The sequence below is a fragment of the Nocardia sp. NPDC057227 genome (assembly GCF_042669725.1).
Taxonomy (GTDB): Bacteria; Actinomycetota; Actinomycetes; order Mycobacteriales; family Mycobacteriaceae; genus Nocardia; species Nocardia asteroides_A.
In genome coordinates, this window is record NZ_JBHUXA010000008.1 from 111,585 (window position 1) to 166,076 (window position 54,492).

Sequence of the window (54,492 nt, forward strand, 5' to 3'; positions counted from 1 at the left end):
CACCTTCACCGAGCTGGAGCGCCGCACCGCGCCCGAGGTCGTCACCGAGCGGGAGTTCTTCGGCTCCGGCGAGTTCGACGGGCTGAGCTCGGGCGCCGCCCCCGGCGCGGGCCCGACCGTGCTGAAGCAGGTGACGCTCGGCCCGCTCGAGGCGACCACACTGGCCGGTGGCGGCCTCGACGGCGTGCGGAACTGGTTGCGCGACAACGGCTATCGCATGCGACCCGAGGTGGTCGAGACGCTCGCGCCGTACCTGGCCGATGGGTGGTCGTTCGTCGCCATCCGGCTCACCGGCGCGGACGGGCTGGACGGCGCGCTCGACCCGGTCCGGCTGACCTTCGACGCCACCGCCCCGGTCTACCCCATGCGCATGTCGTCGGCGGCGACGCTGCCGCAGTCGGTGCGGCTCTACGTGCTCGGCGAGCACCGGGTGCGGCGCGCCGACCCGGACGTGCCGCGGCAGTTCACCGAGGTCGAGTTCGCCGGGCGGCTGGCCGAGACCGACGACCCGCTGCTCCGCGAGCTCACCGCCGGTGGCACCGACTACCTCACCGAACTGGCCGTCTCGATCACCGAGCCTGCCCGCATCACCAGCGACTTCACCTTCGCCGATGCCGACTCCGACGCCGATTACCGGGAGCGGATCACCCGCACCGAGCAGGCGGAGGTGCTCGGCGCCCCGGCCGGGCCGGTGATCCTCGGCGCCGCGCTGCTCGCCGCCACCCTGGTGGTGATCGCGGTGCTCCGGGTCTTCCGCAGGCCGCGCTGAGCTACCCGCGGGAGAGCGCGCCGCGGATGGAACCGGCGAGGTAGTCCAGGTCGGCGCGGTGCGGGCTGGTGGCCCGCGCCCGCAGCCCGAACCCGTCGCCCGGCGTGCGCGGGATGACGTGCAGGTGCACGTGGAACACCTCCTGGCCCGCGGTCACCCCGTCGGCCAGGAAGAAGTTGACCCCGTCGCAGCCGACCTCGCTGCTCCGCAGCGCCGCCGCGAGCTGCTGCCCCACCTGGAACAGCTTCCCGCCGAGCGCCGGGTCGAGCTCGGCGAGGTTGCGCGCCACCACCTTCGGCACCACCAGCAGGTGGCCGGGGGTGACCGGGCGGATGTCCAGGAAGGCGAGCACGTCGGGGTCGTCGTACACCACGCTGGCCGGGGCCCGCCCGGCGATGATGTCGGCGAAGATCGTGTACGGGTTCACGGCGCGCTCAGAGGATCGGCGCCGGGGTGTAGCGGGCGGCGTCGGGGTAGCGGGCCACCAGCTCCTCGACCGCCGAGACCACGGCCCCCGTCTGCGCCTCGGCGGCGCCGACGAAGGCCGACTTGTCGGCGAGCGCGGCGTCCAGCGCGGCGCGGTCCAGCGGCAGCCGGTCGTCGGCGGCCAGCCGGTCCAGCAGGTCGGGCTCGCGCCCCTGCTCGCGCATGGCGAGCGCAACCGCGACCGCATGCTCCTTGATGACCTCGTGCGCCGTCTCCCGCCCGACCCCGGCGCGCACCGCCGCCATCAGGATCCTGGTGGTGGCGAGGAACGGCAGGTAGCGGTCGAGTTCCCGCGCGACCACCGCCGGGTAGGCGCCGAACTCGGCGAGCACGGTCAGGAAGGTCTCCATCATGCCGTCGATGGCGAAGAAGGCGTCCGGCAGCGCGACCCGGCGCACCACCGAGCAGAAGACGTCGCCCTCGTTCCACTGCGCGCCCGCCAGCTCGGCGGCCATCGAGGCGTACCCGCGCAGCACCACCTGCAGGCCGTTCACCCGCTCGCAGGAGCGGGTGTTCATCTTGTGCGGCATGGCCGAGCTGCCGACCTGCCCGGGCTGGAAACCCTCGGTGACCAGCTCGTGCCCGGCCATCAGCCGCACGGTGTGCGCGAACGACGACGGCCCGGCGCCCACCTGCACCAGCGCGGAGAGCACGTCGTGGTCGAGCGAGCGCGGGTACACCTGGCCGACGCTGGTGAGCACGGTGGCGAAGCCGAGGTGCGTGGCGACCTGGCGCTCCAGCCCGGCCAGCTTCTCCGGATCGCCGCCGAGCAGGTCGAGCATGTCCTGTGCGGTGCCCATCGGGCCCTTGATCCCGCGCAGCGGGTAGCGGTCGATCAGCTCGCGCAGCCGGGTGAGCGCGATCAGCAGCTCGTCGGCGGCCGAGGCGAAGCGCTTGCCGAGCGTGGTGGCCTGCGCGGCGACATTGTGCGAGCGCCCGGCCATGACCAGGGCGCGGTACTCGGCGGCACGCTCGGCCAGCCGGGCCGCGACCGCGACGCCGTGCGTGTGCACGTGCTCCAGCGAGAGCCGGATCTGCAGCTGCTCCACGTTCTCGGTGAGGTCGCGGCTGGTCATGCCCTTGTGCACGTGCTCGTGGCCGGCGAGGGCGTTGAACTCCTCGATCCTGGCCTTCACGTCGTGCCTGGTGACGCGCTCACGGGCGGCGATCGAGCCGAGGTCGACCTGATCGATGACGCGCTCGTAGTCGGCGACCACCTCGGCGGGCACGTTCACGCCGAGCTCGGACTGCGCGCGCAGCACCTCCAGCCAGAGCCTGCGCTCCAGCACGATCTTGTTCTCCGGCGACCACAGCCGCACCAGCTCGGGCCCGGCGTAGCGGGTCGCGAGCACGTTGGGCACCCGGCCGGGCGCGGTGTTCTTGGCTGCGGGGGCGGTCTCGGCAGTGGTCACGTCCGGTCAGTCTAGTGACCGGAGCCGATCGGGCTGCTGGGACGTCGGCGGGGCGACGATGTCGATCACCTCGAGCAGCGCGCCGCGGGCCGCCCGGCGCGGCTCCGGGTTCATCTCGCCGAGCGCGGCGACCACCGCGCCGTCCACCACCGCGACCAGCCTGCGCAGCTGCTCCTGCCTGACCACCCGGTCGGAGCGGCGCAGCACGTCGGCGAGCAGCTCGTCGAGCTGCTGGCGTAGTCGGAGCTGCACGCCGCGTAGCTCGGGGTGCCTGGCGGAGGCGACCGAACGCTCGTAGCGGGCGATCAGCCTGCCGCGCGCGCCGTCGTCGGTGCCCTCCGGGCCGATCAGCAGGTCGAGCACCAGGTCGACGGTCGCCTCCGCGCCGCGGCGGCGGTGGCTCACCTCGCCGACCCGCCTGCGCATGCCGTCGACTTCGGCATTGCCCGCGAACTCGACCGCGCGTGCGATCAGATCTTCGAGGGATTCGAAGTAATACGTCGTCGATGCCAGTGGCAGGTCGGCGCGGGTTGCGACCGATCGGTGCCGCACCGCCTCGAAACCACCTTCGAGCAGGAGGTCTGCGGCGGCTGCAACCAGAGCCTGGCGACGCCGTTCGCCTTTCGGGGTCGTCGCGGTTATCACCGTGCCATCGTGCCAGTCGTCATCAATACATCCGTGCGAAATCGAAAGAGGAAGAACACAGTTACCCGATTTTTACCCAATTGCGCTGCCCGCGGTGCCGTACTGCGCAAAGTTGTTGCGAGCCAGCTAATTCGGACAACGGTACTGAGACAGGGTGTTTCAGCGTGTCAGGAAGGGGCCGAGCCGGGCCAGCGCCCCCTCGATGTCGGCGGTGGCGCCGGCGAACGAGAAGCGAACGGTGCGGTGCCCGCGCGCGGTGTCGAAATCGAGCCCCGGCGCCAGCGCGACGCCGGTGTGCGCGAGCACCTCCGCGCACCAGGCCAGCGAATCCCTGGTGTGGTGCCCGACGTCGGCGTAGGCGTAGAAGGCGCCGTCTGCCGGGGCCAGGTCGGTGATCCCGATCTTCGGCAACCCCTCGAGCAGCAGTTTGCGGTTCACGGCGTAGCGCCGCACGTGGCCGTCGAGCTCCTGCTTCGCCTCCGCGCCGAAAGCGTGCACCGCCGCGTATTGCGAGATCGCGGGCGGGCAGACCGTCATGTTCGAGGCCAGCCGCTGCAGCGCGGGGCGCAGCCCGGCGGGGGCGAGCATCCAGCCCAGCCGCCAGCCGGTCATCGAGAAGTACTTCGACACCGAGCCGATCACCACCGCTTCCGTCGAGGTCTCCCAGGCCGACGAGGTGCCGCCGATGCTGTCCCCGTAGGTGATGCCGTGGTAGATCTCGTCCGAGATCAGCAGGGTGCCGTTCGCCTCGCACCAGCGGGCGAGCGCGGCCAGTTCGGCCGGGTCGATCATGGTGCCGGTGGGGTTGGCCGGGCTCGCGACCACCAGCCCGGCGGGTGGCTCGGGCAGCGCCTCCAGCATGGCGACGGTCGGCTGGAACCTGGTCTGCTCGCCGCAGTCCAGCTCCAGCACCCGGCAGCCGAGCGCGGTGAGGGTGTTGCGGTAGGCGGGGTAGCCGGGGCGGGCGACCACCACCGTGTCGCCCGGGTCGAAGGCGGCGAGGAAGAGCAGGGTGAAGGCGCCGGAGGAGCCGGTGGTCACCACGACATCGTCCGGGTCGACGGGGTAGCCGTAGGTGGCGGTGTGGTGCTCGGCGATGGCTGCGCGCAGCGGCAGGATGCCGAAGGTCTCGGTGTAGCCGAGGAGCTCGGTGCCGAGCGCGGCTCCGGTGGCGCGCAGCACCGGAGCCGGGGCGGGGGTCGATGGCTGCCCCGCCGCGAGTACCAGCACGTCACCGTGGCTGCGGGCGCGCGCGGCGGCGGCCTTCCAGACGTCCATGACGTAGAAAGGGGGGATGGTCGACCGGCGCGATTCTCTGGACACCCGTCCGACGGTAGAGCACCCGTCCGCGGGCAGCCGGAGTAATGGTCGGCGCGACCCGCACGCCTGGGCAGGCTGGTCCACCCTGGAAACCCTGCGGCACGACGCCGCCGCCACCCTCCGCGAGGCCCCGACCCCCCGCGAACTCTGGCAGCGCCGCCCCACCCGCGACGAACTGCGCACCCGAGCCAAGGACCACCGCTACCTCATCGCGGGTCTGCTGGTACTGCTCGTCCTCGCCGCGGGCGACACCGCGAACAACGGCGCGATCGTGAACCGCCCCCTCGCCCCCGGCGAAGCCCAGCGCGTCGCCCTCCCCTACCCCCCGCAGGTCCAGACCTCGACCCCGTCGATCCGCCGCCTCCTCGACGCCGTCGCCAACGGCGAGCGCCTGCGCGAACAGGCCGTGGTCGCCGCCGCCGCCCGCGCCACCCTGGAGCGCGCCCGCGCCGAGGCCGCCGCGGCCGCCGCAGGCGAACCGGTCCCCTGGCTCACCACCGGCGTAGCCCCGGTCCCCGGCAGCACCCCCGGCTCGGTGATCCCCGGCCCCGGCGGCATCGTCCTGCCCGCGCGCGGGCTGTTCACCAGCGGTTTCGGCTCCCGCTGGGGCACCTTGCACCAGGGCATCGACATCGCGGGCCCGATCGGCTCACCGATCTACGCGGTCGCCGACGGCACCGTGATCGACGCGGGCCCGGCCCAGGGCTTCGGCCTCTGGGTGCGGATCAGGCACGACGACGGCACCATCTCCGTCTACGGCCACATGTACGACTTCTTCGTCTCGGTCGGCGAGCGGGTGCCCGCCGGCATGCAGATCGCCCGCATCGGCAACCGCGGCGACTCCACCGGCCCGCACCTGCATTTCGAGGTGATCGAGGGCGGCCAGCACGTCGACCCGCAGCGCTGGTTCGCGCTCCGCGGCCTCAGCTTGAACTGAGCGCGATCCGGTTCTCGACCGCGCCGAGCCCGATATCCGTGCGGTAGTGGCTGCCGGGCAGCTTGATCGAGCCGATCCGCGCGTACGCCTGCTCCCGCGCGGCGGCCAGGTCGGCGCCGGTGCCGACCACGCTCAGCACCCGGCCACCGGCGGAGACCAGCGCACCGTCGCGCAGCGCGGTGCCGGCGTGCAGCACGGTCGCCTCGTCCGGGCCGGTCTCGCCCGCCCCGGCGACGACGTCGCCGAGCCTGGGGTGCGCGGGATAGTTCTCGGCGGCGAGCACGACGGTCACCGCGGCGCCGTCGGCCCAGCGCGGCGCGGGCAGCTCCGCGAGCCGCCCGGTTGCGGTGGCGTGCAGCAACTCGCCGAGCGGGCTCTCCAGCAGCGCGAGCACCGCCTGGGTCTCCGGATCGCCGAAGCGGCAGTTGAATTCGACGACGGCGGGCCCGGCCGCGCCCATGGCGAGCCCGGCGTAGAGCAGCCCGGAGAAGGCCGCGCCCCTGCGCACCAGCTCGGCGGCGACCGGCGCGACCACGTCGCGCACGATCTCCTCGACCGCGCCCGCGGGCAGCCAGGGCAGCGGCGTGTAGGCGCCCATGCCGCCGGTGTTCGGGCCGCTGTCGCCGTCGCCGACCCGCTTGTGGTCCTGCGCGGGCAGCAGCGGCACCACCGTCTCCCCGTCGACCAGGCAGAACAGCGACACCTCCGGCCCGTCCAGGAACGACTCCAGCAGCACCGGGTGCCCCTGCTCGAGCAGCTCGGCGCCGTGGTCGCGGGCGGCCGAGCGGTCCGGCGTCACCACGACGCCCTTGCCCGCGGCCAGCCCGTCGTCCTTGACCACCCAGGTCGGGCCGAAGCGGTCCAGCGCGGCGTCCAGGTCGGCGGGGGTGTCCACGATCTCGCTGTGCGCGGTGCGCACCCCGGCGGCGGCCATGACGTCCTTGGCGAACGCCTTGGAGCCCTCGATCCGCGCGGCCGAGGCGGACGGGCCGAAGCAGGCGATCCCGGCGGCCCGCACCGCGTCGGCGACGCCGAGCACCAGCGGCACCTCGGGGCCGATCACCACCAGGTCGGCGTCGATCTCGCGGGCCAGCGCCGCCACCGCCTCCCCGGACGACGGGTCGACCGGCCGTAGCTCGGCGTGCTGGGCGATGCCCGCGTTGCCGGGCGCGGCGACGACCGCCGTCACCGCCGGGTCCCTGCGCAGGGCGAGGACGAGGGCGTGTTCACGGGCTCCGGAACCGATGACGAGTGCGCGCACGCGCAACAGAGTAGAGGACGAAGGTGTCCTGCTCGCAGGCATAGTGGAGAGGGGGCGCCACCGCGCCGCCGCTGGACCGGGACGGGGAGATCCGATGGGCTTCATCGACGGAATCATGGGCAACGCGGGCAGCGTGGATCCCGCACGGGCGCAGCAGGAGTACGGGCGGCTGCTCGGCAACGGCGAGCAGATCTACTCGGCCTACATCCTGGTGCGCGACGCCATGCTCTTCACCAACCGCAGGCTGATCCTGGTCGACAAGCAGGGGCTCTCCGGCCGCAAGGTGAGCTACCACAGCGTGCCGTACCGCTCGATCACGCACTTCGCGGTGGAGACCGCGGGCACCTTCGACCTCGACGCCGAGCTGGTGATCTGGATCTCCGGCGCGTCCGAGCCGCTGCAGAAGAAGTTCAACCGGCAGGTCGACATCTACGAGGTGCAGGGCGTCCTGTCGCACTTCGTCGGCGTCTGACTACGCTGCCGGGCATGGCTTCCGTATTCAGCGCGATCATCGCCGGTGACCTGCCGGGGCGCTTCGTCTGGGAGGACGACGAGTTCGTCGGGTTCCTGACCATCGCGCCGGTCACCCAGGGCCACGTCCTCGTGGTGCCGCGCAAGGAGATCGACCAGTGGCAGGACGTCGACGCCGACGTCTTCGCCCGGATCAGCGGCGTCGCGCAGACCGTCGGCAAGGCCGTGCGCGCGGCCTTCGACGCGCCGCGCGCCGGGCTGCTGATCGCCGGGCTGGAGGTGCCGCACCTGCACGTGCACGTCTTCCCGGCCTTCGACATGGGCAACTTCGACATCTCCGGCGCCGACCCGAACCCGAGCGCCGAATCGCTGGACGAGGCGCAGGCGAAGATCAAGGCCGCGCTGCGCGACCTCGGCTTCTCCGACAACGTCCCGGACTGACTACCCGCGCACCCGCTGCTCCACGGCGTGCAGCAGCGCGTGCAGCCCGCGGTCCCTGGTCAGCTTGGCGTCCAGCGCGACGTTGATCACGCCGCGGAGCAGCGCGTACGGCTCCCAGCCCGCGGGCGCGACGGTGCGCGGCGCCCGTCGCTCGATGCCGTCCGCGATCACCCGCGCGGCCTCGGCACCGCTGATCCTGACGTTCAGCGGCCAGGGCAGCAGCGCCTCGACCCGGCGGCCGAGGTCGTCGTTGTCCAGCGTCTCGTGGGTCATGGCGGTGTCGACGATGCCGAAGTAGGCGACCCCGGCGGTGGCGCCGTGCGCGGCCAGCTCCACCCGCAGCGCCCGGCCGAGCTGCTCGACCGCGGCCTTGCTGATCATGTACGGCGAACCGGCCATGCCGGGCGCGAAGGCCGCGCAGGACGAGACGACAACCACGTGCCCCCGGCTCGCCACGATGGCGTCCAGCGCGGGCTTGACGGTGTTGAACGCGCCGGTCAGGTTCACCCCGAGCACGGTGTCGAAGACGGCGGGGTCCATGGTGCGCAGCGTGGCGGGCTTCGGCACGATGCCCGCGTTCGCGACCACCACGTCCAGCCCGCCGAACCGCTCCAGCACCCGCTCGACCACGGCGGCCATGGCCGCCCGGTCGGTGACGTCGGCGCCGAAGGCCGCGGCCCTGCTGCCGAGCGCCGCGGCCGCCGCCTTGGCACCCACCTCGTCCACATCGGCCAGCGCGACGACCGCGCCGCGCCGGTGCAGCACCGTGGCCAGCTCCCGGCCGATGCCCTGCGCCGCCCCGGTGATCAGGACGACCTGCCCGCGAACCCGGTAGTCGGGCTCGGTGACCCGGAACAGTGCGCGAATCATGCGCTCACCTCGTAGGAGTCGATGTCGAAACGGCTGGTGCGGCGGCGGTATTCGAAGCTCCAGTTCGGGTAGAGCCCGGAGTTGGCGCCGTCCGCGGTGGTGTAGTAGCTGTCGCAGCCGCCGGTCAGCCAGACCGTGTCGGCGCTGCGGCGGCGCATCTCCGCCAGGAACTCGGTCTGCACCTCTGGCCGCAGCTCCACCCGCCGCGCGCCCGCCCGCTGCGCGGTGCGCAGCGCGTCGACGATGTAGCCGATCTGCGACTCGATCATGAAGATGGCGGACTGGTTGCCCGCCGCCCCGAACGGGCCGAGCGTGCTGAAGAAGTTCGGGAACCCGGCCACCGCGATGCCGAGGTAGCTCTGCGGCTCGTCCAGGTAGAGCTCGGCGATGCTGCGCCCGTCCCGGCCGATGTACCTGCCGTAGACGCTGGGGGTCGGGGTGAAGCCGGTGCCGTAGACGATGGTGTCGATCGGCCGCTCGGTGCCGTCCCGCAGCACGATCGAGCGCGCCCGCACCTCGGCGATGCCGGTGGTCACCACGTCGACGTTCGGCGCGGCGAGCGCCGGGAAGTAGGCGTCGGAGAAGATGGCGCGCTTGCAGCCGATCATGTAGTCCGGGGTGACCAGGGCGCGCAGCTCCGGGTCGGCGATCTGCCTGCGCAGCTGGAACCGCCCGAGCGCCTCGTAGAGGTGCCGGAACCGCTTGTCCACCAGCGAGACCAGCCCGAACCCCTCGATGGCGGTGTACCAGCCGGCGCGGATCGCCCGGCGCAGCAGCGGCACCCGGCGCAGCAGCAGCCGCTCCGCGCCGAGCGTCGCCCGGTCCATCCGCGGCACGATCCACGGCGCCGAGCGCTGGAACACCGTCAGCTTGGCGACCTTCGGCTGGATCTCCGGCACGAACTGCACCGCGGAGGCGCCGGTGCCGATCACCGCGACCCGCTCACCGGTGAGGTCGTGGTCGTGATCCCAGTGCAGCGAGTGGAAGGCGGTGCCCTCGAAGGTCTCCAGCCCGGGCAGGTTCGGGTACTTGGCCTCGGCGAAGACGCCCGCCGCCGAGATCAGGAAGTCGGCGGTGCGCTGCCCGCGCGAGGTCTCGACCCGCCAGAGCGCGGCCTCCTCGTCCCAGCGCGCGTCCTCGAGCTCGGTGCGGAACTCGATGTTCCGCAGCACATCGTGCTGCTCGGCGACCCGGCGCAGGTAGGCCAGGATCTCCGGCTGCCTGCCGTAGGTGCGCGACCAGTCCGGGTTCGGCGCGAACGAGTAGCTGTACAGGTGCGAGGGCACGTCGCAGGCGGCGCCCGGGTAGGTGTTGGCCTGCCAGGTGCCGCCCAGCTCGTCGGCGCGCTCCAGCACCGCGAGGTCGTCGAAGCCCGCTTCGCGCAGCTTGATCGCGAGCCCGATGCCGCCGAAGCCGGCACCGACGATCAGCACGTGGTTGTGTTCCATCGGTTTCCTCTCAGCGGTCGAGTACGAGGGCGTCGCCCGCCGCGCGGGAGACGCACGGGCGGATTCGGTCGGGCCTGGCCAGCGCGGCGGGCACCCGGTCGCGGTGCTCGACCGCTCCGGAGAGCACCCTGGTCTCGCAGCTGCCGCAGAAGCCCTGCCTGCACGAGTAGGGCACCCGCGGGTCCACCCGCTGGATCGCGGCCAGCGCGGTCTCGGTGGCGCCGACCCGGACCGTGCGGCCGGTGCGCGCCAGCGTGAGGTCGAATTCCCGGCCGCCGTCGACCGGCGCCGGCGCGAACCGCTCCACGTGCAGCGACCCGGTGGGGTTGCGGTCGAAGGCCAGCCGTTGCGCGGCGGCGAGCATGCCGGGTGGGCCGCAGACATAGACCGCCGCGCCCGGCTCGGCCTTGCCGAGCAGCTCGGCCACGTCCGGCGGGCCGAATTCGTCGTCCGGGCGCACCTCGGCGCCGGGCAGCTCCGCCAGGAACGGCATCCGATCCCGGCTGCTGCCCAGGTAGATCAGCCGCCCCCGGGCACCGGCCGCCCGCACCATGGGCAGGATCGGCGTGATCCCGATACCGCCCGCGATGAACAGGTACGACGGCGCCTCGACGAACCCGAAGGCATTGCGCGGCCCGCGAATTCGTAGAACCGACCCGGCCCTGACCGTCTCGTGCACCTCGCGCGAGCCGCCGTCGCCGTCCGGGATGAGCCGCACCGCGATCCGGTAGCGGAAGCGGTCGCGCGGGTTGCCGCAGAGCGAGTAGCGGCGCTGCCTGCCCGAGGGCAGGAACAGCTCCAGGTGCGCGCCGGGCCGCCAGACCGGGAGCACGCCGCCGTCCGGCGCGCGCAGCGACAGCGCGACGACGTCCAGCGCGACCTGCTCCACCGCCTCGACCACCACGTCCCGGTCGAAGCCGCTGTTCCGCACCGGCTGCGGGCTGGAGAGCAGCGGAGCCGCCGCCCCCGCGACGAACACCTGCTTGTAGAGGTCCATCGCGGTGCCGAGCAGCCGCAGCGCACCGGGGGCTGTCACGAGTGCGCCCTGGCGGCGGGCGAGTGCGCCAGGTAGCGCAGCGCCTTGTCCATCGGCCCCAGCTGCGAGGGGTGGAAGCCGGGGCGCAGGTAACGGGGCAGCTCGGAGAAGAAGACGGTCCAGCTCGGCACCACCCCGCGCAGCGTCGCGCCGACGAACTGCGACCCCCAGAACCGGCCCTTGTCCTGCGACGGATCCTTCCGGTACAGGTACGCCGTCGAGATGATGAAGAGCGGCAGCAGCGTCGCGCTGGCCAGCACGGCCGTGCGCGCCTTCCGCGCGTAGCCGCCGTCCAGGTACATGTAGGCGTCGTAGACCACGCTCCGGTGCTCGACCTCCTCGGCGCCGTGCCAGCGCACGAGGTCGAGCATGGCCGGGTGCATGTTCTTCTCGGCGAGCACGTCCGCGTTCAGCAGCCACTCCCCGATCACCGCGGTGTAGTGCTCCATCCCGGCGAAGAGCCCGAGCCGCTCCCTGAGCCACTCCTCCTTGGCCCGTCCGTCCAGCCCGTGGTCGCCGAGCAGCCGGTCCACCAGCCACGCGATCTTGCCGATGTAGGACTCCACATCCAGCCCGATGGACTGCAGATGTTTGCGCGCCGCCTCATGGCTGTTGGCGTGCGTGGTCTCCTGCCCGACGAAGCCCTGCACCTCCTCGCGCAGCCGCGGGTCACGGATGTAGGGAAGCGCCTCGCTGAGCGCCTGCGCCATCGCCCGCTCCCCCTCCGGCAGCACCAGGTGCATGACGTTCACGATGTGGGTGGCCAGGACCTCACCCGGGATGTAGTGCAGCGGAACCGAATCGAAGTCGAACCGCACATCGCGGGCCTCGATCGCGTGCGCCTCTGTTTCAGCCATGAGCTGACCGTACAGTGCAACAAAGTACATTTCAATGTTGCGGCAACAATTCAACGGAGAATGTTGCACTACCGTTCGGTTCTGCTAGCGTCAAGGGGTGTCCGCCTCCCTCGAGAACGCCGTCTCCGACACCGTCGAAACCCGGATCCTTGATGCCGCGCTCACCCGCTTCCAGGCCGTCGGCGTGAAGAAGACGACGATCGAGGACGTCGCCAGGGAGGCCGGCGTCGACCGGGTCACCGTCTACCGCCGCATCGGCTCCCGCGACGACCTCGTCCAGGCCGTCGTCAGCCGCGAGGTCGGCACGGTTCTGGCGGAGATCGCCGACATCGCCGAGCGCCACGACACCATCGACGACCTGGTCGTCGACATCTTCGTCACCGTCATCGGCCGCTGGCGCAGCAATCCGCTCGCCCAGCGCATGCTGTCGCTGGAGCCCGAGCGCGTAGTCCTGAAACTGACCACCGAAGGCGCCACCACCTTCGCCATGTCCATCGCCGCTACCGCCGCCGCCACCCAGCGTGCCGCCGACCGCGGGCTCCTCACCGCCCCCGACGACCTCGTCACCCGCGCCGAAATCGTCTGCCGCATAGTGCATTCGCTGATTCTCGCCCCGCACGGCAGTCGCGAGCTCTCGACGGAAGCGGAGCTCGACGAGTTCGCCCGCCGCTATCTGGTCCCGATCATCACCGGCTGAGATTTCTCTGCCAGACTCGTTCCGGTGATGGGTGCCAAACAGCTCAAGATCGGCCTCCGAGTCCGCGACCTCCACCGCTCCGCGGCCCTCTACCTGCGCCTCGGCTTCCGCGAGATCCCCAACGACGACCAACCCGACCTGCGCTACCTCACCTTCCGCAACACCTGGCTCATCCTCTCCGCCCTCGACAGCCACGGCTACAACAACACCGAGCGCGAACAACTCGTCCGCACCGGTACCCGCGGCCTCGGCGTCGTCCTCGCCATCCCGGTCCCCGACCTGGACGCGGCCTACGAGCTGTGGCAGGCGGAGGGGCTGTCGATCACCAGCGAGCGCGAGAACGTCGTCTGGGCCCGCATCTTCTCCGGCCTCGACCCGGACGGGTACGAGGTCACGTTCGAGCAGTTCGAGTAGGACGACTCCGTCGGGCGGCCGCTGCTCGCCGAAAAGAGCCTCCTGTCAGGATTGAACTGACGACCTTTCGCTTACAAGGCGAGTGCTCTACCACTGAGCTAAGGAGGCGGAAAGCGGTGCCAGCATATACGGCACCGCACCGGGTGGCACGAGGGTTTCGTGTCACCCGGTGAGGGGTCGATCGTCCCGGCGCAGTATCGGAACGAGGGTCAGGACTGGGCGCCCTGGCGGGCCGCGTCGTCGGCGGCCATCGCGTCACGCAGGCTCTTGGGCCGCATGTCGGTCCAGTTCTTCTCCACGTACTCGACGCACGCGGTGCGGCTGTCCTCGCCGAAAACCACTCGCCATCCGGCCGGGACCTCCGCGAAGGCCGGCCACAGGGAGTGCTGTTCCTCGTCGTTGACCAGAACGAAGAAGCGGCCGTCTTCGTCATCGAAGGGGTTGGTGCTCATTTCACCTCACTGGGGATACTGGCGCGTTGGTCGGGGATCGGGCTCGGGCACGACCACGATGAGCCCGAGCGTTGTTTCGACCCTAGCAAGCCGGGTGTTACGGCTGGGCCGTTACCTCAGGCGGCGAAGAAATCCAGCAGGATCTTGTTCACCGCTTCGGGCCGCTCCAGGTAGCCGTAGTGCCCGGCGTCCGGAACCTCCTGGTAGCGCGCGTTCGGGATGACGTCGGCGACCTCGCGGGACAGGTAGGGCGGGATCATCCGATCGTCGGCGAAACCGACCGAGAGGCACGGCACGGTGATGCCTCGGTATGCCTGCACTCGATCGAAATCGTGGTCCATCTTGCGCTGTGCCCGGATACCGGGGGTGACCGGGCCTCCGGTGAACTCGAAGAGGTCGAGCCAGTCGCGGGCGGCATTGCGATCGGCCATGGTGGCGGGCGACAGGTTCATGACGGCGGTGAGCGCGGCCTCGTACTTGGCCGGCAGCCGGACGCCGCTCGCGTCGAGCTCGTGCTCACCGGCCGAGAGCGTCTTCTGGAACTGGTCGAGGCGGCCGTGCCCGGCCATGAACACGGCCTTGCGCACCAGCTCGGGGCGGGCCAGCGCCAGCTCCTGGGCCACCCGCGCGCCCATGGAGGTGCCGACGACGAGCGCGGGGCCCTCGTCGAGCAGCTCGATCAGCCCGGCGGTGTCGGCGACCATCTGCTCGATGGCGATGCCGGTGGCGGACTCGGAGGACGGGGCGATGCCGCGGTTGTCGAAGGTGCAGACGCGGTAGCCGGCGGCGACGAGGGCGGGCACCTGGTGCAGCTCCCAGACCCGGCCGGGGCTGCCGGTGCCCATGATCAGCACGACCAGCGGCCCGGCGCCCTTGACATCGGTGCCCCTGGTGCGGTCGCCCTTGACCTGGTAGTTGAGCGAGATTCCGTTCACCGTGGCCAGCGGCATCGTCGTCGGTCCTTTCGTGGAGGTTGTTCGTCGTCCACGGTATAGGGAGCGGGTGGCGGTGTGCACGGCACCGGTGGGGGCTGTGCACAACTCGAGGGGTGTGCATAAATGCCGCCGCACGTGGCATCCGCCGCGCGGGCGCGGGGCACCCGCTCCCCGGCGCCGGATATCATTGACTATTCGCAGAGACCAGCGTATTAGCCGGGAGGACTGACAGATGGCCGCGAAGAGCAGCGCGAACGACATCGCGGACGACGATCTCGAGCCGTTGGCCGACGAGACCGCACGTCAGGCACAGCGGGTGGTCGCGGCATACGCCGCGGACGCCGACGAGTGCCGGATGCTGCTGGCGATGCTCGGCATCGGCACGGGCGTCCGCGCCGAGTAGGCAGACCGGGGCAGTCGACGCCGAGGGCGCCGTCGACCGGCCGGACCGACACACACAACAGCACACTGCGGCAGACGCTCGTCAGCGGCCTCGAAGCGCAAAGGATGCGTGAGTGGATCACATGAACGACCACCAGTCCGACGACCCCGACACCGTCTCGCCCGACGCAGGGCCCGAACCGATCGGCCACGGCGGCACCGCCGCCGACTACGCACCCGTCGCGGGCTCCGGCTCCGGCTTCGTCGTCGTCGCCAACCGGTTGCCGGTCGACCTGGAGAAGCTGCCGGACGGCACCCGCCGCTGGAAGCGCAGCCCCGGCGGCCTGGTCACCGCGTTGGAGCCGGTGCTGCGCAGCAACAGGGGGGCGTGGGTCGGCTGGGCGGGCATCCCGGACGTCGACGTCGACCCGATCATCGAGGACGGCCTGGAGCTGCACCCGGTGCCGCTCACCGCGGACGAGGTCGCCGATTACTACGAGGGCTTCTCCAACGCCACGCTGTGGCCGCTCTACCACGACGTCATCGTGCGCCCGGTGTACGACCGGGCCTGGTGGGCCGCGTACGTCGAGGTCAACCGACGCTTCGCCGAGGCGACGGCCAAGGTGGCGGCGGAGAACGCTACCGTCTGGGTGCAGGACTACCAGCTCCAGCTGGTGCCGAAGATGCTGCGGATGCTGCGGCCGGACCTGACCATCGGCTTCTTCCTGCACATCCCGTTCCCGCCGGTCGAGCTGTTCATGCAGATGCCGTGGCGCACCGAGATCGTGGAGGGGCTGCTCGGCGCCGACCTGATCGGCTTCCACCTCCCCGGCGGCGCGCAGAACTTCCTCTACCTGGCCCGCAGGCTGGCCGGGCAGCCCACTTCGCGCGGCACCGTCGGGGTGCGCTCCAAGCTGGGCGTCGTGCAGGTCGGGTTCCGCACGGTGCGGGTCGGCGCCTTCCCGATCTCGATCAACTCCGCCGAGCTGGACGAGCTCTCCCGGCGCCGGTCGGTGCGCGAGCGGGCCGCCAAGATCCGGGCCGAGCTGGGCAGCCCGAAGACCATCCTGCTCGGCGTCGACCGGCTGGATTACACCAAGGGCATCGATATCCGGCTGAACGCGCTGGAGGAACTGCTGGTCGACGGCCGGATCGACCCGACGCACACGGTCATGGTGCAGCTCGCCACGCCGAGCCGGGAGCGGGTCGACAGCTACATCCAGATGCGCGGCGACATCGAGCGCCAGGTGGGCCGGATCAACGGCGAGTTCGCCAGGGTCGGCTACCCGGTGGTGCACTACCTGCACCGGCCCATCCCGCGCGAGGAGCTGGTCGCCTTCTTCGTCGCCGCCGACGTCATGCTGGTGACGCCGCTGCGCGACGGCATGAACCTGGTGGCCAAGGAGTACGTGGCCTGCCACAGCGGGCTGAACGGCGCGCTGGTGCTCAGCGAGTTCACCGGCGCGGCGGCCGAGCTGCGCCAGTCCTACCTGTGCAATCCGCACGACCTGGACAGCGTCAAGGACGCCATCGTCGCGGCGGTGGACGACGACCGGGACACCAGGCGCCGCCGCATGCGGGCGCTGCGCAGGCAGGTGCTCGCGCACGACGTCGACCGCTGGGCCAGGGCCTTCCTGGAGGCGCTCGCGCAGGACCAGGTGGCGGGCAGCGCGCTGATGACCGTCGGCGACGAGGACGACGACGAGGTCGATCGCGACACCGACGACTGACCGCGCACAGCGACTTCACAGGAAAGGTCCAGCGACTTCGGAGGCCGGTGACCGACGATGGTCTCCATGACAGCTGTACCGCCCGAGGCCAGGGTGCTCGTCGTCGACGACGAGCCCATGATCGTGGAGTTGCTGGCGGTGAGCCTGCGGTTCCAGGGCTTCGAGGTGGCGACGGCGGCGGACGGCGCACAGGCGCTGGATCGCGCGCGCAGCTTCCGCCCGCAGGCGCTGATCGTCGACGTCATGATGCCGGGCATGGACGGTTTCGGACTGCTCCGCAGGCTCCGCGCCGACGGCATCGACGCGCCGGTGCTCTTCCTGACCGCGCGCGACGAGGTGCAGGACAAGGTCGCAGGGCTCACGCTCGGCGCCGACGACTACATCACCAAACCGTTCTCGCTGGAGGAGGTGGTGGCCCGGCTGCGCGTCGTGCTGCGCCGGGCTGGCCACGGCGAGCCGCCGAAGGAGACATCGCGGCTGCGCTTCGCCGATATCGAGCTGGACGACGACACGCACGAGGTGTGGAAGGCCGGGGAACCGGTGGCGCTCTCGCCCACCGAGTTCACGCTGCTGCGCTACTTCATGGTCAACGCGGGCACGGTGCTCTCCAAGCCGCGGATCCTGGATCACGTGTGGCGCTACGACTTCGGCGGTGAGGTGGGGGTGGTCGAGACCTACGTGTCGTACCTGCGCAAGAAGGTCGACACCGGCGGTCAGCGGCTGATCCACACGCTGCGCGGGGTCGGGTACGTGATGCGCGAGCCGCAGCGCGCCCGGTCGGGGCGGTGAGCCGGGTCGCGAGGGCAAGGGGCGCGCTCGGCGCCCGGCTGTCGGCGATCCCGCTGCGCGTGGGGCTGGTGCTTGCGCTGGTGCTGCTCTGCGCCGCCGGGCTGGTCGCCTCAGGCATGCTGGTCACCTCCGCGCTGGAGCGTTCGCTGCTGAACCGCACCGACCAGCAGCTGCGCGAGGCCGCGCTCTCCTGGGCCAGGCCGGACCGGCTGGTCGGGCCGCTGCCCGCCGACGGCAGGCAGCCGCCGAGCCCGTTCTTCGTCGAGGTGGAGCGGCCGGACGACCCCGCCCGGCTGGTGCTGCGGCCGTTCAACATCGACGCCACCCCCGCGCTGCCGGAGCCGCCGATCGGGCGGCCGGTGACCGTCGGCTCCACCGACAACGCCGACGTGCAGTGGCGGGTGCTCAGCCTGCGCACCAGGGACGGCACCACCACGGTGGCTGCGCCGCTCACCCAGAACCGGGACACCGTCGACCAGCTGGTCATGCTGCTGGTCGTGGTCGGGGTGCTGGTGCTGGTTGCGCTCGCCGTCGCGGCGTACTTCGTGATCAACCGGAGCCTGCGGCCGCTGCTCGACGTCGAGCGCACCGCCGCCGCCATCGCCGCGGGCGACCTGCACCGGCGGGTCCCGCAGCAGAACACCAAGACCGAGGTCGGCAGGCTCTCCCGCTCGCTGAACGGCATGCTGGCGCAGATCCAGCGCGCCTTCGAGGCGCGCACGGCCTCCGAGGAGGCCGCGCGGCACTCCGAGGAGCGGATGCGCCGCTTCGTCGCGGACGCCAGCCACGAGCTGCGCACCCCGCTCACCACCATTCGCGGCTTCGCCGAGCTGTTCCGGCAGGGCGCGACCAGCGATCCCGCGCTCTTCATGGACCGGATCGAGCGCGAAGCGCAGCGGATGGGGCTGCTGGTCGAGGACCTGCTCATGCTGGCGAGGATGGACGCCGACCGGCCACTGGACCTGGCGCCGGTCGACCTGCTGACGCTGGCCAGCGATGCCGTGCACAGTGCGCGGATGCTCGGAGCCAAGGACGCCGAGCCGCACACCGTCGAGCTGGAGGTGCGGCCGGGCACCGGCACGCTCGAAGTGCTCGGCGACGACACCCGGCTGCGGCAGGTGCTCAGCAATCTGCTGAGCAACGCGGTGGTGCACACGCCGCCGGGCACGGCCGTCACCGTGCGGCTCACGCCCGCGGCAAACGAGGTGCTGCTGGAGGTGGCCGATACCGGGCCCGGGCTGCCCCGGGACGAGGCGGAGCGGATCTTCGAGCGCTTCTACCGCACCGACACCTCGCGGACCAGGGCCAGCGGCGGGACCGGGCTCGGGCTGTCGATCGTGCGCGCGCTGGTGACCGCGCACGGGGGTGAGGTGCGGGCGGTGAGTGCGCCCGGGGAGGGCACCACCTTCACGGTGCGGCTGCCCCGCGACCTCACACCGGGGTGACGGCGGCGACCAGCCAGCGGTCGCCGTCGCGGTCCAGCTCGACCTTGACCCGGCTGCCGCTCGTCGTGCCCTCGGGGCTGTCCTTGCTGGTGGTGATCTGGTTCAGGAAGAGCATGACCACGGCGTTGTTCGCGTCCGCGGAGACGATGCCCGCGGCCTGGGCGTCGGCCTGCACGCTGAGCTGCTTCTCCTTGGCGCCGGGGGCGATGGCGTCCTGGATCAGGGTCAGGTAGTCGGCGCGGAAGTCGGGGGCCAGGTTGTCGGCGGCCTTGGGGAGTTCGGTGTCGACGGAGTTGAAGTCGTAGCTGAACATGGCGGAGACGGTGCGGCTCGCGGTGGTCGCGGCGTCGGCGCGGGCCTGCTCGGTGCGGTTGTCGTCCCAGAGGCGGTAGCCGTTGACGCCGGCCAGGATGGCGGCGGCGAGGAGGAGAACGGCCGCTGCGCCAGCGAGGATCTTGATCCGGCTCATGCTGTATCCACTCGGCCTGAGCGAGGGCCCTCCGCGGCCACGCTTCGCTTCCGTCTCCGGGCCTGACTCGCTCATGCCACGAACTCCACTTTCGACGCGGTGAGGCCCTCGTCGCCGCGGGCGATGGTGACGCGGAACCGGTAGTAGCGGGTCTGGGGCTCGGCCTGGCCCGCGTTGGTCAGGGTCTGCTTGGCGGCGACGAGGACCTGGGCGGAGTTCTCGTCGTCGCGCTCGAGGGCGGCTTCGACGATCTCGCCGGTGGAGACGACCTTGGCCTGCTGCACGATGTCGGTGAAGGGGTCGACGCGGCCGTCGAACTCGGTCTTGAAGTCGCCGGAGGCGACCGAGAGGATCCGGTCGATGTCCTCCCTGGCGGAGTCGGCGCGGATCGTGGTCAGGTTCAGGACGGTCTGGCGGGCGGTCTGCAGGTACTCGTTGCGGCGCTCGTCCCTTGCGTCGTTCTCGCGGACCGCGAGCGTGGTGAGGACTGCGCTCGCCGCGATCGCGATGGCGGCGATTGCCGCTGCGGCGGTCAGGGCGAGGCGCTTCCAGGAGCGGGCCGGAGTCGCCGCTTCCGGCGCAGGGGTCTCGTCGGCGTCCTTGTCGAGCGCGACCTCCGCCGCCGCAGGCTTCGCCACCCCTGCCTTCGCCGGTGCGACCTCCGCCGCTCCGGGCTTTGCCGCCGCGGGCTTCGTCGCCGCGACCTCCGCCGCCGCAGGCTTTGCCGCCGCAGGCTTCGTCGCTGCGGACTCTGCGGGCGCGGCTTCGGATACCGCAGACTCTGCCTTCGTCGGCACCGCGTCGGAGCCGGGCGTGGACGCCGAGCCGATTGTCTCCTCGGCGGTCACCGTCGCGGAACCGGGCTCACCGGCACCGGAGACCGTCACCTCGGGTGCGGCACCCGAGACGTCCCCGCCTTCGGCGGGCGGCGGCCCCGCCGAGCGCAGCGCCCGGCGGCGAGCACGCGGCTTGTCGTCGTTGATCTCGCTCATCGTTGCTGCTCCTCGAGCATCGCCTGCCAGCTCGACGGTACCGTGCCCGACCCGTCGGCCACGTCGCCTTGCCGATACGAGCGGCCGTCGGGGCCCATGTACACCCCGGAGCCGGGGTCGTAGGCGCGGGCCGAGGCGGGGGTGACGGCGGTGCCGTCGGAGCCACCGGTGTAGGCGGCGGGCTCGACCGGCTGCGGCGGCCCGAAGGGCGGGTTGTTGCCGAGCGGGGTGTAGGCGCCGGTGCGGCAGAGCTCGGGGGTGGGGGCGCGCCTGCCGGGGTACTCCTGACACGGCGTGTTGCGGATGCCGCGCACCGCCTCGGCCGCGTCCTGCGGCACCTTGCAGTAGAGCCCGGGCGGGGTGTCCGGGATGTCGAGCAGGGTGGGGTCGCGGCGCTCTTCGGGCGGGAGGAAGCCGGTGGTGCAGGGCGGCGGGTCGTTGACGGTCAACATGAAGTCGACCATCGCGCCGTACTCCAGCGGCCCGCGCACCGCGGTGAGCAGCGCGGCAACCAGCGGCGGGTAGACGACCAGGATCTGCTCCAGCCCGGCGTGGTAGATGGTGCCGACCTGCCCGACGCTCACCAGGTTGGCGAGCAGCAGCGGCAGCGTCGGGCGCAGCGTCTGGAACAGGTCGGTGACCTGCTGCATCGCTCCTGGCCCCTCGGTGAGGATATTGCGCAGCGCGGGGTCGTGCGCGCGCAGCTGGTCGGTGACGGTGGCGAGGTCGGCGGTCCAGCTCCTGATGTTCGCGTCCGACTGCACCTGGGTGTCGAGCAGCGGCCCGATCTGGTCGAGCAGTTGCTTGGTCGGCTCGACGCTGCTCTGCGCCTCCTGCACTAGCAGCGCCGCCGAGTCGATGAAGCGCTGCAGGTCGGGGCCAGCGCCGTTGAAGGCGCGGAACGACTCGTCGATCACCTGGCGCAGCCTGGTGTCGGCGACGCTGGAGAGCAGCCGGTCGGTCTGGTCGAGCAGCGACCCGACGTCCTGCGGCAGCTTGGTGCGGTTCACCGGGATGACGTCGCCGTCGCGCAGATCGCCGTCGTCGCCGCGATTCTCGGCCGGGATGAGGTCGACGTACTGCTCGCCGATGGCCGAGACGCTGCGCACCCAGGCGTCCACGTCGGAGGGCACCTTGTGGTCGCTGTCGATGGAGATGATCGCGTCCACCCCGTCGGGCGTCAGTTTCACCTCCTGCACCTTGCCGACATTGGTGCCGCGGTAGGCGACGTTGGCGTTCGGGTAGAGCCCGCCGGTGGCGGCGAGCTGCACCGTGACCTGGTAGCGGCCGATGCCGAGCATGGCGGGCACGCCGACGTAGGTGCCGCCCATGATGATCAGCCCGACCGCGGTCAGGATCGCGAAGATGACCAGCTGGATGCGGACGAAACGGGTGAGCGTCATTGCCCGGCACCTCCGGGTGCGGCCGGTGCTCCGGGCAGCGGCACGGTCAGGCCGGGAATGGCGGGCAGCCCCGGGATCGGCGGCAGCCCGGGAATGGTCGGGGCCGGGCCGGGCGCCTGGTCGGGCGTGGCGAGCGGGCCGAGCGCGGGGTTGCCCGGCTGGCTCGCGGTCTCCGGCGCGATGGTGCCGAGCACGCCCTCGATCCCGCCGAAGCGGCCGCCGAGCGGGGTTCCGGTGAGCCAGTTGGAGTCCAGCCTGGCCGCGGTCAGGTCGAGGGTCATGAAGAGGTTCAGGTAGTCGCCCTTGATCGCCCGGTCCAGGTTCTTCATCGGGAACGGGAAGGTCGCGATGATCTTCAGCGACTCGGTGAGGTTGTGCCCGGTGTCGGCGAGCGTCTGCAGCACCGGGTGCAGTGCGGCGAGGTTGGCCTTCAGGTCGTCGCCGCTGGCGTCGATGATCCGCTCGGTGACGTCGCTGAGGTCGCCGAGCGCGGTGAGCGCCCTGGTGATCTCGGCCCGCCGGTCGGCGAGCACGGTGAGCGCCGGGTGGATGTCGGTGATGGCGGCGGCGAGCACGTCGCGCTGCGCCACCAGCTCTCCGCCGAGCCGGTCCAGCCCGCCCATGGCGGCGATGATGCTCTGGGTCTGCCCGTTCAGGCCGATGGTGAGGTCGTTGAGCTGGACGATCAGGTCGCGGACGTCGCTCTCGCGGCCGGTCAGCGCGGTGTTCAGCTCGCGGGTGATGTTCTCCAGCTGGGAGATGCCGCCGCCGTTCAGCACCACCGAGAGCGAGGAGAGCACCTGCTCGGTGGTCGGGTACACCGAGGCCCGCGTCAGCGGGATGGTGTCGCCGTCGCGCAACTCACCCTCGGGCGCGACGTCCTTCGGCGGGGCCAGCTCGACGTGGTTGCTGCCGAGCAGGCTGGTCTGGCCGATCGCGGCGGTGGCGTTGGCGGGCAACCGCACGTCCTGCTCCAGCGAGACGGTGACCAGCGCGTGCCAGCCCTCGACCGTGATGTCGGCGACCGTCCCGACCGCGACGTCGTTCACCCGGACCGGCGAATTGCGGGTCAGCGTGGTGACGTTCGGCATCTGGATGCGCACCTGGTAGGCGCCTGCGTCGGTGCCCTTGGCGCCGGGCATGGGGATCGAGTTCAGCCCGTCCCACTCGCAGCCGGTGGTGCCGAGCACGATCGCGGCGGCCGTGGCGAGCACGGTCAGACATCGGCGGTTCATCGCCCACCTCCCGGAATGGCGAGCCCGGCCAGCCCCTGCGGCACCGAGATCGGCGCCTGCGCGGGGGCGGGACCCTGATCCCGCGGGCCCTCGGCGGCCAGGCTCGGCGGGCTGTAGACGAGCTGGTCGGGGAAGGCGGTGACGCCGGTCGCCGGGTTGGTCATGATCGGCAGGTAGTTCATGCCGAGCGACTGGATCACCGGGGCGAGGAACTCGTTGCAGAGGTCCGCGCTGCGGTCGGACTGGTTCTTCTCCAGGGCGCGCACCGAGCCGCAGAGGAAGCTCATCGGGTTGCCCGGGTTGGCGAGCGCGATGGCGCCGGTCAGCGTGCCCTGGGCCGGTTTGTAGAGCTGGTAGAAGTTCACCAGCGCGGTCGGACCCGAGTGCAGCGCCTGCTCCAGCTCCGGCCGCTTGTCGGCGAGGATCTGGGTGGCCTGGGCGAGCTTCTGCACGCTGTCGGTGAGCTGGGTGCCGCTGTCGTCGAGGAAGCGCCTGACGTCCACGATGGCCAGATCCAGGTTGTCCAGCCCGGCGCCGAGCTCGGCCGACACCCCGGCCAGCACCGAGGAGACCGAGGCCAGCCTGCCGCCGAACTGCACGATCTGCTCGTTGCTCGCGCTCAGCACCTCGACGAACTTCTGCAGGTTGCGAATGGTGCCGAAGAGGTCGGTGCGGCCGTCGGAAAGCGTGCTCAGAGTGGCGGAGAGCTCGCGCAGCGTGTCCCGGAAGCGGTCGCCGTTGCCGTCCAGGTTGTCCGCGGCGACGTTCACGAAGCGGCCGAACGAGCCCTGCTCGTCGTCGCCGACCGGGCCGAGCGTCGTGGCCAGCTTGGAGAGCTCGGTCTTGATGTCGTCCCACTCGACCGGGACCGCGGTGCGCTCCAGCCCGATGGTGGCGCCGTCGGCCAGTTTGGCGCCGCCGGTGTAGGCCGGAGCGAGCTGGATGAAGCGCGCCGAGACCAGCGAGGGGGCGATCAGGACGGCGCGGGCCTCGGCGGGGACGTCGACGCCGCGGTTCAGCGTCATGGTCACCGCGACCTTGTCTTCGCCGGGCTCGATCTCGTCGATCCGGCCCACCTTGACCCCGAGGATCCGGATGTCGTCGCCCTCGTAGAGCCCCGCGGTGGAGGGGAACTCGGCGGTCACGGTCGTCGTGCCGATATTGCGCAGGCCGAAGTACCCGGCCACCGCGATCAGCGCGACGACCAGCACCGCGGCCCCGATGGCGAGCGTCCGGCGCGGGATGTTGCTGACGGTGTTCCGCACGGTCATCGCGGCGGCTCCTGAACGGCGGGCCCGATCGAGGGCGGTGGATCGGCGAGGTACTGGCGCAGCGAGTCGGGCAGGTGCTGCGGCCAGACCAGCGAGTCGACCAGGATCTGCAGCCCGGTGCTTGTCGCGTTCACCACGTACGCCTGGAAGTACGGGCCGCTGCCGACCTGCTCGCCGAGCGCCGCGGAGAACGGGCCGAGCCGGTCCAGCGCCAGCGAGATGTTCTCCCGGTTCCTGGTCAGCAGGTCGAGCACCTGGTCCAGCTTCTGCAGCGCCGGGTTCAGCTGGGCCTCGTTGTCCGCGATCACGCCGCGCAGCTGCAGCGCCAGGCCGTTCACGTAGACGATGAGCTGGCTGATCGCGGTGCGCCTGCGGTCCAGCTCGCCGAGCAACTCGTTGCCGTCGAGCAGCAGCGCGTTGATCTGGGTGCCGCGCTCGGCCAGGATCTCGGTGACCCGCTGCGCCCTGGCCAGCAGGTCGGTGAGCGCCTGGTCGCGGGTGTTGATGCTGCGCGAGAGCGCGGTCACGCCGTCCAGCGCGGAGCGCAGCGGGGCCGGGGTGTCGGCGAAGCTCACCGAGAGCGCGTCCAGCGTCTCGTCCACCCGCTGCATGTCGAGCCCCTGCACGGTGCCCGCCAGGTCGCCGAGCGCCTCGTTCAGCGAGTACGGCGAGTTGGTGCGCTCCAGCGGAATGGTGTCGGTGGCGCGCAGCGCGCCCGGCCCGTCCGGCGAGACCTCGAGCGACTTGCGGCCGAGCACGGTGTTGGTCTTGATCGCCGCGCCGGTCTTCTCGCCGAGCACGATCGACTCACTGAGACTGAAGGTGACGAGCACCTTGGCGCCATCCAGCCGGACGTCCTCGACCCGGCCCGAGCGCACCCCGGCCACCTGCACCGCGTCGCCGGGGACCAGCCCGCCCGCGTCACCGAAGAAGGCGGTGTAGGTGGCGCCGGAGCGGATGAAGGGCAGCCGGTCGAACTGCAGCGCCGAGAGGGCGATCGCGACCGCGAGCACGAGGCCGACGATGCCGATGGTCATCGTCGTGGAACGACCGTCTGTCACTGTGGGGGAGCGCTGTTCGCTCATCATGATTCCGCGCACCTTCCACTCGTCTGCGGACCGGGCAGGTTGATCTGGATCGGCTGCCCGTTCGGGCCGTCCATCACGATGTTCGTCTCGCAGACGTAGAGCTGCAGGAAGGAGCCGTAGGAGCCGATCCGGATGAGCTTGCGGTAGGTCTCCGGGAGCTTGTCGAGCACCCACTGCACGTCGGCCTCGCCCGCGTTCAGATTGGTGGCCAGCCGGTCGGTCTGCGCGATGGTGGCGCGCAGATCGGGGCGGGCCTGGGCGAGCAGGTCGGTGAGGTCGCCGGTGGCGCCCGCGATCCGGGGCAGCGCGGCCCCGATCGGGTCGCGGTCCTCGGCCAGCCCGCTGACCAGGCGCTGCAGCTCGGCGATGGTGGTCTCGAACTGGTCGCCGCGCTCGTCGATGGTGGCGAGCACGGTGTTCAGGTTGGTGATCACGCTGCCGATCAGGGCGTCCCGGTCGGCCAGCGTGCGGGAGAAGGCGCCGCCGCTGTTCAGCAGCGAGACCAGCGTGCCGCCCTGGCCCTGGAAGATCTGCAGCAGCGCGTTGGTCAGGTCGTTCACCTGGCCCGGGTCCAGCCCGCGGAGCAGCGGCTTGAAGCCGCCGAGCAGCATGTCCAGGTCGAGCGCGGGCGCGGTGCGCTCCAGCGGGATGCTGCCGCCGGAGCGCAGCTGCTCGGCCGAGCCAGGCCCCTCCAGCAGCTCCAGGTAGCGGTCGCCGACCAGGTTCTCGTACCGGATGGCGGCCCTGGTGCTGGTGAAGAGCGGGAACCGGCGGTCGACGTCGAACTCGACGTGCGCGCGGTAATCGTCGTCGACCTTTACCGAGGTCACCGAGCCGACCGGAACCCCGGCGATCCGCACCTTCGCGCCGGGCAGCATGCCGGACGAGCTGGTGAAGACGGCGTGGTAGCCCTCCTCGCGGGAGAACCGCATCTGGCTGAAGACCACGACCAGCCCGGCGAAGATCAGGGTCATCACCACGGTGAAGATCGCCAGTTTGATGCCGGTGGCATTGCTGCGTTTCACGGCTGCCCCACCCCCGGCATGCCCGCGAAGAGGATCTCGAACACCTTGGGGCCGAGGGTGATCTTGGTGTTCGGGGTGTAGGGCGAGCCCTCGCTGGTGTCGGTGACGGTGTAGTCCGAGTGCATGCCCGGGTAGCGGTCGGAGATGCCCCGGCAGCTCGGGCCGCCGGTGGCGTTCACCTTCGGCAGGTCCCTCGGGTAGGTGTACGGCTCGGCGCCGTACATGAAGTTGGTGTTCAGCGCGACTCCCTCCTGGCCGCCGCCGAAGACCGCCTCGCCCAGCGGCAGCGCGGTGGCCAAGCCGTTGACCAGGCAGTACAGCGCGGGTGAGTACTGGTTCAGCAGCGTGGTGGTCGGAGTGAGCAGCTCCAGCGCGGTGATCACCTGGGTCTCGTTCTCGCGCAGCACCGCGCCGGTGGTGTCGGCCATGCCGATCACGTTCAGCAGCAGGCCGTCGAAGTTGCGCTGCTCCTGGACGAGGGTGCCGCCGGTGACGGTCAGGTTGTCGACCGCGCGGAGCAGGTCGGGGGCGGCGTCGGCGTAGATATTCGTGACCTGGGCGGTGGTGTCGAGGTCGCGCTGCAGCGTCGGCAGGTACGGGTTCAGCTCGCGCAGGTAGGCGTCGCTGGTGCTCAGCAGCTCGCCGAGCTTCTGGCCGCGGCCGTCCAGCGCCGAGCCGAGCGCGGCGAGCGTGGCGTTCAGCTTCTCCGGCTCCAGCTCGTTCAGCACCTGGGAGAGGTGCTGGAAGATGGTGTCGAACTCGACCGTCACCGACTCCGCGGCGACCGTCGCGCCCGACTTCAGCGGGGTGCTCGACGGGTCGTCCGGGATCACGAAGTTGATGTACTTGGCGCCGAAGACGGTGGTCGAGCGGATGTCGACGCGGGCGTTCGACGGCACCAGGTGCAGCTGGTCCGGGTCGAGCGCCAGCGAGATCCTGGCGTCGTCACCGGTGGTGTCCACCCCGGTGACCCGGCCGATCTCCACCCCGCGCACCCGCACCTTGGCGTCCGGGTCGAGCACGAGGCCGCTGCGCGGCGCCTGCACCGTGACCGCCGCGACCGGCGTGAACCCGCCGACGAACATGGTCAGCGCCACCGCGGCGACCGCCACCAGCAGGAGCACCATCGCCAGCCCGGCGAGCTTGAGCCCGTACCGGTCGAGGAACCGGGCGCCCCGGCCCGGCTCGGCCGCGCGTTGCTGCGTCGTCATGGTCCGCGTCACCCCGAGAGATGGAAGTTGCCGGAGGTTCCGTAGATCGCCAGCGAGATCAGCAGCGTCACCGACACCACCGCGACCAGCGAGGTGCGCACGGCATTGCCGACCGCGATGCCGACCCCGACCGGGCCGCCCGCCGCGGTGTAGCCGTAGTAGGTGTGGATCAGCATGATCGCGAGGGCCATGAAGATGGCCTGCGCGAAGGACCAGAGGATGTCGCTGGGGATCAGGAACGTGGAGAAGTAGTGGTCGTAGACGCCCGCCGACTGCCCGTAGATGACCACGGTGGCGAAGCGGCTGGCCACGAAGGAGGCGATCACCGCGAGCGCGTAGAGCGGGATGATCGCGATCATCCCGGCCAGCACCCTGGTCCCGATCAGGTACGGCACCGGCCGGATCGCCATGGATTCCAGCGCGTCGATCTCCTCGGCCACCCGCATGGCGCCGAGCTGCGCGGTGGAGCCCGCCCCGATGGTGGCGGCCAGGCCGATGCCGGAGATCACCGGCGCCGCGATCCTGACGTTGATGAAGGCGGCGAAGAAGCCGGTCAGCGCCTCGACGCCGATATTGCCGAGGGAGCTGTAGCCCTGCACCGCGATGGTGCCGCCGGCGAAGAGCGTCAGGAACCCGACGATCACCACCGTGCCGCCGATCACCGCCAGCGCGCCGGTGCCCATGCTGATCTCCGCGATCAGCCGGATGGTCTCGGTGCGGTAGTGGGTGATCGCGCGCGGCATCGAGGCCAGCGCCTGCAGGTAGAAGACGGCCTGCTTGCCGATCGCGTCGAGCGAGTCCGAGCTGCGGCGCAGCCGCCGGACGGTGCGCGGGAAGCGGGACTGGATCACGAAGGCCATGGCGTCACCGCACCGTGAACTTGATGCCGGCCGCGGTGACGACCACGTTCACCACGAACAGGGCCATGAAGGCGAAGACGACTGTCTGGTTCACCGCGTCGCCCACGCTCTTCGGGCCGCCCTTGACGTTCAGCCCGAGGTAGCAGGCGACCAGCCCGGCGATCAGCCCGAAGAGCCCGGCCTTGATCTCGGAGATGATCAGCTCGGGCAGGTGGGTGAGCAGCGTGATCCCGTTGACGAAGGCGCCCGGGTTCACGTCCTGCAGGAAGACCGAGAAGAGGAAGCCGCCCGCGATGCCGATCGTGCAGACCAGGCTGTTCAGCATGAGCGCCACGAACATCGAGGCCAGCACGCGCGGAACCACAAGGCGCTGAATCGGATCGATGCCGAGCACCCGCATGGCGTCGATCTCCTCGCGGATGGTGCGGGCGCCGAGGTCGGCGCAGATCGCGGTGGCGCCCGCGCCCGCCACGATGAGCACGGTGACGATCGGCCCCACCTGGGTCACCGAGCCGAACGCGGCACCGGCGCCACTCAGGTCGGCGGCGCCGATCTCGCGCAGCAGGATGTTCAGCGTGAAGCTGACCAGCACCGTGAACGGGATGGCGACCAGCAGCGTCGGCACCAGCGAGACCCTGGCGATGAACCAGGACTGGTCGACGAACTCGCGCGCCTGGAACGGGCGGCGGAAAGCCGCGCGACCGACATCGGCGGTGAGTTCGAAGAATCCCCCGACGGCCCTGAGGGGCACAGCAAGGACGGGGTTCATCGGCGATCCTCCTTGCTCGACCCTGCTTCGCATGATTAGAACATGTTCACCCCGCTCAAAGGTGGATTTCAGCACTTTGAAGTGCTGATTTCCTCCAATTTGCGGACTGAAATTGTAACGAGTGTCTATTCAGAGTTGGACAGGTGTCTGTGAGGCACCCCACAGCGCAACCCCATTCCTACCCTGCGTGGCCGCCGCGATCAACAGTCCTGGACAGGTGATCAACACGGCGGTCCGGCGACGAGGCGGCTATCAACCCAGGTCGGTCAGGGACTTGGCGGAGAAAGTACGCCCATCGGGGCGCTCCGCGAAGTAGGCGCCGAGTGTCTCGGCCAGTCCCGCGTCGGACCACTCCGGCCCGGCCGCGTCGAACCGCTGCTCGACCTCGGGCGCCGCCATGAGCGCCACCATCGGGCCGTAGACGACGAAGACCTGCCCGCTCACCGCCTCGGCGGCGGGCGAGGCGAGGTAGGTGACCAGCCGGGCCACGTGCTCCGGCGCCAGCGGGTCGACGTCGCCCTCCGGCGCGGCGCTGAAGACCGCCGCCGTCATGGCGGTGCGGGCGCGCGGGCAGATGGCGTTGGCGCGCACCCCGAACCGGGCGAGGCCGCGCGCCGCCGAGAGCGTCAGCGCGGTGATGCCAGCCTTGGCGGCGGCGTAGTTCGCCTGCCCCTCCGGGCCGAGCAGCCCGGCCTCGGAGGAGGTGTTCACGATCCGCCCGTACACCGGGCCGCCCGCCGCCTTGGACTTGCCGCGCCAGTAGGCGCCCGCGTTCCTGGTGAGCAGGAAGTGGCCGCGCAGGTGCACCGCGAGCACCGCGTCCCACTCCTCGTCGGACATGTTGAACAGCATGCGGTCCCTGGTGATGCCCGCGTTGTTGACCACGATGTCCAGCCCGCCGAATGCCTCGTCGGCCGTGGCGATCAGCGCGTCGGCGGTCTCCCGCTCGGCGATGCTGCCCGCGACGAACTCGGCCTTGGCGCCGAGGGCGCGGATCGCGGCCAGCGTCTCGGCCACCACCTCGTTCTCGCTCAGGTCGTTGACCACGACCGAAGCGCCCGCGGCGGCGAGGCCGAGCGCCTCCGCCCTGCCGAGCCCGGCGCCAGCGCCGGTCACGATGGCCACTCGCCCGGCAAGGATCGGTTCTGCTTCGCTCACGGCGCCGACTTTAGAACGTGTTCCAGTTCACCGCAAGCAATTCTCAGGAGAGCCGCAGCGCGGCCTTCGGGCACTGCGCCACCGCCTCCGTCACCGCGGGGCGGTCACCGTCGGCCACCTCGTCGCCGTGGATGTGCAGGTAGTCGTCATCATCGAGTTCGAACACGTCGGGGGCGATTCCGACGCAGACGCCGTTCGCTTCACACTGGTCGGTATCCAAGATGATCTTCATCGAGTTCTCCTCTGCCGGGGCTGCGGCTCGTGCGCCGGATCCGATCCGGATCGTGGATCAATACTGGAACATGTTTCAGCCGATATGCAATGATCGGGACAATCCACTTCCGTCGAAGCCCCTCGAGTGGCTCTCCTCGACCGATCCGAGTATGAGGTTCTGCCGATGCGCATCGCGTACACGCCGCAACAGGAACAACTCCGCGCCGAGCTCCGCGCCTATTTCGCGAAGCTGATCACCCCCGAGCGCAGGGCGGCGCTGAGCGCGCAGACCGGCGAGTACGGCGAGGGCAACGTCTACCGCGAGGTCGTCGCCGAGATGGGCAGGGACGGCTGGCTGGCGCTGGGCTGGCCGGAGGAGTTCGGCGGCCAGAACCGGCCGATCCTGGACCAGCTCATCTTCACCGACGAGGCCGCCATCGCCGGCGCGCCGGTGCCCTTCCTGACCATCAACTCGGTCGCGCCGACGATCATGCACTACGGCACCGACGAGCAGAAGAAGTTCTTCCTGCCCAAGATCGCGGCAGGCGAGCTGCACTTCGCCATCGGCTACTCCGAGCCGGGGGCAGGCACGGACCTGGCCTCGCTGCGCACCGCGGCGGTGCGCGACGGCGACGACTACGTGATCAACGGCCAGAAGATGTGGACCAGCCTGATCGCCTACGCCGACTACATCTGGCTCGCCGTGCGCACCGACCCGAACGCCCGCAAGCACAAGGGCATCTCGATGCTCATCGTGCCGACCACGGCCGACGGCTTCTCCTGGACGCCGGTGCACACCATGGCGGGCCCGGACACCAGCGCCACCTACTACCAGGACGTCCGGGTTCCGGTCTCGGCCCGGGTCGGCGCGGAGAACGGCGGCTGGTCGCTGGTCACCAACCAGCTCAACCACGAGCGGGTGGCGCTCACCTCCGCCGCGGCGCTGCAGCTCGCGCTGCGGCAGACCGTCGAGTGGGCGCGCGAGACCACGTCGCGGGACGGCAGCCGGGTGATCGATCAGGAGTGGGTGCAGCTCAACCTCGCCAGGGTGCACGCCAAGGTGGAGCACCTCAAGCTGCTGAACTGGGAGATCTCCAGCCGCGCCGACGCGGGCGGCGACGCCGCGCCGCGGCAGTGGGACGCATCGGCCTGCAAGGTGTACGGCACCGAGCTCTCCACCGAGGCGTACCGGCTGCTCATGGAGGTGCTCGGCCCGCAGGCGTACCTGCGCCAGGACTCCCCCGGCGCGGCGCTGCGCGGGCGGCTGGAGCGGATGCACCGGGCCGCGCTCATCCTCACCTTCGGCGGCGGCACCAACGAGGTGCAGCGCGACATCATCGCCATGACCGCGCTGCGCCAGCCCGCCGCCGCCCGCTGAACTCCCCCGGAGAGGTCGAACAACCATGGATTTCACCCCCACCGAGGCGCAGCAGGATCTGGGCAGGCTCACCGCGGAGGTGTGCGGCAAGCTCGTCACCGCCGACCGGCTGCGCGAACTCGACACCGCCGCCGTCCGCTTCGACGAGCCGCTCTGGGCGGCGCTGACCGAGGCGGGCGTTCCGGCGGCGACGCTGCCCGAGTCGGTCGGCGGCAACGGCTTCGGCGTGCTGGAGCAGACCGCGGTGCTGCGCGAGCTCGGCAAGCACGTGGCGGCGGTGCCGTACCTCTGGTCCGCGGTGCTCGGGGCCGGTGCGCTCGCCGAGTTCGGCACCGAATCCCAGCGCGAGCTGGCCGGGCGGGCGCTGCTCACCGTCGCGCTGGCCGAGGAGCGGAACTGGGGCGGGGTTCCGGCCGCCACCGGGCGGGCCGACGGCGCCGCGCTGACGGTGACCGGTGAGCTGATCACGGTGCCGTTCGCGGCGCAGGCCGAGCGGATCCTCGTCCCGGTCGCGGTGGGCGACGCGGTCGCCGTCGCGCTGATCGACCCCGCCGGAGCGGGCGTCACGATCACCGAGCAGCTGGTGGTCGACCGCAGCCCGGAGTACCTGGTGGTGCTCGCCGATGCCCCCGCCGAGCTGGTCGGCACCGTGGCAGACGGTGCGCGCGTGCTCGATTGGCTGCGGCTGCGCGCCTGGCTCGGGCTCGCCGCGTTGCAGCTCGGCACCCTGGAGCGGGCGCTGGAGCTGGTGGCCGGGTATGCCCGCGAGCGCGAGCAGTTCGGCAAGCCGGTCGGCAGCTTCCAGGCCGTCGCGCAGCGGCTCGCCGACGCCTACATCGACGTCCAGGGGCTGCGGCTCGCGGTCACCCAGGCGGCCTGGCAGCTGGCCGAGGGGCTGGACGCGACGGGTGCCGTGCACACCGCCAAGTTCTGGGCCGCCGAGGCGGGGCACCGGGTCGCGCACACCGTCGTGCACGTGCACGGCGGAGTCGGGATCGACCGCGACCACATCGTGCAGAGCTACTTCATCGCCGCCAAGCACAACGAATTCGCCCTCGGCGGCGCCACCGACCACCTCCGCGCCATCGGCGCCCTCTTCGCCGACCGCGCGGATATCGCCGCGGTGTAGCTCGAGCCGGTCTCCGGTTGAGCTCCTCGCTCGCCAGGAGGACGTGATCCGTAGCCGCGTCCAGCGTGCGTTGCCGCGTGCTCGTGCCCTACTCACCGGTGCCGAACGGGTTGTCGATGAGGTAGCGCCAGAGGCCGTCGGCGCCCTGTCGCGCGACGTCGGTCGCGGTGCCCTCGATGTGCACGGGCGCGCCGTCTGGGCCGGTGCCATCGATCACCCAATCGACGATCAGCAGCGCGATGTCGTCGGCGACGTAGACGTGGCGCGGCTCGACGGCGATCGGCAGGCCGAGGGCGAGGAACTCCGCGGTGGCGGCCGCCAGCCCGGCTCCGGTCACGGGTTCGCCGGGGCGCGGCACCAGGACAGCCCGCTCTTCGTAGACCGCGGCGACGGCGGCCGGTGACCCGGAGTTGAATGCCGCCGCGAAGACCGCGGGGTGTTGCCGAGCGTCCCCGGTCAGGACGACAGTGGACGGATGGACGGTGCCGTTTTCGATGCTCATGCCACGAGCCAAGCGCCCGCGGACGTAGCTCACCAAACGGAAACCCACGGGTGGGACACCGAATTGGTGCCGACCGAGGCCGGCCGGACCCGGCGCCCGGACGCCGACTGCCCGGTCGAGGTGGCGCTGTCGGCCATCTCCGGCCGGTGGACGACCCTGGTGCTCCGCGAACTCATGCACGGCCCGAGCTCGTTCGGCGACCTGGCCGCGCGGCTGCCGGAGATCAGCCCGAAGGTGCTCACCGAGCGGCTGCACGGCCTGCGCGCCGACGGACTGGTCGACCGGGAGCGGCTGACCGGCTTCCCGGTGCGCACCCGCTACGCGCTGTCCCCGGCCGGGGAGGCGCTCCGGCCGCTGCTCACCGAGCTGTACCGAACCGGGGAGCGGCTACAGCGCCGCCGCTGAACTCACGCGCCGCGCCGCTCGGCGGCGGCCCTGCGACGATCGTCGATCGCTTCGTTCTCCCGGGTGAAATCCACCTGCGCCGCCGGATTGGCGACGGCGGTGACGATGCAGCTGCCGAAGACCCCGTCGGCGTCGAAGAGGGTCGCGGTGCCGACCGAGACCCCGTCGACGCCGATGTGGTTGTCCGCCTCCACCCCGATCGACTTCCCGCGCGGCAGCCGCGCCAGGGCCAGCGTCAGGTCACCGTTGATGAACCCGACCCCTTCGGTCCCCCAGTTCGTCATGAGGCTGGTCGACTCCCCGATGATCGCGGCGGCCGCGAAGGCACCGGCCGCCTCGTCGAGCACCACCGGAACCGGCTCCTGCCAGCAGCGCTTGCGGCTGTCGTTCTGGTGCTCACCGAGCTCCGAGCTCCACCCCGACGGGTGCGCGTCGCTGCCCCAGATGTGCGTGGCGGGCCCGGCGCGCAGCTCGGCGGGCGGCGGCGCGGGCTGCTCAGCCCTGGTCCAGAGCTCGCCGGGCGGCTGCTCGGAGCGGCGCAGGAAGACCGCGCTCGCCCGCGCGACGACATTGCCGTCCTGCCGCAGCTCGGCGTCGGCGACCACGATCCGGCGCCCGGTGCGCGCCGCGCTGGTGGCGATCTCGAGCGGTTTGCGCAGGGTCGGGCGGAAGAGGTCGACGGTGAGCCGCGCGGGCATGAACTCCGGCGAGCCGTACTCCCGGTCCAGACACTCGGCGAGCAGCCCGCAGAGCGCGGGCCCGTTCACCATGTCCGGCGACCACGCGCTGGCCGCCATGGCCAGCGGCGTGAACACCCGCTCGGCGGTGCGCTCGAAGAACGCCCACGGAAGATCCATCTCACCCTCCACAACAGCAACGGGCCGCCGCGCGTCCCCGCGCGACGGCCCGTCGACAGCGCCTACTTGCCGGTCGCCTCGGCGTGCTCGTCGGCGGGCCGTGCCTCGGTCTGATCCTTGGCCCAGCGGTAGTCCGGCTTGCCCGCGGGCGACCGCTTGATCTCGTCCACGAACCACAGGCTGCGCGGCAGCTTGTACCTGGCGATGCTCTCGCACATCGTCGGGTGCAGCTCGGCCAGGGTGGGCTTGGCGCCCTCGCGCGGTTGCACGACGGCCACCACGCGCTGCCCCCAGCGCTCGTCCGAGACCCCGACCACGAGCGCGTCGAAGACGTCCGGGTGTGCCTTGAGCGCGCCCTCGACCTCCTCGGGGAAGATCTTCTCGCCACCGGAGTTGATGCTCACCGAGCCGCGGCCGAGCATGGTGACCGAGCCGTCCTCCTCGACCCGCGCGTAGTCGCCGGGGATGGAGTAGCGCACGCCGTCGTACTCGCGGAAGGTCGCGGCGGTCTTGACCGGGTCGTTGTAGTAGCCGAGCGGGATGAACCCCTTGCGGGCCAGGATGCCGATCTGGCCGGAGCCGGGCTCGACCGGCTTGCCGTCCTCGCCGAGCACCGAGGTGGAGGCGTCGATCTTGACCCGCGGCCCGCCGTCCGAGGCGCTGCCCTTGGCGACGACGCTGAGCCCGGCGAAACCCGTCTCCGACGAGCCGATCGAGTCGGTGATCATGGTGTTCGGCAGCAGCTCCAGGTACTTGTCCTTGAGGCTGGGCGAGAAGAGCGCCGCCGAGCTGGCCAGGGCGTAGAGCACGGAGTGCCGGTACGGCTCGCCGGTCTCCGGGTTGCCCTCGATCAGCGCGTCCAGCATGGGCCGCGCCATGGCGTCACCGGTGATGAAGACGACGTTGATGTCGTGCCGGTCGATGTGCTGCCAGACCCCGTGCCCGCTGAACTCCGGAATCATCACCAGCTTGCCGCCGCCGAACAGGCTCTGGAAGCTGGCCCACTGCGAGCCGCCGTGGATCATCGGCGGGATCGGGAAGCGGGTCAGCCCGGGGTTCGCGGCGCCCTGCTCGGCCAGCTCGGTCTCGGTCTTGACGTACTCGCCGGTCATGAAGTTGATGCCGCCGCCGAGCACCCGCCACACGTCCTCCTGGCGCCACATGACGCCCTTCGGCAGGCCGGTGGTGCCGCCGGTGTAGAGCATGTAGAGGTCGTCCGGCGAGCGCTCGCCGAAGTCCCGCTCGCCGCTCGCCGCGGCCAGCGCGGCCTCGTACTCGACCGCGCCGTCGGGGTACGCGGTGTCGGTGCCGTCCTCCACCACGACGAGCGTGCGCAGCGCGGGCACCTTCGCCCGGACCGCGGCGACCTTGTCGCCGTAGCGCCGCTCGTGCACGAGCGCCACCATGTCCGAGTTCTCGAAGATGTGCTGCAACTCGTTCTCGACGTAGCGGTAGTTGACGTTGATCATCACCGCCCGCGCCTTGAAGACCGCGATCATGGCCTCGACGGCCTCGATCGTGTTCCGCGAGTAGATGCCGACTTTGTCGCCCGGACGCACGCCTTGTTCGAGCAGGTGGTGAGCCAGTTTGTTGGCCCGCTCCTCCAACTGGGCGTAGCTGATCTCCCGGACGTCGTCGACCAGGGCGATCCGGTCCGGCATGAGATCGATGGCGTGCTCGACGAGATCCGCTATGTTGTAGCTCACAGAGCTAAAAATAGAACGTGTTACTGTTTCTGACAAGCCTCAGAAGTCAGGAGAACCCGATATGGCGCAGTGCCTCGTCGAGAAGCGGGACCACGTCCTCATCGTCACCTTGAATCGACCGGAGGCGCGGAACGCGCTCACCACCGAGATGATGGGCATCATGCTCGATGCCTGGGACCGGGTGGACGAAGATCCGGAGATCCGGGTCGCGATCCTGACCGGCGCGGGCGGCGCCTTCTGCGCGGGCGCCGATCTCAAGGGCATGACCAAGCAGCATCCGGGCGAGACCTTCACCGGCGGGTTCGACGCCACCACGCTGCCCGCGCTGCTCAAGGGGCGCCGGCTGCGCAAGCCGCTGATCGCGGCGGTGGAGGGTGCGGCCATCGCGGGCGGCACCGAGATCCTGCAGGCCACCGATATCCGGATCGCGGGCGAGAGCGCGAAATTCGGCGTCTCCGAGGCGCGCTGGGGGCTGTACCCGCTCGGCGGGTCGGCGGTCCGGCTGGTGCGCCAGTTGCCGTACACGATCGCGGCCGACATCCTGCTCACCGGGCGGCACCTGAAGGCCGCGGAGGCCAGGGAGATCGGGCTGATCGGCTACGTGGTGCCGGACGGGAGCGCCCTGGACAAGGCGCTGGAGATCGCGGCCGTGATCGCCGGGAACGGCCCGCTGGCGGTGCAGGCCATTCTGCGTACCATCCGGGAGACCGAGGGGATGCCGGAGGACGAGGCGTTCAAGATCGACGGCGAGGTCGGGATGGCGGTCTTCAAGACGAAGGACGCCAAGGAGGGGCCGCGGGCCTTCGCCGAGAAGCGGAAGGCGGTCTTCACCGGCGAGTAGTGGCGGCGCTGCCCGGTGCCACGGCGGTGGGCGGCCACCGCGGCACCGGGCGATACCGCCCAGCGGGCTACTCCGCCCCGGGGTAGTCCATCCAGAACGGCTCCCAGGTGTGGCCATCGGGGTCGATGAAGTTGCGGCCGTACATGCCGACGGCCGCCTCCTCCGCCTTCTTGGTCTCGTCGACCTCCTCGGTGGCGCCGGCCGCGAGCGCCGCGTCGACCAGCGCGTCCACCTCCTGCGCGCTGCCGAGCGCGAGCGCGTAGGAGGCGGCGCGGGCGGCGACCGTGTCCGCGGTCGGGCGCTTGCCGAAGGTCTGGAAGTACTCCCTGGTCAGCAGCATCAGGCAGATGTTGTCGTCGATCACGATGCAGGACGCGTTCGCGTCGGTGAAGTCCTCGTTCACCTTCCAGCCCAGCGTCTCGTAGAAGCGCTTGGCCCGCGGTAGGTCGGCGACGGGCAGGTTCACGAAAATCATCTTGCTGGCCACGGTGGCCTCCTGACGTGGTGCGTTCGGGGGTCACCAGAAGAGACGGCGCCGCGGGCCCGGATTCATCGCCTCCGAATTTCGGGGCTCAACTCTGTCGGGGCGCTGTGGCAGGGTGAGCCCATGGAGACCCCAACCGCTGCTACCGGCGCCGGTGTCACCCCGGAGGTGCTCACCGCCTTCGAAGGGCACCGGCGCGAACTCTGCGCCTACGCGTACCGCATGCTCGGCTCCTCGTTCGAGGCCGAGGACGCGGTGCAGGAGACCTTCACCCGCGCCTGGAAGTCCTACGGCTCCTTCGAGGGGCGGGCCAGCCTGCGGTCCTGGCTGTACCGGATCGCGACCAATGTCTGCCTCGACATGCTGGACGGCCCGCAGCGCCGGGCCAGGCCGATGGACATGAACGGGCCGTCCCGCCCGGATTCCACGCTGCCCGCCCCGCAGCCGGACTACGTCTGGGTCGAGCCGATCCCGAACGCGCTCGCCTTCGGCGCCGATCCGGCCGAGCACGCCAGCACCAAGGACACGCTGCGGCTCGCCTTCGTCGCGGCCTGCCAGCACCTGCCCGCCACCCAGCGCGCCATCCTGATCATGCGCGAGGTGCTCCGCTTCTCCGCGAACGAGACGGCGCAGGCGCTCACCATGTCGCCCGCCTCGGTGAACAGCGCGCTGCAGCGGGCGCGCGCCACCATGTCCAAGGTGACGCCCGCCGAGACCGACGAGTACGACGAGGCGAACGAGCAGCAGCGCAAGCTGGTCGACGATTTCGTCGCCGCCTTCGAGGCCTACGACATGGACACGCTGACCACGCTGCTCAAGACCGACGTCGCGCTCTCCATGCCGCCGCTGGAGCTGTGGGTCTCCGGGCCGCAGGACGTCGCCGCCTTCATGCTCGGGCACGGTGCCGCCTGCCGCGATTCCCGGATGGTGCGGCTGGCGGGCGCCAACGGCCTGCCCGCCTTCGGCCACTACAAGCCGAGCGGCGAGCCGGGGCGCTGGACGCCCTGGTCGATCACCGTGCTCGAGCTGGACGGCGGTGCGGTCGCCGGGCTGAATTTCTTCCTCGACACCGACCGGCTCTTCCCGCTCTTCGGGCTCCCGCCGGAACTGCGGGAGCCCGCCTGATTTCTAGAACGAGTTCTACCCCTGCACGAGCGGGGCGATCCGGCGCATGGACTCCAGGTCCGGCACCCCGATCAGAAGCATGGTGACGCCCGCCTTCTCCCAGACCGGGAGCTGCGCGCGCACGTGGTCCTCGTCGCCGATGATGGCGGTGTCGAGGATCATCTCGTCCGGCACCGCCGCGGCGGCCTCCGCCTTCTTCCCGGCCCGGAAGAGCTCGGTGATCTCGTCGACCTCGCGGTCGTAGCCCATGCGCCGGTACACGTGGGCGTGGAAGTTGAGTTCCGGCGCGCCCATGCCGCCGATGTAGAGCGACATCACCCAGCGCATCCGCTCGATCTCGGCCGCGGGGTCGTCGGTGACGACCACCTGGCAACTGGCGGCGATCTCGAAGTCCGCCCGCGAACGCCGGGCGCCCGCACGCGCGAACCCCTCGTCCAGCCACTCGTTGTACATCCCGGCGAGCCGGGGGGCGTAGTAGATGGCCAGCCAGCCGTCCGCGATCTCGGCGGTCAGCGCGACGTTCTTCGGCCCCTCCGCGCCCAGCCAAATGGGAAGATCCGCGCGCAGCGGGTGCGTGATCGGCTTGAGCGGCTTGCCGAGCCCGGAGGCGCCCGGCCCGGCGTAGGGCAGCGGATAGTGCGGGCCCGCGCTGGTCACCGGGGCCTCGCGGGCCAGCACCTGACGCACGATGTCGACGTACTCCCTGGTCCGCTGCAACGGCTTGGCGAACGGCTGGCCGTACCACCCCTCCACCACCTGCGGGCCGGAGACGCCGAGCCCGAGCACCGCCCGGCCGCCGCTCAGGTGGTCGAGGGTGAGCGCGTGCATGGCAGTGGAGGTGGGGGTGCGCGCGGAGAGCTGCACCACCGAGGTGCCGAGCCGCACCCGGCTGGTCCGCGAGCCCCACCAGGCGAGCGGGCCGAAGGCGTCCGAGCCCCACGACTCGGCGGCGAACACCGCGTCGAAACCGGCCGCCTCGGCCGCCGTCACCATCTCGCCGGCATTGGCGGGCGGGGCGGCCATCCAGTACCCGAGCTGCAATCCGAACTTCATGATCGACTCCCTTTCCTGCCAAGCCGCTTGCCAGCAGAATAAGAACCTGTTCTACTCGATATCGTGACTCAGGGGAATACTGCTTCCGCCGTCGTCGCGGCCGCACCCGGCAATGATCCGGATCATGCGCCCGACGTACTCAGCGCGCCCCTGCGGGTGCACTTCGACTACACCAGATCGGTCGGCCCGATCATCGGCGCCTTCCTCGGCGGTTTGCGCGCGGGCCGGATCACCGGCATCCGCGGCTCGGACGGCCGGGTGCTCGTGCCACCGGCCGAGTTCGACCCGGTGACCAGCGAGCCGCTGACCGAGTTCGTCGACGTGGCCGAGGTCGGCACCGTGACGTCGTGGAGCTGGGTGAGCGACCCGCTGCCCGGTCAGCCGTTCGACCGGCCCTTCGCCTGGGCGCTGATCCAGCTGGACGGCGCGGACACGGCCCTGCTGCACGCCGTCGACGTCCCGAGCGCGGACGACATCAGCACCGGCCTCCGGGTCCGGGTCCGGTGGGCGGCCGAGCGCGCCGGCTCGATCCACGACATCGCGCACTTCGTCCCCGGCGAAACCGCCGAGCCCGCGGCGGATTCCGCCGTCGCCGAGCCGGTGACCATCCTGACCACGCCGGTGGAGCTGCACTACAACCACACCGCCTCTCCTCAGGAAACGGTTTACCTGCGCGGACTGGCCGAAGGCAAGCTCATCGGCGGCCGCACCGACGCCAATGGCAAGGTCTACTTCCCGCCGCGCGGCGCCAGCCCCACCGACGGCATCCCCACCGACGACATGGTCGAGCTCAGCGACAAGGGCGTCGTCACCACCTTCTGCATCGTGAACGTGCCCTTCCTCGGCCAGCGGATCAAGCCGCCGTACGTCGCGGCCTACGTGCTGCTCGACGGCGCCGACATCCCGGTGCTGCACCTGGTGCTCGGCTGCGACGCGAGCGAGGTGCGGATGGGCATGCGGGTGGCGGCGGTCTGGAAACCGCGCGAGGAGTGGGGCCACGGGCTGGAGAACGTGGACCACTTCCGGCCGAGCGGCGAACCGGACGCCGACTACGAGACCTACAAACACCACCTGTGAGGCCAATCGTGACCGACCACGCCACCGACATCGCAGTCGTCGGCTTCGCCCACGCCCCGCACGTGCCCGAGACCTTCGGCACCACGAACGGCGTGGAGATGCTGGTGCCGATCTTCCAGAAGCTCTACGACCGGCTCGGAATCGACAAGTCGGACATCGACTTCTGGTGCTCCGGCTCCTCCGACTGGCTGGCCGGGCGCGCCTTCTCCTTCATCTCCGCGGTCGACTCGATCGGCGCGGTTCCGCCGATCAACGAGTCGCACGTGGAGATGGACGCCGCCTGGGCGCTCTACGAGGCGTGGGTGAAGCTCCGCTCCGGCCAGGCGCAGACCGCCCTTGTCTACGGCTTCGGCAAGTCATCGGCGGGCACCCTGCGCCGGACCCTGACCATGCAGCTGGATCCGTACCTGGTCGGGCCGCTCTGGCCGGACGCCGTCTCGGTGGCCGGGCTGCAGGCGCGCGCCGGACTGGACGCAGGCCGCTGGTCCGAGCGCGACATGGCCGCCGTCGCCGCCGGGACCGATGGCGATGTGGACGCACTGCTCGCGAATCCCTACACCGCCAACCCGTTCCGCGCGCACGACGTCGCGCCGGTGACCGACGGCGCCGCCGCCATCGTGCTCGCGGTCGGCGACCGGGCCCGCGAACTCTGCGATCGCCCCGCCTGGATCACCGGCATGGCGCACCGCATCGACGCGCAGGCGTTCGGCGTCCGCGACCTCACCCGCTCGCCCTCCACCGCGGCGGCCGCGCAGGCCGTCACCGGCGGCGACACCGCGGGCTTCGACATCGCCGAGCTGCACGCGCAGTTCAGCCACCAGCAGCTGATCCTGGCCGACGCCATCGGGCTGCAGCCGGAGACCAGGATCAACCCCTCCGGCGGCGCGCTGGCGGGCAACCCCATGTTCGCCGCCGGGCTGGAGCGCATCGGCTACGCGGCGGAGGCGATCATCTCGGGTTCCGCGAACCGGGCGCTGGCCCACGCCACCAGCGGCCCCGCCCTGCAGCAGAACCTGGTCACCGTCATCGAATCGGAGAACCGATGAGCTTCCCGGCCGCGGTGCTCGGCACCGGTCAAACCAATCACGTGACGAAACGCACCGACGTGTCCATGGCGGGCATGTGCCGGGAGGCGATCGATCGCGCACTCGCCGATTCCGGCGTCACCATCGCCGAGATCGACGCCGTCGTCGTCGGCAAGGCGCCCGACTTCTTCGAGGGCGTCATGATGCCGGAGCTGTACATGGCCGACGCGCTCGGCGCGGTCGGCAAGCCGATGATCCGGGTGCACACCGCAGGCTCGGTGGGCGGCTCGACCAGCGTCGTCGCCGCCAACCTGGTGCAGGCGGGCGTACACAGGAAGGTGCTCGCGGTCTCCTGGGAGAAGCAGTCCGAGTCGAATGCCATGTGGGCACTGTCGATTCCGGTGCCCTTCACCATGCCGGTCGGTGCGGGCGCGGGCGGCTACTTCGCCCCGCACGTGCGCTCCTACATCCGCCGCTCGAGCGCGCCGCTGCACATCGGCGCCATGGTCGCGGCCAAGGACCGGCGCAACGGCGCCAAGAACCCGCTCGCGCACCTGCGCCAGCCGGACATCACCGTGGAGTCGGTGCTGGCCTCGCAGATGCTCTGGGATCCGATCCGCTTCGACGAGACCTGCCCCTCCTCGGACGGCGCCTGCGCGCTGGTCATCGGGGACGCGGAGGCCGCCGAGGCGGTCGAGGCCACCGGCCGCAAGGTCGCCTGGGTGCACGGCACCGCGATGCGCACCGAACCGACCACCTACGCGGGCCGCGACCAGGTGAACCCGCAGGCCGGGCGGGACGCCGCGGCCGCGCTCTGGGAGGCCGCGGGAATCAAGGATCCGCTGGCCGAGATCGACGCGGCCGAGATCTACGTTCCGTTCTCCTGGTTCGAGCCCATGTGGCTGGAGAACCTGGGCTTCGCCGCGCAGGGCGAGGGCTGGAAGCTCACTGAGAAGGGCGAGACCGAGATCGGCGGCCAGCTGCCGGTGAACCCCTCCGGCGGCGTGCTCTCCTCCAACCCGATCGGCGCCTCCGGCATGATCCGCTTCGCCGAGGCGGCCAAGCAGGTCATGGACCGGGCCGGTGATTACCAGGTGCCCGGCGCGCGCAAGGCGCTCGGCCACGCCTACGGCGGCGGCTCGCAGTACTTCTGCATGTGGGTCGTCGGATCGGAGCGTCCGGAATGAGCGCCCCGCTGAAGTTCACCGTCGGGATCGCGCTGAGCCCGCTCGAGCAGCTGCCCGCGCTGGCGAAGACCGCCGAGGAGGTCGGCTTCGCCTCCATCGCGCTGCCCGACTCGCTCTTCTACATGGAGTCGGCGGCGGCCAAGTACCCGTACACCGCGGACGGCAGCCGATTCTGGGGCGCGGACACCCCGTGGGTGGATCCGCTCATCGCCACCGCCGCGATGGCGGCGGTCACCACGACGCTGCGGTTCTACACCAACGTGCTCAAGCTCGGCTCGCGCAATCCGCTGCTGCTGGCCAGGCAGGTCGGCTCGGTGGCGAACCTCTCCGGCAACCGGTTCGGCTTCGGCGTCGGGATCGGCTGGGCGCCGGAGGAATTCGAGTGGTGCGGGGTGCCCTACGCGCGCCGCGGCGCCCGGGTGGACGAGATGATCGAGGTCATCAAGCTGGTGCTGGCCGGCGGGATGGTCGAGTACCACGGCGAGTTCTTCGACTTCGACAAGCTGCAGATCAGCCCCGCGCCGAGCCAGCCGGTGCCGTTCTACGTCGGCGGGCACACCGCGGTGGCGCTGCGCCGGGCCGCTAAGGTCGGCGACGGCTGGGCCTCGGCCATGATGACCTACGACGAGCTGGTCACGACCATCGGCACGCTGCGCGAGCTGCGCGCCGAGTACGACCGGGCGGACGACCCGTTCGAGATCCAGGCGGTCTGCGTCGACAAGTTCGGCCGGGCCGGGTACCAGGATCTGGCCGACGCGGGCGTCACCGACGCCATCACCATGCCCTGGCTGGCCGACGGCATCGGCTTCGACGGGCCCATCGAGGCCAAGCAGGAATCGATGCGCAAGTTCGCCGCCGAGTACATCACCGACCCGATCGTGGCCGCGTCGTGAGCGGCACGGCGCGCGAGGCCGGGCTGGCCTCGCAGGCGGCGGTGCGGGCTCGCGACAAGGACGCCTGGCTCGCGCTCTTCGCCCCGGACGGGGTGGTCGAGGACCCGGTCGGACCCTCCGGCTTCGACCCCGAGGGCAAGGGGCACCACGGTCCCGAGGCCATCGCCGCGTTCTGGGACAAGGCGATCGCCCCCACCGACGCCATCGAGTTCCACTTCGGCGACTCCTTCGCCTGCGGGAACGAGATCGCCTTCACCGGGCTGATTCGCTCCACCCTCGGCGGGCACGTAATCGACGCCGAGGGCGTCTTCACCTACCGCATCGACGCGCAGGGCCGCATCGCCGCCCTGCGCGCCTTCTGGGAAGTGGACCGGGCCATGAAGACGGCTCGCCCCGCCTGACAGACCGGTACGAAGAAGCCCCCGCGAGCTTCGCGGGGGCTTCTTCCATTGCCTACGGCGTGTAGTTCACCGGCAGGTGCTTGATCCCGTTCAACCACCCGGACCGCAGCCGCTTCTCGCCGCCGATCCGGCTGATGTCCGGCAGGTGATCCGCGATCGCGTTGAAGATCAGATCGACCTCGAGCCGGGCCAGGTTCGCCCCGATGCAGAAGTGCGCCCCGGTCCCGCCGAACGACAGGTGCGGGTTCGGGTCGCGCGTGATGTCGAAGGAGTCGGCGTTCTCGAAGACCTCTTCGTCGAAGTTGGCCGAGCGGTACAGCATGACCACCCGCTGCCCCTTCTTGATCTCCACCCCGCCGAGCTCGACATCCTCCAGCGCGGTGCGCTGGAACGAGGTCACCGGCGTGGCCCAGCGGATGATCTCGTCCGCCGCCGTCGCCGGCCGGTTCTTCTTGAACAGCTCCCACTGGTCGGGGTGCTCGAGGAACGCCATCATGCCGTGCGTGATGGCATTGCGCGTGGTCTCGTTGCCCGCCACCGCCAGCATGATGACGAAGAAGCCGAACTCCTCCTCGCTCAGCTTGTGGCCGTCCAGATCCGCCTCGATGAGCTGCGTGACGATGTCGTGCGCCGGGTTCGCCTTGCGATCCGCCGCCATCTGGTACGCGTACATCAGGATCTCCGCCGACGAGGCGGCCGGATCCACGTCGATGTCCGGGTCGTCGTACCCGGTCATCTCGTTGGACCAGGTGAAGAGCTTCATCCGGTCTTCCTGCGGCACGCCGATCAGCTCGGCTATGGCCTGCAGCGGCAGCTCCGAGGCGATCTGCTCGACGAAATCGCCGGTGCCCTTCTCCGCGGCCGTCTTGACGATCTGCTCGGCCCGGTTGGAGAGCTCCTCGCGCAGCCCGTTGATCACGCGCGGGGTGAAGCCGCGGCTGATGATCTTGCGCAGCTTGGTGTGCTCCGGCGCGTCCTTGTTGATCAGGACGAACCGCTGCAGCTCGATCTGCTCGCGGGTGATGTCGTCGTTGAACCGCGGGATCGCGGTGTTCTCGTGCGTCGAGAAGACGTCGCTGCGGCGCGAGATCTCCTTGACGTCGGCATGCTTACTGGCGACCCAGAACCCTCCGTCGCGGAACCCACCGACCTCGCGCGACTGCTCGTTCCACCAGACCGGCGCAGCCCGCCGCAGCTCGGCGAATTCCGCGGTCGGAACCCGGTCGGCATAGATGGCCGGGTCGGTCACATCGAAGCCCTCCGGCAGGTTCGGCCGGTTCCGTGTGTCTACCACCAGATGTCTCCTTCGACACTGTCCTCGAACGACAAACTGAAACACGTTCTACACTCATTACAGCACATAGTGCGTGAACACGTTTCATTTTTATCCCGAAGGAAAGGGTGGAGATGGGCACTCCCGTCATCGTCGAAGCGGCCCGTACCCCGATCGGCAAGCGCCGCGGTCAACTCTCCGGCTTGCACGCCGCGGAGCTCCTCGGCGCCGCTCAGCGCGGCATTCTGGAGCAGGCCGGGGTCGATCCGGGCCTGGTGGAGCAGGTCATCGGAGGCTGCGTCACCCAGGCAGGCGAACAATCCAACAACATCACCAGGGTGGCGTGGCTGAACGAGGGGCTGCCCTGGCAGGCCGCCGCCACCACCATCGACACCCAGTGCGGCTCGGCCCAGCAGGCCGCGCACCTGGTGGCCGGGCTGATCGCGACCGACGCCATCGAGATCGGCCTCGCCTGCGGGGTGGAGGCCATGAGCCGGGTTCCGCTCGGCGCGAATGTGGGCGAGAACGCGGGCCCGCGCCGGCCGGACTCCTGGAACATCGACCTGCCGAACCAGTTCGAGGCGGCGGAGCGGATCGCCAAGCGGCGCGGCATCACCCGCGCCGACGTGGACGAGTTCGGCGCGCGCTCGCAGCGGCTGGCCGCGCAGGCATGGGCCGAGGGGCGGTTCGACCGCGAGGTGCTCACGGTGACCGCGCCCGAGGTGGACAAGGAGGGCAACCGCACCGGCCAGACGCTCTCGGTCAGCCGGGACCAGGGGCTGCGGGAGACCACCGCGGAGGGGCTCGCCGCGCTGAAGCCGGTGCTGGACGGCGGCATCCACACCGCGGGCAGCTCGTCGCAGATCTCGGACGGCGCCGCCGCCGTGCTGCTCATGGATCAGGCCGCCGCCGAGCGGGCCGGGCTGCGGCCGCGGGCCCGGATCGTCACCCAGGTTGTGGTCGGCGCCGAGCCCGAGTTCCACCTGGACGGCCCGGTGCAGGCCTGCGCCCGGTTGCTGGAGAAATCCGGGATGAAGATCGGCGATCTCGACCTGTTCGAGATCAACGAGGCGTTCGCCTCGGTGGCGCTCTCCTGGGCGCGAGTGCACGAGCCGGACTTCGACCGGGTCAATGTGAACGGCGGCGCGATCGCCATCGGGCACCCGGTCGGCTCGACCGGATCCCGTTTGCTCACAACGGCTTTGCACGAGTTGGAGCGGACCGGCGGGAGCACCGCGATGGTGCTGATGTGCGCCGGCGGCGCGCTCGCCACCGGCACCATCATCGAGCGGCTCTAGCCCGGAAGTGTCGATTCCGGTCGGTTTCGTTGAACGTTCATCTCCCAGTGGCGAGAACGTGTTGTACACCACATGTCAGCAAACCGGCCGGAATAGATGAGACATCAGCTACTTTCGAGCGAACTTCGGTCCGGCGTCGACCGTTCGCCCGACAGGCGGGAACCGCTGCGATGTGCCGCTCGCCCAGAGACCCTCGCGTCAACCCGCAAACGTCGATTCGAAGCCACTTCAGTCGTTGGGGTGGCGTGAGGCGTCAGGAAATACGCAATCAGGCGTAGGTTTTCAGTTACTGAGCCGCTAATATCAATGATAGGTATCCGAGATAACCTCTCTTAGTACAGCGAAGGGAATTGGGCGGCTCACAATGGCTGATTTCGCGGCGCGGCTGAACAAGCTGTTCGAAACCGTGCATCCCCCGGGGCGCAAGCCGCACACCAACGCGGAGGTTGCGGCAGCGCTGACAGCCTCCGGGCATCCGATCTCGAAACCGTACCTGTCGCAGTTGCGCTCGGGGCAGCGGACGAACCCGTCGGACGAGACGGTGGCGGCACTGGCCAAGTTCTTCAAGGTCAAGCCGGACTACTTCTTCAACGACATCTACGCGGCCAAGATCGACCACGACCTGGAGCTGCTGTCGCAGCTGCAGGGCTACGGGCTGCGCAGACTGTCGAGCCGGGCGTTCGACCTCTCCGAAGAATCGCAGAACCTTCTCACCTCCATGGCGGAGAAGTTGCGAGCCAGCGAGGGATTGCCGGAAATTCCTCCGGACGGGACGGAATAGGGTTACACGACGACGCGGAGCGGTGCGGTCCAGGGGGCCGCACCGCTCCGCGTTGTGAGCCATCACAACCGGGCAGCTCCGCACCGGGACACTTCCGGACATCCGGGTGTCCAGTGTGTGCGCTTAACGTTCATCTGCACGTGCATTCGCAAAAATGCACGAGCGAAGCGAAACGGATTCCCGTCGGATCGATAGTGGTGGTTCCGCCGACATTCCATCCGGCAGCGATTCCGACCCATCGGTCCGATCGGCGAATCTCCAGCGGACCCTCCGAGTGCCCCCGGAATTACGGGCACCCAAATTCATCCGATCAATGTCGGAGGTGCGCGCCGCGGCCCGGTTCGAAGGCGCGGGCAATCGCCTGCACCCAGCCGCGCGGGCTGATTCCGGCGGGCGGCGCGAGCCAGCGCGCGTCCACCCCGTCGGTGCCGCGCGGATCGCGCGCCCAGCGGGCGACCGCGGCCGCCCGTTCGGGCATCGAGGCAGGCGGCCTGCCCGCGGCGAACCGCGCTCCGCCGCCCGCCTGCAGGTAGAGCGCGTCCATGATCTGGGTGATCTGGTCCGAGGCGCGCAGCTGGGTCGACCACGCCGACTGCTCGTGCGCGATGACCTGCGGAAAGCGGTGCACCAGCAGGCTGTGCAGCGCGTGCGTGCGGCGCATGAGCAGCCGGGCGCGCACCCACAGCTCGACCACGATCCAGACCGCGCCGAGCCCGATCAGCAGCGCCGCGAGCTCCCACAGCAGGCCGAACGGGAGCGCCGCGCCCGCCGCCCGCGCCGGCTCTCCCGCCGCGGCCGCGCGGATCTCGCCCGCGGCGAGCACCCCGACCACGGCGGTGCCGGCGGTGTAGAGCGCGATGCCGCGGCCGAGCGCGGTCCAGTCCAGGTTGCGCAGGCCGGTGACCACCACCAACAGGCAGCCGAGCGCGACGACGGCCCAGCCGAAGGTGGTCGACCAGGCGATCGTCACCACCGCTGCGGCGGTGCCGACGCCGTAGATTCCGGCCGCGATCCGGCGGAGGTTGCCGCGCGAGACCACCGGCCAGGCCGCCGAGGCCACCACCGAGGTGGCGGTGGCGAAGCCGATCCAGGCGGCGGTGTGGATCGCGCTGGAGAACAGCCCGGACGGCAGCCCGCCGGGCAGCGCGTGGTCGAGCGCGAGGCCGATCTCCGGGACCGCGGTGGTCGCGGCGGTGGCCACGGCGCCGACCGCGACCACGATCGCCACCCGCGCGGTGGTGGCCGGCTTGACCAGCACCCGCCCGACCCGCGCGCCCGCGGCGATCCAGACCAGCATGGCGGTGATCCACGGCGTCATCCGAGTGCCTCGTCGAATCGCAGGACCGAGACGCCGGCGCCCCGGTTGGTGAAGACGCGCAGCCGCGTCATGAGCATGGCGGCGAAGGTCTCGGCCTCCCACTCGGCGTGCTCGTCGGCGCCGTCGGAGACGATTTCGTGCGCGCGCTGGCTGAGCATGTACGCGATGAGGTCGTCGCTCGCGGCCAGCGTGACCTCCTCGGCGGGCGCGCCCTCGTGCGCGAAGACGATGTGGCCGAGTTCGTGGGCGAGGGTGTGGTCGCGGCCGGGCAGCGTCTCGGCGAGCACGATGACGTCGCGGTCGGGGTAGCGGCGGCGCTGGCCGCAGACGCCGGGGCCAAGCCTGGCGCTGGTGATCTCGATGTCACGGCCGCGCTCCGAGCCGATGGCGTGCACCACCTCGTCCAGGGTGGTGGCGTCGGAGTCGGCGGCGACCGCGCAGACGGCGTCGACCGCGGCGGCGACGCGGCGGTACGAGCGGGAGAGGGTTCTGGTCATCGGTCGCGTCCCCGTCCGAAGAATTCGGCTCGCGCGGCGTCGAGCCTGGCCTGCGCGGCGGCGGCGCTGCGGAAGCTCACGGCGCCGGAGGCGGCGGCCGCTATGGCCATGGCGGCGAGGCCGCCGAGTACCGGGAAAAGTGGGGCCGCCGGGATCGGATCGCCGTCGGCGGTGATGCGGACTTCGGGGTCGGGTGGGTTCGATTGCGGTGCAGCGTTTTCCGGAGCACCGATGGGGATCGGGGTTCCCGGTGGCACAGCGGGTCTCGGTGGTGCGGCCGAGTTCGGGGCCGCCAGGGTGGCGGGAGCTTCCGCGCTGTCGGCGACATCGGAACCCCCATCGGCACCCGGCGTCTCCGGGCTGCCCGCACCAGCCGAACTGCCCGCACCAGCCGGGCTGCCCGTGCCGTCGGGGCTGTCCGTGCCCTCTGGGCTGCCCGCACTATCCGGGCTGCCCGTGCCGTCGGGGCTGTCCGAGCCCTCGGGGCGCTCGGCGCGCTCAGGGCCGCTCTCGCGCTCCGGGGCATCGAGAGTGCCCGGATTGTCCGGATCGGGCGTCTGTGGATCAGCTGGGGTCGGTTCCACGCCGGGCTGCGACAGGGACGGGAGGGCGGGGAGCGGGATGAGGAGGAGCAAGGGGACGGCGGAGGTGAGGGCCAGTGCCGTCGCGGTGGAGATGAGCGCGCCCGGGTCGAACGCGACAGGCTCCGCTTTTTCGGGCTCGGGCGTGCCGGACCCGGCCTGCCCGCCGACCGACCCGGCCACGCCCAGCTCGAGACCGGCCGATACCGAGAGCCCGATACCCCCGGAACCGATTGCGCCCACACTGATTCCGGCCGACCCGATGAACATCAGCCCGAGCCCGGCCGACCCGGCACCGAGCAGCACCGGCGGCGGGGCGACCGGCGGCACGGCGGCGGTGGTGCGCACCGCTGATCCGGCCTCGATCTTCCGCTCGAGTCCAGCGGTGCTCTCCGCGGTCGAGGTCGGCGCCTCCGTCGGAACGACCTCCGCCGTCCGGGTCACCGACACGCCCGTCGACGACGGCGATCCCTCCGCCGTGGTCGACGGCAGCACCTCTTCGGTAGTGTCTGGCACAGAAGAAGTGCTGGTCGGCGCCTCCGACGGCGTCACACTCGGCGTGGTGGTCGCGGACGGCGTCGATGAAACCGTCTCGGACGGCTCGGCAAGCGCCCCGACCTGGACCGACAGCGCAATCACGGCAACAGCCGCAGCAACTGCTATCGGGCGAATCGAACGACCACCGGGCATGCGCCAGCCTTCCCCTCCTGAAACGAGCTCGACCCAAGGGCCTGCTGCTGTTTCAGTCAGGGGATTCGGGCGAACGCGAGCCCATCATAGCCGGGGCGCACCGACTGGGAAGGTGCTCGCCGAAATCGGCTCAGGCGCCGTAGACGGGCTCCTGCGGCACCGATTCGGCAATCAGCTTGGCAACCACCGGGCCGAGCTCGGCCGGGTCCCAGCGCTGCCCCTTGTCGATGGGGGTGCCGTGCCGCCAGCCGTCGGCCAGCGCGACCTTGCCGCCCTCGACCTCGAAGATCTTCCCGGTGACGTCGCCGGATTCCGCGCTCCCGAGCCAGACCACCAGCGGCGAGATGTTCTCCGGCGCCATGGCGTCGAAGTCGGAGCCCTGGGTGGACATCATCTCGGCGAAGACGGTCTCGGTCATCCGGGTGCGCGCGGAGGGCGCGATGGCGTTCACGGTGACGCCGTAGCGGCCGAATTCCGCTGCGGCGGTGAGGGTCAGCGCGGCGATACCGGCCTTGGCCGCGCCGTAGTTGCCCTGCCCGACCGACCCCTGCAGCCCGGCCCCGGAGCTGGTGTTGATCACCCGGGCGGACGGCGTACGCCCGGCCTTGGCCTCCCCGCGCCAGTACTCGGCGGCGTGCCGCAGCGGCGCGAAGTGCCCCTTGAGGTGCACCCGGACCACCGCGTCCCACTCGTCCTCGGCCAGATTGACCAGCATCCGGTCGCGCACGAAGCCCGCATTGTTGACCAGCACGTCGAGCCCGCCGAAGGTGTCGACGGCCTGGCGCACCAGGTTGCGCGAGCCGTCCCAGTCGGCCACGTCGTCACCGTTGGCGACGGCCTCGCCGCCCGCGGCGCGGATCTCGGCGACCACCTGCTCGGCCGGGGTCTCGCCGGTGGCGGCGCCGTCCAGCGCCGAGCCGAGGTCGTTCACCACGACCTTCGCGCCCGCGGCGGCGAAGGCCAGCGCGTGCGCCCGGCCGATGCCGCGGCCCGCGCCGGTGACGATGACGGTGCGCCCGGCGCAGATCTGCTCGCTCATGCTCGTCCTTCTCCTGGTCAGCTCAGCTGCTCGTGGTGTTCGGTGGTCGCGGCGCCGAGGAAGGCGGGCAGCTCGCCGCCGCCGTGCACCAGCAGCGCCGTTCCGGTGATGAAGCCGGCCAGCGGCGAGGCCAGGAAGACGGCGCAGCGGCCGATGTCCTCCGGGCTGGCCAGCCTGCCCATCGGGATGGTCCGGCCCACCGCGGCGACGCCGTCGGCATCGCCGTAGTGCAGTTCGCTCAGCTCGGTCTCGACCGGGCCCGCGACGATCGTGTTCACCCGCACCTTCGGCGCCCACTCCACGGCGAGCGAGGTGGTCATGCTGTCCACCCCGGCCTTGGCGGCGCCGTAGGCGGCGGTGCCCGGCGACGGCCGCACCCCGCTGACGCTGGTGATGCTGGTGATCGTGCCGCCGCCCGGCTGGCCCCGCATGACCGCCTGGGCAGCCTGCGCGAGTTGCAGCGGGGCGAGCAGATTGAGCGCCACGATCTTGCTGTGGAAGCTCGGGCTCGCGTCGGCGGCAAGGGCGAAGGGCGCGCCACCGGCATTGTTCACCAGGTGGTCGAGCCTGCCGTGCCGCTCGACGATCGAATCGATCAGCGCGCGAACGGATTCCGGATCCCGAACGTCGGCGGGCAGGTACTCGACCGTGCGCTCCCCCACGGTGATCGGCGCGTCCGGCGGACGCCGCGCGCAGGCGACGACAGTCGCGCCGGCGGCCAGGAAGACCCGGCTGATTCCGGCGCCGACACCGCGCACGCCGCCGGTCACCAGCACGACGTGATCGGTCAGGTCGATATCGATGGCCACCGTGCTAACCTACCAAGCAACTGCTTGCTTTGCCAACGCTTCGATGGGACACGCGATGGGAATCAACCGTCACTCCGCCGCCCCGGGCGTCGCCGTCGTCACGGTCGACTACCCGCCGGTCAATGCCATTCCGTCGGCCGGGTGGTTCACCCTGGCCGACGAGATCCGCGCCGCGGGGCGCGATCAGGAGACCAGGGTCGTCGTGCTGCGCGCGGACAATCGCGGGTTCAACGCGGGCGTCGACATCAAGGAGATGCAGAGCAAGCCGGGGCACCAGGCGCTGATCGACGCCAACCACGGCTGCTTCGAGGCGTTCGCCGCGGTGTACGACTGCCCGGTGCCGGTGATCGCGGTGGTGCAGGGGTTCTGCCTTGGCGGCGGGATCGGGCTGGTCGGCAATGCCGACATCATCATCGCCAGCGATGACGCCACCTTCGGGCTGCCCGAGGTCGACCGCGGCGCGCTCGGCGCTGCCACGCACCTCTCCCGGTTGGTGCCGCAGCACCTCATGCGGGCGCTCTTCTACACCGCGGGCACCGTGACGGCGCAGCAGCTGCACCACTTCGGCTCCGTGTTCCAGGTGGTGCCGCGGGAAGAATTGGACGCCGCCGCGCTGAAGGTCGCGGAGAACGTCGCGGCCAAGGACGGCCGGGTGATCCGGGCCGCCAAGCGCGCCCTGAACGGCATCGACGTACAGGACGTCCACCGAAGCTACCGCTTCGAGCAGGGCTTCACCTTCGAGCTCAACCTGGCCGGGGTCTCGGACGAGATCCGGGACCGATTCGACGAGGATCTGGCGGCGCGCCGGTCCGGGAACTGAGGAAATACGATGCGCGACAAGCGGATGTCGCTCGACGACGTGGTCGGCGAGCTGCGCAGCGGGATGACGATCGGAATCGGCGGCTGGGGTTCGCGGCGCAAGCCGCTGGCGCTGGTGCGCGCGATCCTGCGCTCGGACGTCACCGATCTCACCGTTGTCACCTACGGCGGCCCCGACCTGGGGCTGCTCTGTTCGGCGGGCAAGGTGCGCAAGGCGTACTACGGCTTCGTCTCGCTGGATTCGGCGCCCTTCTACGACCCGTGGTTCGCCAAGGCGCGCACCGGCGGCGAGATCGTGGTGCGCGAGATGGACGAGGGCATGGTCAAGTGCGGCCTCGAGGCGGCCGCGGCCCGGCTGCCCTTCCTCCCCATCCGCGCCGGGCTCGGCTCGGACGTGCCGAACTTCTGGGAGGGCGAGCTGAAAACCGTCGACTCCCCCTACGGCGACGAGACGCTGATCGCCATGCCCGCGCTGAACCTGGACGCCGCGCTGGTGCACCTGAACATCGGCGACGCGCACGGCAATGCCGCCTACACCGGCATCGACCCCTACTTCGACGACCTGTACTGCCTGGCCGCCGAGCGCCGCTACCTCTCGGTGGAGCGCGTCGTCGAGACCGAGGAGCTGGTCAAATCCGTTCCGCCGCAGGCACTGCTGCTGAACCGGATGCTGGTCGACGGCGTGGTCGAGGCGCCGGGCGGCGCGCACTTCACGCTCGCCGCGGACGACTACGGCCGGGACGAGAAGTTCCAGCGGCACTACGTGGAGTCGGCCAAGACGCCGGAGGCGTGGCAGCAGTTCGTGGACACCTATCTCACGGTGCCCGAGGACCA

58 protein-coding genes and 1 tRNA gene (2 of these 59 running past the window's edge) are annotated in these 54,492 nt (G+C 70.9%); 24 read left to right on the forward strand and 35 right to left on the reverse strand.

Annotated elements, in window-relative coordinates; translation table 11 throughout:
- A protein-coding gene (locus ACFUJ1_RS13820) for a DUF2330 domain-containing protein (RefSeq protein WP_378645492.1) crosses the window boundary here: on the forward strand, positions 1 to 769 show its 3' portion. 284 nt of this gene lie to the left of the window's left edge; the window shows 769 of its 1,053 coding nt (coding positions 285-1,053); its start codon lies off the left edge, out of view; its stop codon occupies positions 767 to 769.
- Between the two features lies 1 nt (position 770).
- Here ACFUJ1_RS13820 and ACFUJ1_RS13825 read toward each other — a convergent pair whose 3' ends face one another.
- The 4 genes from ACFUJ1_RS13825 to ACFUJ1_RS13840 all read right to left on the reverse strand — a co-directional run bounded on the left by ACFUJ1_RS13825 (position 771) and on the right by ACFUJ1_RS13840 (position 4,635).
- Complete coding sequence (locus ACFUJ1_RS13825) at positions 771 to 1,196, reverse strand: HIT family protein (protein WP_378645493.1); 426 nt, start codon at positions 1,194 to 1,196, stop codon at positions 771 to 773.
- Between the two features lie 7 nt (positions 1,197 to 1,203).
- Positions 1,204 to 2,667, reverse strand: coding sequence for an adenylosuccinate lyase (gene purB / locus ACFUJ1_RS13830; RefSeq protein WP_378645494.1), 1,464 nt, complete (start codon positions 2,665 to 2,667; stop codon positions 1,204 to 1,206).
- A gap of 6 nt (positions 2,668 to 2,673) precedes the next feature.
- A complete protein-coding gene (locus tag ACFUJ1_RS13835; protein WP_378645495.1) occupies positions 2,674 to 3,312 on the reverse strand; it encodes a TetR/AcrR family transcriptional regulator in 639 nt (212 codons plus the stop codon).
- A 159-nt stretch (positions 3,313 to 3,471) separates the two neighbouring features.
- On the reverse strand, positions 3,472 to 4,635 hold the full coding sequence (locus ACFUJ1_RS13840; protein ID WP_378645496.1) for a pyridoxal phosphate-dependent aminotransferase: 1,164 nt from the start codon (positions 4,633 to 4,635) through the stop codon (positions 3,472 to 3,474).
- On the opposite strand from ACFUJ1_RS13840, the gene ACFUJ1_RS13845 reads away from it, so the two are divergent.
- Positions 4,607 to 5,569 carry a M23 family metallopeptidase gene (locus tag ACFUJ1_RS13845; RefSeq protein WP_378645498.1) on the forward strand — a complete coding sequence of 321 codons (963 nt, stop codon included), beginning with the start codon at positions 4,607 to 4,609 and terminating at the stop codon, positions 5,567 to 5,569. The two genes, ACFUJ1_RS13840 and ACFUJ1_RS13845, sit on opposite strands and share 29 nt — an antisense overlap.
- Here the strand turns inward: ACFUJ1_RS13845 and purD are convergent.
- The gene (purD, locus tag ACFUJ1_RS13850) at positions 5,556 to 6,830 is read right to left on the reverse strand and encodes a phosphoribosylamine--glycine ligase (RefSeq protein ID WP_378645499.1); all 1,275 of its coding nucleotides are present in this window, start codon (positions 6,828 to 6,830) and stop codon (positions 5,556 to 5,558) included. The genes ACFUJ1_RS13845 and purD overlap by 14 nt on opposite strands.
- A gap of 94 nt (positions 6,831 to 6,924) precedes the next feature.
- Between purD and ACFUJ1_RS13855 the strand changes: the two genes are divergently transcribed.
- Together ACFUJ1_RS13855 and ACFUJ1_RS13860 are read left to right on the forward strand one after the other, a co-directional pair.
- Positions 6,925 to 7,302 carry a PH domain-containing protein gene (locus tag ACFUJ1_RS13855; RefSeq protein ID WP_233015793.1) on the forward strand — a complete coding sequence of 126 codons (378 nt, stop codon included), beginning with the start codon at positions 6,925 to 6,927 and terminating at the stop codon, positions 7,300 to 7,302.
- Between the two features lie 14 nt (positions 7,303 to 7,316).
- Entirely contained in the window at positions 7,317 to 7,742 is a 426-nt protein-coding gene (locus ACFUJ1_RS13860) for an HIT family protein (protein WP_378645501.1), read from the forward strand.
- On the opposite strand, the gene ACFUJ1_RS13865 is transcribed toward ACFUJ1_RS13860, so the two are convergent.
- The 4 genes from ACFUJ1_RS13865 to ACFUJ1_RS13880 are packed head-to-tail and all read right to left on the reverse strand — an operon-like array spanning position 7,743 to position 11,953.
- On the reverse strand, positions 7,743 to 8,612 hold the full coding sequence (locus ACFUJ1_RS13865) for a short-chain dehydrogenase/reductase (protein WP_378645503.1): 870 nt from the start codon (positions 8,610 to 8,612) through the stop codon (positions 7,743 to 7,745).
- Positions 8,609 to 10,060, reverse strand: a complete 1,452-nt coding sequence (locus tag ACFUJ1_RS13870; protein ID WP_378645504.1) for a flavin-containing monooxygenase — start codon at positions 10,058 to 10,060, stop codon at positions 8,609 to 8,611. The genes ACFUJ1_RS13865 and ACFUJ1_RS13870 overlap by 4 nt, the downstream gene beginning before the upstream one ends.
- Before the next feature lie 10 nt (positions 10,061 to 10,070).
- The gene (locus tag ACFUJ1_RS13875; RefSeq protein ID WP_378645506.1) at positions 10,071 to 11,096 is read right to left on the reverse strand and encodes a PDR/VanB family oxidoreductase; all 1,026 of its coding nucleotides are present in this window, start codon (positions 11,094 to 11,096) and stop codon (positions 10,071 to 10,073) included.
- Complete coding sequence (locus ACFUJ1_RS13880) at positions 11,093 to 11,953, reverse strand: metal-dependent hydrolase (protein ID WP_378645507.1); 861 nt, start codon at positions 11,951 to 11,953, stop codon at positions 11,093 to 11,095. Before ACFUJ1_RS13880 ends, ACFUJ1_RS13875 begins: the two co-directional genes overlap by 4 nt.
- Positions 11,954 to 12,050: 97 nt before the next feature.
- Between ACFUJ1_RS13880 and ACFUJ1_RS13885 the strand changes: the two genes are divergently transcribed.
- A complete protein-coding gene (locus ACFUJ1_RS13885; protein ID WP_378645509.1) occupies positions 12,051 to 12,650 on the forward strand; it encodes a TetR/AcrR family transcriptional regulator in 600 nt (199 codons plus the stop codon).
- 27 nt (positions 12,651 to 12,677) lie between these two features.
- Positions 12,678 to 13,064, forward strand: a complete 387-nt coding sequence (locus tag ACFUJ1_RS13890; protein WP_378645510.1) for a VOC family protein — start codon at positions 12,678 to 12,680, stop codon at positions 13,062 to 13,064.
- A gap of 36 nt (positions 13,065 to 13,100) precedes the next feature.
- On the opposite strand, the gene ACFUJ1_RS13895 is transcribed toward ACFUJ1_RS13890, so the two are convergent.
- The 3 genes from ACFUJ1_RS13895 to ACFUJ1_RS13905 form a co-directional block, all read right to left on the reverse strand.
- Positions 13,101 to 13,172 (reverse strand) — tRNA-Thr (locus tag ACFUJ1_RS13895).
- A gap of 101 nt (positions 13,173 to 13,273) precedes the next feature.
- Positions 13,274 to 13,516, reverse strand: coding sequence for an MbtH family protein (locus ACFUJ1_RS13900; protein WP_233015787.1), 243 nt, complete (start codon positions 13,514 to 13,516; stop codon positions 13,274 to 13,276).
- Between the two features lie 116 nt (positions 13,517 to 13,632).
- Positions 13,633 to 14,466 carry an alpha/beta fold hydrolase gene (locus ACFUJ1_RS13905; protein ID WP_378645512.1) on the reverse strand — a complete coding sequence of 278 codons (834 nt, stop codon included), beginning with the start codon at positions 14,464 to 14,466 and terminating at the stop codon, positions 13,633 to 13,635.
- Positions 14,467 to 14,683: 217 nt separating this feature from the next.
- On the opposite strand from ACFUJ1_RS13905, the gene ACFUJ1_RS13910 reads away from it, so the two are divergent.
- The 4 genes from ACFUJ1_RS13910 (at position 14,684) to ACFUJ1_RS13925 (ending at position 18,796) form a co-directional block, all read left to right on the forward strand.
- Positions 14,684 to 14,854 (forward strand): hypothetical protein, encoded by a 171-nt coding sequence (locus ACFUJ1_RS13910; protein ID WP_378614073.1) that lies wholly within the window; start codon positions 14,684 to 14,686, stop codon positions 14,852 to 14,854.
- A gap of 121 nt (positions 14,855 to 14,975) precedes the next feature.
- Positions 14,976 to 16,562: a trehalose-6-phosphate synthase gene (locus ACFUJ1_RS13915; protein WP_378645727.1), complete on the forward strand. Its 1,587-nt coding sequence runs from the start codon at positions 14,976 to 14,978 to the stop codon at positions 16,560 to 16,562.
- Positions 16,563 to 16,628: 66 nt separating this feature from the next.
- Positions 16,629 to 17,351, forward strand: coding sequence for a response regulator transcription factor (locus ACFUJ1_RS13920; RefSeq protein WP_378645513.1), 723 nt, complete (start codon positions 16,629 to 16,631; stop codon positions 17,349 to 17,351).
- The gene (locus tag ACFUJ1_RS13925) at positions 17,348 to 18,796 is read left to right on the forward strand and encodes a sensor histidine kinase (RefSeq protein WP_378645514.1); all 1,449 of its coding nucleotides are present in this window, start codon (positions 17,348 to 17,350) and stop codon (positions 18,794 to 18,796) included. Before ACFUJ1_RS13920 ends, ACFUJ1_RS13925 begins: the two co-directional genes overlap by 4 nt.
- Here the strand turns inward: ACFUJ1_RS13925 and ACFUJ1_RS13930 are convergent.
- From ACFUJ1_RS13930 to ACFUJ1_RS13985, 12 genes are all read right to left on the reverse strand, one after another.
- Positions 18,783 to 19,265: a h domain protein gene (locus ACFUJ1_RS13930; protein WP_378645516.1), complete on the reverse strand. Its 483-nt coding sequence runs from the start codon at positions 19,263 to 19,265 to the stop codon at positions 18,783 to 18,785. The genes ACFUJ1_RS13925 and ACFUJ1_RS13930 overlap by 14 nt on opposite strands.
- A 71-nt stretch (positions 19,266 to 19,336) precedes the next feature.
- Positions 19,337 to 20,257 (reverse strand): hypothetical protein, encoded by a 921-nt coding sequence (locus tag ACFUJ1_RS13935; protein WP_378645518.1) that lies wholly within the window; start codon positions 20,255 to 20,257, stop codon positions 19,337 to 19,339.
- A complete protein-coding gene (locus ACFUJ1_RS13940; RefSeq protein WP_378645519.1) occupies positions 20,254 to 21,660 on the reverse strand; it encodes an MCE family protein in 1,407 nt (468 codons plus the stop codon). The genes ACFUJ1_RS13935 and ACFUJ1_RS13940 overlap by 4 nt, the downstream gene beginning before the upstream one ends.
- Positions 21,657 to 22,895 (reverse strand): MCE family protein, encoded by a 1,239-nt coding sequence (locus ACFUJ1_RS13945; protein ID WP_378645520.1) that lies wholly within the window; start codon positions 22,893 to 22,895, stop codon positions 21,657 to 21,659. Before ACFUJ1_RS13945 ends, ACFUJ1_RS13940 begins: the two co-directional genes overlap by 4 nt.
- Positions 22,892 to 24,166 carry an MCE family protein gene (locus ACFUJ1_RS13950; RefSeq protein ID WP_378645521.1) on the reverse strand — a complete coding sequence of 425 codons (1,275 nt, stop codon included), beginning with the start codon at positions 24,164 to 24,166 and terminating at the stop codon, positions 22,892 to 22,894. Before ACFUJ1_RS13950 ends, ACFUJ1_RS13945 begins: the two co-directional genes overlap by 4 nt.
- Complete coding sequence (locus ACFUJ1_RS13955) at positions 24,163 to 25,251, reverse strand: MCE family protein (protein WP_378645729.1); 1,089 nt, start codon at positions 25,249 to 25,251, stop codon at positions 24,163 to 24,165. The genes ACFUJ1_RS13950 and ACFUJ1_RS13955 overlap by 4 nt, the downstream gene beginning before the upstream one ends.
- Positions 25,251 to 26,279 (reverse strand): MCE family protein, encoded by a 1,029-nt coding sequence (locus tag ACFUJ1_RS13960; RefSeq protein WP_378645522.1) that lies wholly within the window; start codon positions 26,277 to 26,279, stop codon positions 25,251 to 25,253. The genes ACFUJ1_RS13955 and ACFUJ1_RS13960 overlap by 1 nt, the downstream gene beginning before the upstream one ends.
- Entirely contained in the window at positions 26,276 to 27,406 is a 1,131-nt protein-coding gene (locus ACFUJ1_RS13965) for an MCE family protein (protein WP_378645731.1), read from the reverse strand. Before ACFUJ1_RS13965 ends, ACFUJ1_RS13960 begins: the two co-directional genes overlap by 4 nt.
- Before the next feature lie 92 nt (positions 27,407 to 27,498).
- Positions 27,499 to 28,350, reverse strand: a complete 852-nt coding sequence (locus ACFUJ1_RS13970) for an MlaE family ABC transporter permease (protein ID WP_378645524.1) — start codon at positions 28,348 to 28,350, stop codon at positions 27,499 to 27,501.
- Between the two features lie 4 nt (positions 28,351 to 28,354).
- Entirely contained in the window at positions 28,355 to 29,119 is a 765-nt protein-coding gene (locus ACFUJ1_RS13975; RefSeq protein ID WP_233015775.1) for an ABC transporter permease, read from the reverse strand.
- A 252-nt stretch (positions 29,120 to 29,371) separates the two neighbouring features.
- On the reverse strand, positions 29,372 to 30,277 hold the full coding sequence (locus ACFUJ1_RS13980; protein WP_378645525.1) for a 3-oxoacyl-ACP reductase: 906 nt from the start codon (positions 30,275 to 30,277) through the stop codon (positions 29,372 to 29,374).
- A gap of 43 nt (positions 30,278 to 30,320) precedes the next feature.
- On the reverse strand, positions 30,321 to 30,509 hold the full coding sequence (locus ACFUJ1_RS13985) for a ferredoxin (protein WP_378645527.1): 189 nt from the start codon (positions 30,507 to 30,509) through the stop codon (positions 30,321 to 30,323).
- Between the two features lie 165 nt (positions 30,510 to 30,674).
- On the opposite strand from ACFUJ1_RS13985, the gene ACFUJ1_RS13990 reads away from it, so the two are divergent.
- Complete coding sequence (locus tag ACFUJ1_RS13990) at positions 30,675 to 31,868, forward strand: acyl-CoA dehydrogenase family protein (RefSeq protein ID WP_378645528.1); 1,194 nt, start codon at positions 30,675 to 30,677, stop codon at positions 31,866 to 31,868.
- Positions 31,869 to 31,893: 25 nt separating this feature from the next.
- On the forward strand, positions 31,894 to 32,997 hold the full coding sequence (locus tag ACFUJ1_RS13995) for an acyl-CoA dehydrogenase family protein (protein WP_378645530.1): 1,104 nt from the start codon (positions 31,894 to 31,896) through the stop codon (positions 32,995 to 32,997).
- Positions 32,998 to 33,085: 88 nt separating this feature from the next.
- Here ACFUJ1_RS13995 and ACFUJ1_RS14000 read toward each other — a convergent pair whose 3' ends face one another.
- On the reverse strand, positions 33,086 to 33,499 hold the full coding sequence (locus ACFUJ1_RS14000; protein WP_378645531.1) for a YybH family protein: 414 nt from the start codon (positions 33,497 to 33,499) through the stop codon (positions 33,086 to 33,088).
- 66 nt (positions 33,500 to 33,565) lie between these two features.
- Here ACFUJ1_RS14000 and ACFUJ1_RS14005 point away from each other — a divergent pair, with 66 nt between their 5' ends.
- On the forward strand, positions 33,566 to 33,904 hold the full coding sequence (locus ACFUJ1_RS14005; RefSeq protein ID WP_378645533.1) for a winged helix-turn-helix transcriptional regulator: 339 nt from the start codon (positions 33,566 to 33,568) through the stop codon (positions 33,902 to 33,904).
- Positions 33,905 to 33,906: 2 nt separating this feature from the next.
- On the opposite strand, the gene ACFUJ1_RS14010 is transcribed toward ACFUJ1_RS14005, so the two are convergent.
- Together ACFUJ1_RS14010 and ACFUJ1_RS14015 are read right to left on the reverse strand one after the other, a co-directional pair.
- Positions 33,907 to 34,761, reverse strand: coding sequence for an acyl-CoA thioesterase domain-containing protein (locus ACFUJ1_RS14010; protein WP_378645535.1), 855 nt, complete (start codon positions 34,759 to 34,761; stop codon positions 33,907 to 33,909).
- Between the two features lie 62 nt (positions 34,762 to 34,823).
- A complete protein-coding gene (locus tag ACFUJ1_RS14015) occupies positions 34,824 to 36,467 on the reverse strand; it encodes an acyl-CoA synthetase (RefSeq protein WP_378645536.1) in 1,644 nt (547 codons plus the stop codon).
- A gap of 61 nt (positions 36,468 to 36,528) precedes the next feature.
- On the opposite strand from ACFUJ1_RS14015, the gene ACFUJ1_RS14020 reads away from it, so the two are divergent.
- Positions 36,529 to 37,308 carry a crotonase/enoyl-CoA hydratase family protein gene (locus tag ACFUJ1_RS14020; RefSeq protein ID WP_378645538.1) on the forward strand — a complete coding sequence of 260 codons (780 nt, stop codon included), beginning with the start codon at positions 36,529 to 36,531 and terminating at the stop codon, positions 37,306 to 37,308.
- Between the two features lie 67 nt (positions 37,309 to 37,375).
- Here ACFUJ1_RS14020 and ACFUJ1_RS14025 read toward each other — a convergent pair whose 3' ends face one another.
- Positions 37,376 to 37,795 (reverse strand): VOC family protein, encoded by a 420-nt coding sequence (locus ACFUJ1_RS14025; RefSeq protein ID WP_233015765.1) that lies wholly within the window; start codon positions 37,793 to 37,795, stop codon positions 37,376 to 37,378.
- 120 nt (positions 37,796 to 37,915) lie between these two features.
- Between ACFUJ1_RS14025 and ACFUJ1_RS14030 the strand changes: the two genes are divergently transcribed.
- The gene (locus tag ACFUJ1_RS14030; protein WP_378645539.1) at positions 37,916 to 38,917 is read left to right on the forward strand and encodes a sigma-70 family RNA polymerase sigma factor; all 1,002 of its coding nucleotides are present in this window, start codon (positions 37,916 to 37,918) and stop codon (positions 38,915 to 38,917) included.
- A gap of 15 nt (positions 38,918 to 38,932) precedes the next feature.
- Here ACFUJ1_RS14030 and ACFUJ1_RS14035 read toward each other — a convergent pair whose 3' ends face one another.
- Positions 38,933 to 39,970, reverse strand: coding sequence for an LLM class F420-dependent oxidoreductase (locus ACFUJ1_RS14035; RefSeq protein ID WP_378645541.1), 1,038 nt, complete (start codon positions 39,968 to 39,970; stop codon positions 38,933 to 38,935).
- A 63-nt stretch (positions 39,971 to 40,033) separates the two neighbouring features.
- Here ACFUJ1_RS14035 and ACFUJ1_RS14040 point away from each other — a divergent pair, with 63 nt between their 5' ends.
- From ACFUJ1_RS14040 to ACFUJ1_RS14060, 5 genes are read left to right on the forward strand one after another with little or no spacing between them, the layout of a single operon-like run.
- Positions 40,034 to 41,047: a Zn-ribbon domain-containing OB-fold protein gene (locus ACFUJ1_RS14040; protein ID WP_378645542.1), complete on the forward strand. Its 1,014-nt coding sequence runs from the start codon at positions 40,034 to 40,036 to the stop codon at positions 41,045 to 41,047.
- 5 nt (positions 41,048 to 41,052) lie between these two features.
- On the forward strand, positions 41,053 to 42,093 hold the full coding sequence (locus ACFUJ1_RS14045; protein WP_378645733.1) for a thiolase domain-containing protein: 1,041 nt from the start codon (positions 41,053 to 41,055) through the stop codon (positions 42,091 to 42,093).
- Positions 42,090 to 43,259 (forward strand): thiolase domain-containing protein, encoded by a 1,170-nt coding sequence (locus ACFUJ1_RS14050; protein WP_378645543.1) that lies wholly within the window; start codon positions 42,090 to 42,092, stop codon positions 43,257 to 43,259. Before ACFUJ1_RS14045 ends, ACFUJ1_RS14050 begins: the two co-directional genes overlap by 4 nt.
- An 8-nt stretch (positions 43,260 to 43,267) precedes the next feature.
- The gene (locus ACFUJ1_RS14055) at positions 43,268 to 44,152 is read left to right on the forward strand and encodes a TIGR03619 family F420-dependent LLM class oxidoreductase (protein WP_378645735.1); all 885 of its coding nucleotides are present in this window, start codon (positions 43,268 to 43,270) and stop codon (positions 44,150 to 44,152) included.
- On the forward strand, positions 44,149 to 44,553 hold the full coding sequence (locus tag ACFUJ1_RS14060; protein WP_378645545.1) for a nuclear transport factor 2 family protein: 405 nt from the start codon (positions 44,149 to 44,151) through the stop codon (positions 44,551 to 44,553). The genes ACFUJ1_RS14055 and ACFUJ1_RS14060 overlap by 4 nt, the downstream gene beginning before the upstream one ends.
- Positions 44,554 to 44,605: 52 nt before the next feature.
- On the opposite strand, the gene ACFUJ1_RS14065 is transcribed toward ACFUJ1_RS14060, so the two are convergent.
- Positions 44,606 to 45,847: a cytochrome P450 gene (locus ACFUJ1_RS14065; RefSeq protein WP_378645546.1), complete on the reverse strand. Its 1,242-nt coding sequence runs from the start codon at positions 45,845 to 45,847 to the stop codon at positions 44,606 to 44,608.
- A gap of 113 nt (positions 45,848 to 45,960) precedes the next feature.
- On the opposite strand from ACFUJ1_RS14065, the gene ACFUJ1_RS14070 reads away from it, so the two are divergent.
- Positions 45,961 to 47,124 (forward strand): steroid 3-ketoacyl-CoA thiolase, encoded by a 1,164-nt coding sequence (locus ACFUJ1_RS14070; RefSeq protein WP_378645548.1) that lies wholly within the window; start codon positions 45,961 to 45,963, stop codon positions 47,122 to 47,124.
- Between the two features lie 364 nt (positions 47,125 to 47,488).
- Positions 47,489 to 47,905: a helix-turn-helix domain-containing protein gene (locus tag ACFUJ1_RS14075; RefSeq protein ID WP_011207048.1), complete on the forward strand. Its 417-nt coding sequence runs from the start codon at positions 47,489 to 47,491 to the stop codon at positions 47,903 to 47,905.
- Between the two features lie 310 nt (positions 47,906 to 48,215).
- On the opposite strand, the gene ACFUJ1_RS14080 is transcribed toward ACFUJ1_RS14075, so the two are convergent.
- The 5 genes from ACFUJ1_RS14080 to ACFUJ1_RS14100 form a co-directional block, all read right to left on the reverse strand.
- Positions 48,216 to 49,223, reverse strand: coding sequence for a hypothetical protein (locus ACFUJ1_RS14080; protein WP_378645549.1), 1,008 nt, complete (start codon positions 49,221 to 49,223; stop codon positions 48,216 to 48,218).
- Positions 49,220 to 49,720, reverse strand: a complete 501-nt coding sequence (locus ACFUJ1_RS14085; protein WP_378645551.1) for an ImmA/IrrE family metallo-endopeptidase — start codon at positions 49,718 to 49,720, stop codon at positions 49,220 to 49,222. Before ACFUJ1_RS14085 ends, ACFUJ1_RS14080 begins: the two co-directional genes overlap by 4 nt.
- Positions 49,717 to 50,940 (reverse strand): hypothetical protein, encoded by a 1,224-nt coding sequence (locus ACFUJ1_RS14090; protein ID WP_378645552.1) that lies wholly within the window; start codon positions 50,938 to 50,940, stop codon positions 49,717 to 49,719. The genes ACFUJ1_RS14085 and ACFUJ1_RS14090 overlap by 4 nt, the downstream gene beginning before the upstream one ends.
- 181 nt (positions 50,941 to 51,121) lie before the next feature.
- A complete protein-coding gene (locus ACFUJ1_RS14095; RefSeq protein WP_378645554.1) occupies positions 51,122 to 52,030 on the reverse strand; it encodes an SDR family oxidoreductase in 909 nt (302 codons plus the stop codon).
- Between the two features lie 17 nt (positions 52,031 to 52,047).
- Positions 52,048 to 52,839: an SDR family oxidoreductase gene (locus tag ACFUJ1_RS14100; protein WP_378645555.1), complete on the reverse strand. Its 792-nt coding sequence runs from the start codon at positions 52,837 to 52,839 to the stop codon at positions 52,048 to 52,050.
- Between the two features lie 55 nt (positions 52,840 to 52,894).
- Here ACFUJ1_RS14100 and ACFUJ1_RS14105 point away from each other — a divergent pair, with 55 nt between their 5' ends.
- Entirely contained in the window at positions 52,895 to 53,659 is a 765-nt protein-coding gene (locus ACFUJ1_RS14105; RefSeq protein WP_378645557.1) for an enoyl-CoA hydratase family protein, read from the forward strand.
- A 9-nt stretch (positions 53,660 to 53,668) separates the two neighbouring features.
- Positions 53,669 to 54,492, forward strand: partial view of a cholesterol ring-cleaving hydrolase subunit IpdA gene (gene ipdA / locus ACFUJ1_RS14110; protein ID WP_378645559.1) — the 5' portion only. 43 nt of this gene lie beyond the right edge of the window; 824 of the gene's 867 nt are visible here — the first part of the coding sequence; the start codon lies at positions 53,669 to 53,671; its stop codon lies beyond the right edge, outside the window.

Coding starts and splice junctions, on each gene's coding strand:
- ACFUJ1_RS13860 (WP_378645501.1), top strand. CDS start 7,317: ATGGCTTCCGTATTCAGCGCGATCATCGCCGGTGACCTGCCGGGGCGC.
- ACFUJ1_RS13945 (WP_378645520.1), bottom strand. CDS start 22,895: ATGAACCGCCGATGTCTGACCGTGCTCGCCACGGCCGCCGCGATCGTG.
- ACFUJ1_RS13935 (WP_378645518.1), bottom strand. CDS start 20,257: ATGAGCGAGATCAACGACGACAAGCCGCGTGCTCGCCGCCGGGCGCTG.
- ACFUJ1_RS13915 (WP_378645727.1), top strand. CDS start 14,976: ATGAACGACCACCAGTCCGACGACCCCGACACCGTCTCGCCCGACGCA.
- ACFUJ1_RS13995 (WP_378645530.1), top strand. CDS start 31,894: ATGGATTTCACCCCCACCGAGGCGCAGCAGGATCTGGGCAGGCTCACC.
- ACFUJ1_RS13985 (WP_378645527.1), bottom strand. CDS start 30,509: ATGAAGATCATCTTGGATACCGACCAGTGTGAAGCGAACGGCGTCTGC.
- ACFUJ1_RS13845 (WP_378645498.1), top strand. CDS start 4,607: ATGGTCGACCGGCGCGATTCTCTGGACACCCGTCCGACGGTAGAGCAC.
- ACFUJ1_RS14070 (WP_378645548.1), top strand. CDS start 45,961: ATGGGCACTCCCGTCATCGTCGAAGCGGCCCGTACCCCGATCGGCAAG.
- ACFUJ1_RS14105 (WP_378645557.1), top strand. CDS start 52,895: ATGGGAATCAACCGTCACTCCGCCGCCCCGGGCGTCGCCGTCGTCACG.
- ACFUJ1_RS13890 (WP_378645510.1), top strand. CDS start 12,678: ATGGGTGCCAAACAGCTCAAGATCGGCCTCCGAGTCCGCGACCTCCAC.
- ACFUJ1_RS14095 (WP_378645554.1), bottom strand. CDS start 52,030: ATGAGCGAGCAGATCTGCGCCGGGCGCACCGTCATCGTCACCGGCGCG.
- ACFUJ1_RS13950 (WP_378645521.1), bottom strand. CDS start 24,166: ATGACCGTGCGGAACACCGTCAGCAACATCCCGCGCCGGACGCTCGCC.
- ACFUJ1_RS14085 (WP_378645551.1), bottom strand. CDS start 49,720: ATGACCAGAACCCTCTCCCGCTCGTACCGCCGCGTCGCCGCCGCGGTC.
- ACFUJ1_RS13905 (WP_378645512.1), bottom strand. CDS start 14,466: ATGCCGCTGGCCACGGTGAACGGAATCTCGCTCAACTACCAGGTCAAG.
- ACFUJ1_RS14000 (WP_378645531.1), bottom strand. CDS start 33,499: ATGAGCATCGAAAACGGCACCGTCCATCCGTCCACTGTCGTCCTGACC.
- ACFUJ1_RS13955 (WP_378645729.1), bottom strand. CDS start 25,251: ATGAGCGAACAGCGCTCCCCCACAGTGACAGACGGTCGTTCCACGACG.
- ACFUJ1_RS13855 (WP_233015793.1), top strand. CDS start 6,925: ATGGGCTTCATCGACGGAATCATGGGCAACGCGGGCAGCGTGGATCCC.
- ACFUJ1_RS14020 (WP_378645538.1), top strand. CDS start 36,529: ATGGCGCAGTGCCTCGTCGAGAAGCGGGACCACGTCCTCATCGTCACC.
- ACFUJ1_RS14010 (WP_378645535.1), bottom strand. CDS start 34,761: ATGGATCTTCCGTGGGCGTTCTTCGAGCGCACCGCCGAGCGGGTGTTC.
- ACFUJ1_RS13865 (WP_378645503.1), bottom strand. CDS start 8,612: ATGATTCGCGCACTGTTCCGGGTCACCGAGCCCGACTACCGGGTTCGC.
- ACFUJ1_RS13965 (WP_378645731.1), bottom strand. CDS start 27,406: ATGGTGCTCCTGCTGGTGGCGGTCGCCGCGGTGGCGCTGACCATGTTC.
- ACFUJ1_RS13940 (WP_378645519.1), bottom strand. CDS start 21,660: ATGACGCTCACCCGTTTCGTCCGCATCCAGCTGGTCATCTTCGCGATC.
- ACFUJ1_RS13975 (WP_233015775.1), bottom strand. CDS start 29,119: ATGAACCCCGTCCTTGCTGTGCCCCTCAGGGCCGTCGGGGGATTCTTC.
- ACFUJ1_RS14050 (WP_378645543.1), top strand. CDS start 42,090: ATGAGCTTCCCGGCCGCGGTGCTCGGCACCGGTCAAACCAATCACGTG.
- ACFUJ1_RS13970 (WP_378645524.1), bottom strand. CDS start 28,350: ATGGCCTTCGTGATCCAGTCCCGCTTCCCGCGCACCGTCCGGCGGCTG.
- ACFUJ1_RS13930 (WP_378645516.1), bottom strand. CDS start 19,265: ATGAGCCGGATCAAGATCCTCGCTGGCGCAGCGGCCGTTCTCCTCCTC.
- ACFUJ1_RS13880 (WP_378645507.1), bottom strand. CDS start 11,953: ATGGCTGAAACAGAGGCGCACGCGATCGAGGCCCGCGATGTGCGGTTC.
- ACFUJ1_RS14035 (WP_378645541.1), bottom strand. CDS start 39,970: ATGAAGTTCGGATTGCAGCTCGGGTACTGGATGGCCGCCCCGCCCGCC.
- ACFUJ1_RS14075 (WP_011207048.1), top strand. CDS start 47,489: ATGGCTGATTTCGCGGCGCGGCTGAACAAGCTGTTCGAAACCGTGCAT.
- ACFUJ1_RS13920 (WP_378645513.1), top strand. CDS start 16,629: ATGACAGCTGTACCGCCCGAGGCCAGGGTGCTCGTCGTCGACGACGAG.
- ACFUJ1_RS14030 (WP_378645539.1), top strand. CDS start 37,916: ATGGAGACCCCAACCGCTGCTACCGGCGCCGGTGTCACCCCGGAGGTG.
- ACFUJ1_RS13900 (WP_233015787.1), bottom strand. CDS start 13,516: ATGAGCACCAACCCCTTCGATGACGAAGACGGCCGCTTCTTCGTTCTG.
- ACFUJ1_RS13870 (WP_378645504.1), bottom strand. CDS start 10,060: ATGGAACACAACCACGTGCTGATCGTCGGTGCCGGCTTCGGCGGCATC.
- ACFUJ1_RS14080 (WP_378645549.1), bottom strand. CDS start 49,223: ATGACGCCGTGGATCACCGCCATGCTGGTCTGGATCGCCGCGGGCGCG.
- ACFUJ1_RS13990 (WP_378645528.1), top strand. CDS start 30,675: ATGCGCATCGCGTACACGCCGCAACAGGAACAACTCCGCGCCGAGCTC.
- ACFUJ1_RS13910 (WP_378614073.1), top strand. CDS start 14,684: ATGGCCGCGAAGAGCAGCGCGAACGACATCGCGGACGACGATCTCGAG.